At 48.6% G+C, this 57671-nt stretch carries 44 protein-coding genes (1 of these 44 running past the window's edge); 28 read left to right on the top strand and 16 right to left on the bottom strand.

Annotation, left to right across the window (positions count from 1 at the left end; genetic code table 11):
• Positions 1–275: the 3' portion of an acetate--CoA ligase gene (acs, locus tag GGR27_RS18655; RefSeq protein ID WP_168040186.1), read on the top strand. The gene continues 1636 nt to the left of window position 1, outside the view; the window shows 275 of its 1911 coding nt (coding positions 1637–1911); the start codon falls outside the window, past its left edge; its stop codon occupies positions 273–275.
• A 201-nt stretch (positions 276–476) separates the two neighbouring features.
• Here acs and GGR27_RS18650 read toward each other — a convergent pair whose 3' ends face one another.
• Together GGR27_RS18650 and GGR27_RS18645 are read right to left on the bottom strand one after the other, a co-directional pair.
• Positions 477–3452: a T9SS type A sorting domain-containing protein gene (locus tag GGR27_RS18650; RefSeq protein ID WP_168040184.1), complete on the bottom strand. Its 2976-nt coding sequence runs from the start codon at positions 3450–3452 to the stop codon at positions 477–479.
• A 485-nt stretch (positions 3453–3937) separates the two neighbouring features.
• Positions 3938–5557 carry a CotH kinase family protein gene (locus tag GGR27_RS18645; RefSeq protein WP_168040182.1) on the bottom strand — a complete coding sequence of 540 codons (1620 nt, stop codon included), beginning with the start codon at positions 5555–5557 and terminating at the stop codon, positions 3938–3940.
• Between the two features lie 334 nt (positions 5558–5891).
• On the opposite strand from GGR27_RS18645, the gene smc reads away from it, so the two are divergent.
• The 3 genes from smc (at position 5892) to GGR27_RS18630 (ending at position 12217) form a co-directional block, all read left to right on the top strand.
• Entirely contained in the window at positions 5892–9452 is a 3561-nt protein-coding gene (gene smc / locus GGR27_RS18640; RefSeq protein ID WP_168040180.1) for a chromosome segregation protein SMC, read from the top strand.
• A gap of 189 nt (positions 9453–9641) precedes the next feature.
• A complete protein-coding gene (locus GGR27_RS18635; protein WP_168040178.1) occupies positions 9642–10607 on the top strand; it encodes a transglutaminase domain-containing protein in 966 nt (321 codons plus the stop codon).
• A 125-nt stretch (positions 10608–10732) separates the two neighbouring features.
• Complete coding sequence (locus GGR27_RS18630; RefSeq protein ID WP_168040176.1) at positions 10733–12217, top strand: xylulokinase; 1485 nt, start codon at positions 10733–10735, stop codon at positions 12215–12217.
• Between the two features lie 4 nt (positions 12218–12221).
• Here the strand turns inward: GGR27_RS18630 and GGR27_RS18625 are convergent, their stop codons facing one another.
• Positions 12222–12434, bottom strand: a complete 213-nt coding sequence (locus tag GGR27_RS18625; protein WP_168040174.1) for a hypothetical protein — start codon at positions 12432–12434, stop codon at positions 12222–12224.
• Between the two features lie 44 nt (positions 12435–12478).
• Positions 12479–13249, bottom strand: a complete 771-nt coding sequence (argB, locus tag GGR27_RS18620) for an acetylglutamate kinase (RefSeq protein ID WP_168040172.1) — start codon at positions 13247–13249, stop codon at positions 12479–12481.
• 268 nt (positions 13250–13517) lie between these two features.
• Here argB and GGR27_RS18615 point away from each other — a divergent pair, with 268 nt between their 5' ends.
• The gene (locus GGR27_RS18615) at positions 13518–14708 is read left to right on the top strand and encodes a hypothetical protein (RefSeq protein WP_245184760.1); all 1191 of its coding nucleotides are present in this window, start codon (positions 13518–13520) and stop codon (positions 14706–14708) included.
• Between the two features lie 107 nt (positions 14709–14815).
• A complete protein-coding gene (locus GGR27_RS18610) occupies positions 14816–15352 on the top strand; it encodes an NUDIX hydrolase (protein WP_168040168.1) in 537 nt (178 codons plus the stop codon).
• A gap of 48 nt (positions 15353–15400) precedes the next feature.
• Here the strand turns inward: GGR27_RS18610 and GGR27_RS18605 are convergent, their stop codons facing one another.
• Both GGR27_RS18605 and GGR27_RS18600 read right to left on the bottom strand, forming a co-directional pair.
• The gene (locus GGR27_RS18605) at positions 15401–16654 is read right to left on the bottom strand and encodes a vWA domain-containing protein (RefSeq protein ID WP_168040166.1); all 1254 of its coding nucleotides are present in this window, start codon (positions 16652–16654) and stop codon (positions 15401–15403) included.
• The gene (locus GGR27_RS18600) at positions 16641–17840 is read right to left on the bottom strand and encodes an AAA family ATPase (RefSeq protein ID WP_168040164.1); all 1200 of its coding nucleotides are present in this window, start codon (positions 17838–17840) and stop codon (positions 16641–16643) included. Before GGR27_RS18600 ends, GGR27_RS18605 begins: the two co-directional genes overlap by 14 nt.
• Before the next feature lie 142 nt (positions 17841–17982).
• Between GGR27_RS18600 and GGR27_RS18595 the strand changes: the two genes are divergently transcribed.
• A complete protein-coding gene (locus tag GGR27_RS18595; protein ID WP_168040162.1) occupies positions 17983–18228 on the top strand; it encodes a GlsB/YeaQ/YmgE family stress response membrane protein in 246 nt (81 codons plus the stop codon).
• 491 nt (positions 18229–18719) lie between these two features.
• Here GGR27_RS18595 and GGR27_RS18590 read toward each other — a convergent pair whose 3' ends face one another.
• Positions 18720–20486 (bottom strand): 1-acyl-sn-glycerol-3-phosphate acyltransferase, encoded by a 1767-nt coding sequence (locus tag GGR27_RS18590; protein ID WP_168040226.1) that lies wholly within the window; start codon positions 20484–20486, stop codon positions 18720–18722.
• 10 nt (positions 20487–20496) lie between these two features.
• On the bottom strand, positions 20497–21114 hold the full coding sequence (yihA, locus tag GGR27_RS18585) for a ribosome biogenesis GTP-binding protein YihA/YsxC (protein ID WP_168040160.1): 618 nt from the start codon (positions 21112–21114) through the stop codon (positions 20497–20499).
• A 303-nt stretch (positions 21115–21417) separates the two neighbouring features.
• On the opposite strand from yihA, the gene GGR27_RS18580 reads away from it, so the two are divergent.
• Complete coding sequence (locus GGR27_RS18580; RefSeq protein WP_168040158.1) at positions 21418–21843, top strand: DUF805 domain-containing protein; 426 nt, start codon at positions 21418–21420, stop codon at positions 21841–21843.
• Positions 21844–21885: 42 nt separating this feature from the next.
• Here GGR27_RS18580 and GGR27_RS18575 read toward each other — a convergent pair whose 3' ends face one another.
• Positions 21886–22548: a heme exporter protein CcmB gene (locus GGR27_RS18575; RefSeq protein ID WP_168040156.1), complete on the bottom strand. Its 663-nt coding sequence runs from the start codon at positions 22546–22548 to the stop codon at positions 21886–21888.
• 145 nt (positions 22549–22693) lie between these two features.
• Here GGR27_RS18575 and GGR27_RS18570 point away from each other — a divergent pair, with 145 nt between their 5' ends.
• Positions 22694–24013 (top strand): N-acetylmuramoyl-L-alanine amidase family protein, encoded by a 1320-nt coding sequence (locus GGR27_RS18570; RefSeq protein ID WP_168040154.1) that lies wholly within the window; start codon positions 22694–22696, stop codon positions 24011–24013.
• A gap of 124 nt (positions 24014–24137) precedes the next feature.
• Entirely contained in the window at positions 24138–24632 is a 495-nt protein-coding gene (locus GGR27_RS18565) for a TlpA family protein disulfide reductase (RefSeq protein WP_168040152.1), read from the top strand.
• A 337-nt stretch (positions 24633–24969) separates the two neighbouring features.
• On the opposite strand, the gene GGR27_RS18560 is transcribed toward GGR27_RS18565, so the two are convergent.
• Genes GGR27_RS18560 through GGR27_RS18545 form a run of 4 tightly spaced genes read right to left on the bottom strand, consistent with a single transcriptional unit; the run spans position 24970 to position 28215 of the window.
• Complete coding sequence (locus GGR27_RS18560; protein ID WP_168040150.1) at positions 24970–25176, bottom strand: dodecin family protein; 207 nt, start codon at positions 25174–25176, stop codon at positions 24970–24972.
• A gap of 44 nt (positions 25177–25220) precedes the next feature.
• On the bottom strand, positions 25221–26180 hold the full coding sequence (locus tag GGR27_RS18555; RefSeq protein WP_168040148.1) for a hypothetical protein: 960 nt from the start codon (positions 26178–26180) through the stop codon (positions 25221–25223).
• Positions 26180–27430, bottom strand: coding sequence for a 3-deoxy-D-manno-octulosonic acid transferase (locus GGR27_RS18550; protein WP_168040146.1), 1251 nt, complete (start codon positions 27428–27430; stop codon positions 26180–26182). Before GGR27_RS18550 ends, GGR27_RS18555 begins: the two co-directional genes overlap by 1 nt.
• The gene (locus tag GGR27_RS18545; RefSeq protein WP_168040144.1) at positions 27427–28215 is read right to left on the bottom strand and encodes a hypothetical protein; all 789 of its coding nucleotides are present in this window, start codon (positions 28213–28215) and stop codon (positions 27427–27429) included. Before GGR27_RS18545 ends, GGR27_RS18550 begins: the two co-directional genes overlap by 4 nt.
• 230 nt (positions 28216–28445) lie before the next feature.
• On the opposite strand from GGR27_RS18545, the gene GGR27_RS18540 reads away from it, so the two are divergent.
• Positions 28446–29771, top strand: a complete 1326-nt coding sequence (locus tag GGR27_RS18540) for a M16 family metallopeptidase (RefSeq protein ID WP_168040143.1) — start codon at positions 28446–28448, stop codon at positions 29769–29771.
• Positions 29772–29774: 3 nt separating this feature from the next.
• On the opposite strand, the gene rpe is transcribed toward GGR27_RS18540, so the two are convergent.
• Complete coding sequence (gene rpe / locus GGR27_RS18535) at positions 29775–30446, bottom strand: ribulose-phosphate 3-epimerase (RefSeq protein WP_168040142.1); 672 nt, start codon at positions 30444–30446, stop codon at positions 29775–29777.
• An 80-nt stretch (positions 30447–30526) separates the two neighbouring features.
• On the bottom strand, positions 30527–31342 hold the full coding sequence (locus tag GGR27_RS18530; protein WP_168040140.1) for a class I SAM-dependent methyltransferase: 816 nt from the start codon (positions 31340–31342) through the stop codon (positions 30527–30529).
• A 162-nt stretch (positions 31343–31504) separates the two neighbouring features.
• On the opposite strand from GGR27_RS18530, the gene GGR27_RS18525 reads away from it, so the two are divergent.
• From GGR27_RS18525 to GGR27_RS18480, 10 genes are all read left to right on the top strand, one after another.
• Positions 31505–34039 (top strand): DNA translocase FtsK, encoded by a 2535-nt coding sequence (locus GGR27_RS18525; protein ID WP_168040138.1) that lies wholly within the window; start codon positions 31505–31507, stop codon positions 34037–34039.
• A 323-nt stretch (positions 34040–34362) separates the two neighbouring features.
• On the top strand, positions 34363–35523 hold the full coding sequence (locus GGR27_RS18520) for a tyrosine-type recombinase/integrase (protein WP_168040136.1): 1161 nt from the start codon (positions 34363–34365) through the stop codon (positions 35521–35523).
• Between the two features lie 181 nt (positions 35524–35704).
• Positions 35705–36823 (top strand): hypothetical protein, encoded by a 1119-nt coding sequence (locus tag GGR27_RS18515; RefSeq protein ID WP_168040135.1) that lies wholly within the window; start codon positions 35705–35707, stop codon positions 36821–36823.
• A gap of 491 nt (positions 36824–37314) precedes the next feature.
• Positions 37315–38781 (top strand): DUF3883 domain-containing protein, encoded by a 1467-nt coding sequence (locus tag GGR27_RS18510; protein ID WP_168040133.1) that lies wholly within the window; start codon positions 37315–37317, stop codon positions 38779–38781.
• A 475-nt stretch (positions 38782–39256) separates the two neighbouring features.
• Positions 39257–40216, top strand: coding sequence for a c-type cytochrome (locus GGR27_RS18505; protein WP_168040132.1), 960 nt, complete (start codon positions 39257–39259; stop codon positions 40214–40216).
• A gap of 492 nt (positions 40217–40708) precedes the next feature.
• Positions 40709–41443, top strand: a complete 735-nt coding sequence (locus GGR27_RS18500) for a protein phosphatase 2C domain-containing protein (RefSeq protein WP_168040130.1) — start codon at positions 40709–40711, stop codon at positions 41441–41443.
• A 560-nt stretch (positions 41444–42003) separates the two neighbouring features.
• Positions 42004–42222, top strand: a complete 219-nt coding sequence (locus GGR27_RS18495) for a hypothetical protein (protein WP_168040129.1) — start codon at positions 42004–42006, stop codon at positions 42220–42222.
• Positions 42222–42644 (top strand): putative toxin-antitoxin system toxin component, PIN family, encoded by a 423-nt coding sequence (locus GGR27_RS18490; RefSeq protein WP_168040127.1) that lies wholly within the window; start codon positions 42222–42224, stop codon positions 42642–42644. The genes GGR27_RS18495 and GGR27_RS18490 overlap by 1 nt, the downstream gene beginning before the upstream one ends.
• Positions 42645–43340: 696 nt before the next feature.
• Positions 43341–44129, top strand: coding sequence for a hypothetical protein (locus GGR27_RS18485; RefSeq protein WP_168040125.1), 789 nt, complete (start codon positions 43341–43343; stop codon positions 44127–44129).
• Between the two features lie 163 nt (positions 44130–44292).
• Entirely contained in the window at positions 44293–44511 is a 219-nt protein-coding gene (locus tag GGR27_RS18480) for a hypothetical protein (protein WP_168040123.1), read from the top strand.
• Positions 44512–44528: 17 nt separating this feature from the next.
• Here GGR27_RS18480 and GGR27_RS18475 read toward each other — a convergent pair whose 3' ends face one another.
• A complete protein-coding gene (locus tag GGR27_RS18475) occupies positions 44529–44843 on the bottom strand; it encodes a hypothetical protein (RefSeq protein ID WP_168040121.1) in 315 nt (104 codons plus the stop codon).
• A 116-nt stretch (positions 44844–44959) separates the two neighbouring features.
• Here GGR27_RS18475 and GGR27_RS18470 point away from each other — a divergent pair, with 116 nt between their 5' ends.
• The 7 genes from GGR27_RS18470 to GGR27_RS18440 all read left to right on the top strand — a co-directional run bounded on the left by GGR27_RS18470 (position 44960) and on the right by GGR27_RS18440 (position 57514).
• Positions 44960–45787 (top strand): hypothetical protein, encoded by an 828-nt coding sequence (locus tag GGR27_RS18470; protein ID WP_168040119.1) that lies wholly within the window; start codon positions 44960–44962, stop codon positions 45785–45787.
• A 546-nt stretch (positions 45788–46333) separates the two neighbouring features.
• Complete coding sequence (locus GGR27_RS18465) at positions 46334–46861, top strand: hypothetical protein (protein ID WP_168040117.1); 528 nt, start codon at positions 46334–46336, stop codon at positions 46859–46861.
• 1778 nt (positions 46862–48639) lie between these two features.
• A complete protein-coding gene (locus GGR27_RS18460) occupies positions 48640–50739 on the top strand; it encodes an ATP-dependent nuclease (RefSeq protein ID WP_168040115.1) in 2100 nt (699 codons plus the stop codon).
• 305 nt (positions 50740–51044) lie between these two features.
• Positions 51045–52823, top strand: coding sequence for a DUF6998 domain-containing protein (locus tag GGR27_RS18455; RefSeq protein ID WP_168040113.1), 1779 nt, complete (start codon positions 51045–51047; stop codon positions 52821–52823).
• A gap of 807 nt (positions 52824–53630) precedes the next feature.
• The gene (locus GGR27_RS18450) at positions 53631–54101 is read left to right on the top strand and encodes a hypothetical protein (RefSeq protein ID WP_168040111.1); all 471 of its coding nucleotides are present in this window, start codon (positions 53631–53633) and stop codon (positions 54099–54101) included.
• 430 nt (positions 54102–54531) lie between these two features.
• Complete coding sequence (locus GGR27_RS18445; RefSeq protein WP_168040109.1) at positions 54532–55584, top strand: SMEK domain-containing protein; 1053 nt, start codon at positions 54532–54534, stop codon at positions 55582–55584.
• A gap of 877 nt (positions 55585–56461) precedes the next feature.
• Positions 56462–57514: a hypothetical protein gene (locus tag GGR27_RS18440; RefSeq protein ID WP_168040107.1), complete on the top strand. Its 1053-nt coding sequence runs from the start codon at positions 56462–56464 to the stop codon at positions 57512–57514.
• Positions 57515–57671: the final 157 nt, after the last annotated feature.

Below are 57671 nucleotides of genomic sequence, written 5' to 3'. Positions count from 1 at the left end.
TCTACGGCTACGTTACGCTCAAAGAAACGGGGGAGGGCCGCGACCCCGAGAACTTGCGCAGAGAGATCAATCAACTCATCACCGACCGGATCGGGCCGATCGCAAAACTGCAAAAGATTCAGTTTACGGGCGGCTTACCGAAGACGCGGAGTGGGAAGATCATGCGCAGAATCTTACGGAAAATCGCGAGTAAGGATACTGCCAATCTGGGTGACATTAGCACGCTGCTTAATCCGGAGGTGGTGCAGACGATTATGGATGAATCCCTGGCCTAAACCACGGTTGGGTCCAAATAAAATCGCCGCTTCTCCCGACCGGAGGAAAGCGGCGATTTTCGTTTTTTTAGTGTCGTCCCAACTTTGCTCTCTTTGGGCCTTCCTTGCACCCGCGACCGCGCTCAATTACATAAAGTATTGAGGGCGCGGCCGCAGGTGCGGTAGATAGTTAATGCGCGGTGTTTTACAAGACGCCCAGATTTACCGGTGCCTGATGACGATTTTTTGCACCCCGACGGCACCACTGAGCTCGTCCCTGACGCGGAGGAGGTACAATCCATCCCGGAGCGATCGTGTGTCTAACACGTCAGTCTGGCTCATTCGGGTGGTTAGAATCGTGCGTCCGGTCAGGTCGGTAACTTCCACTCCGTAATCACTCACCATGGGTAGCGTGACGGTCAGTTGACCGGCGGTAGGAACGGGGAAGGCGGAGAAGCCGATCAGCGCGGGTGCGCCGGAGACTCCCGTGACGGCGGGGCAGACCGCGCCGACGTCGTTCGGGTCATCGTTCGTGAGCTCACCACTGAATCCGTAGCGCCACAGTTCCGAACCCGTCAGCCCGTCGTTGCCTGAGAAGTACAAATCATTTGCGTACACAAACAGCTCGTCATCCAGGCCATCCCCGGCACCCGGGTTGAGGTCGGTCAGGCGGACGGTTCCGGCGGCAGTACCGTCCGTGCGGTAAAGCTCCCGGCCGGTCGCTTCCGTCTCCGCCGTGAGGTACAGCGTATCCCTAAAAACGGCGAACCCACGGGGCTGGCTGCCAAATCTGGAATCGGAAATCGCAGCCACTTCCCGCGCCACGCCATCTTCCCTGCCGACGCGCCACAAATCTTGTTTGCTATCGTCGGTTATGCCGGCAACGAATAGGTCACCGTCGTAGACGATAGAATTAAATAAATTAGCCGAGAAGCTGAGGCCGGAAGCGGTCCTGATTAGTTCCGCATCGTCCCGCACTCCTTGCGTCCGGTAGAGGAACCTTGGCTCAAAACGGCCGGAAGATGCTTCGAAATAAATATAGTCGCCCGCGGGGTAAGCAGAATTTATGCGTGAATCTCCCAGGCCGGGGTTGATGTCCGTGATCGCGAAAGTTCCTTCGGCCGTGCCGTCGCTGCGGAAGAGTTCTTCCCCCAGGTCGGGGTCCCGCGCTCCGAAATAAGCAATGCCGTTCGCGGCCCGCATGCGGAAGGGGAAATCCTCGGCGAAAGACTTGATCATCCGCGTACCGACCGCCGTACCGTCCGTTGCGTAAAGATCTAACCGATCTTCAATGCTGGTGAGAAACAATAAAACGCTGTCGTTTAGCACGACGGAATTACCACCACCGCTGATAAAGCTGCCGTTAGAGCGATAAGTCAGTAAGGTGTCAATGCGTTCGGTCATGGGGTCGTAGCTAACGGTAACGGGGCCGAAAAATTCCGTACGGGCCGTGAGTCCGGTAGCGATAATTTTCCCCCGGAACGCCAGGGGGGAGAAAGGGACCCTACCGTTGGCGAACGTGAACGCTTTACGCGTCCCGGCGGGCGTCCCGTCAGTCCGGTAAACGGAAGAACTGCTTACGCCGTCATCGGCGGCAAAAAAGAGTTCGTCGCCAATTTGTGTCGGGACGAACGCACCGAGTGATTCCGACCCCGGTGCCAGATCCTTGAGTAGCTGCGTACCGCCCGCCGTGCCGTCACTCACGAAAACCTCCCGGCCCGTGCAACTGGTGCCAGCTTCGAAAATGAGTTTGTCGTTCAGTACGGTGAAGCGTCCGGGAGAACTTCCGGTTTCGATCGTATTGAGGTCCAACACTCGCTGGGCAACGTAGCCCGTTCCGTCGTCGAATGCCGTCCACAGTTCGCGGCCGGCCTGTCCGTCCACGGCCGTAAAGTAAACCTGGCCACCGAACGTGGTCAACCCCTCGGGGTTGGAGCCGATTGGCCCCGGATAAATATCCCTAACCAGCACGGCGGTATCGCCCGTACCCGAGGCGTAAAATAGTTCTTCCCCCTTGCCGGCGGCTTCCGCCCGGAAAAGCGTGCCGCCGTCAGCGGTACGTATCCTTTCCCTACCGACGTTAACCTGGTCAGCGGGGTTATTAAAATAGCTTTTTAACCTAACCGTGCCCGCTGCCGTTCCGTCGGTGCGCCAGAGGGAGACGAGTCTGTTCTCGTCGGCTTGATTATAAAATATGTAGGGCCGACCAATGGAAAAATTGTACGGTCTGCCGCCGTTGAAGCCCGAAATTACCCGGTGGGTATCGATGGTGATGTCGTCGGTTCGTAAGAAAATGATCGAATCCCGCAGGCTTTCAACGAAGTAGAGTGAATCGCCAACGACCTGTGGGCTGAATTGGGGACCGTCCGGGGCCCGCCCGCTGGTGCCGGTGAAAGGTTTTGTCCCGTCCACCGTTCCGTCCGTCACGAAAAGTCGGGAAGGCGTTCCGGGGGAGCTGACGACGAAGTATGATTTGTTGCGGAAGGGAGTGATGCTGAAATACCTGAAGGCGCGACCGGTGAGGCTATCGGGGATGATGGAATAAGTGCCCTCTTCGGTACCATCGGTCCGGTAGACCACGGAACCGGTAAAAAAGTCTCCAAAAAGAAAGTAATTGAGGGAATCGACGCCGGTTATTGCGGATTCGAAAGACCCTTCCTGGAGCTCGGTCACTACGTTCGTGCCGGCCATGGTGCCGTCGGTTGACCAGATCACCCTCGAGCCGAAGTAGAGTAGGGTCCGGTTGCCGAGGGTTGCTGCGCCGTTAAAATTTTGGGGCGTAAAGCCGTTCTGCGATCCGCTGATGAGCGGGGTGAGGGTTTGGTTACCCAGATCCGCTACGTACAGCCGGGGGGAGCCATCGTTGTCACCAAAGTCGAAGGTGGTGACGTATAATTTATCGTCCAGTAAGATCGCGCGGGAGGGTTCTTCCGTTGGGCTAGAGAATTCCACCAGGAATTTACGCGGGGTCTCGCCCGACTGATCCGTGTAGTATAAAGCACGCGGTCCACCGTCGCTGGCGGAGAACACCAGGTAGTCGTCGTTACTCTGGAATTCCCCGATGCCGGCGTCGGCGTTGTCCTGGGCGATGTTGGCGACGAACTCCTGGGCCGGTAGTAGGGTAGGGCCGCACAGCGAAAGGAATAATAGGCCACGCGTGAGGAGTTTTCGCAGTAGCGAGGTAGAATTGCTATTCATGTTGTCTTAGGTGTAGTTTACCAGCCGAGAGAAGCTGGCGATTTTAAGATTGGGGTTTGTTGTACTGGGTCGTTGTACAAATATAGTAAGTCGACATGTTGCGCGGTCGCGGGTGCAGGGAAGATTGGGTGGCGCAGTCCGCTGCGACGGGTGTATCCATCTTCTCGGAGTGCGAACCCAATCCCCGCACCTTTCCATACGAACCCGGCACCCGCGACCGCGCCCGGCTCCAAAAGAAATAGTGCGCCGAATGACCGATGAACCGTGGAAAACACTCCCTCCCGAGACCAGCCAGGCTTCCTGTCCTGGTAGTCGAAGTGCGACTGCGCCAGTGCATATTCCGACCGAGGGAGACGTCAAGTTGCTGGACGTGTAGAAAAGAATTAAAGCCTTCCGGCACGGGGAGCGGAACTCCGGACCTAACTACGCGTAATCACGCCAGACACATGATCCGTTATTGAAAAAAATTAATTAGATCACTCTGCTTACTGCAACATAACCCGCCCCGTTACCACCAAGCCGTCACCCCGCCTGCCCCGTAAGAAATAAACACCCGGCGAGTGCCCGGACATATCGACGCTCTCCCGGTAGCGCAGGCGGCTGCGGGTAAGTATTACCTGACCTAGTTGGTTGAACACCGTAAAGTCAGCTAGTTCTCCGGTGGTGAGGTCACCCACCAGGAAGGTGGCCAACGTCGGGCTCGGGTGAACGGCCACGTTGGAGGTGGCCGGGCCGTGACTCGTACTTGACGGCTGACCGAGCGACTGCACGGCGGCGTCAAGCCAGTGGGCGCGGTCGTCAATCCAACTCTTGAGGTAGTCAATTTCGTCCGAGTAGGTAGCACCGACGTAGGAGTTGGGCCAAATGTACCGGCCAAGGACCGGCCAGCGCCGGAAGTTGCGATCAGCCGCATCGCCCACAACGCTGGCCAGCGAGTCAACGCGTGTCCGGAGGCGTTCGTCGGAGAACACGCCCGCCCGTAGTTCCGTCCACCGGGCGCGGACCCGAGTACGGAAATTATTATCCTCCAGCAGGCGTTGCCAGTACCAGGGGAAAATATCCTCGGGGCACACCTGATTGAAGTCGAAGGCCCAGCCCGTCGTGAACCCTCCCGCGCAGTAATTCGCGTTGCCAAAGCCGAGGTTGAAGTCCCAGACCGGCCCCATCCGCAATTTCCCGCCCTCGCTGTCGCGGTCCTTAGACATATACGTACTCAGGCGGTAGCCATCGACGTTGCGGGTCAGTTCGTTGAGGAGTAGGAAGTCGACAAAACTGGCGACGTCGACGAAAGCGGCGAACCCGAGATCCGGATCGCGAAAGTCTTCGCCGGCCAGCGCATCCTCGAACGCTCCGATCCAGTTGGTGATGTATTCCCTTTGCGGTGCGGTAATGTCCGCCGGCTTGGGGTAGTGGAACAGGTATTTAGTTTTGTCGCCGGTTCGGTCCGACGCGGCGTACCGGGAGCGAAAAGAATTTTGCTCCTGCCTTCCCACTTCTCCGGTAAATTTATCGTGTTTGAGTACGTAACCGCCAGTGAGCCGGTCGCCGTCATTGTCGTCGGGCGTAAGCCTTTTGATATCGACGCGGTTACGATCCCTCTTGATGCTTTCGGTAAACAGGTATACGCCCCGGTAGTCGTCGTTGATGACTAGTTCCACGAGGCGGACGCGGGGTGCGTAATCCATCACGTCGCCGGCGAGCGTATAGGCGAGCGCATCACGGATCAGGCTCTTGTCGGAGTACGGTCCCCGCAAAACCCAGTCTTCCTCCACCGGGAAGCCGAGGATTGCTACCTGGCGGTCACTACCGTCCGCAAAACGGGTTTCGAGGCCGTACCCTTTTTTTTCGAAACCTTGCGTGGAGGAACCCCGCAGCTCGATACCGACGAACCCTGCGTATTCGTTGAAAGTATCCGTGACTCGGTTGACTAGCCCCGCTCCGTTGTCGACTACGCCCATGCGGACGGTGCGCTTCGGATCGTCCAAAATCTCCTCACCATCCGTTTGGATGACAATAATCGGTAGGGTAGAGGTGAAATTGGTTTGACCGGTCAGGACTCCGGTTAGGAAAACAATCAGCCCTACGGTAGAGAAACGTAAAATCATTCGGGGCGATTACATTGATTATGAGAGCGGAAACCGGCAACAGCTGCTACCGAGGTGATGGGAACACCAAATTATGGCAGTAACGCGATGAATTTGGAAAGGGTTGATTTGCTTAACGGGCATTTAACAGTACCCCCGTAGCTCCGGCGCCGTAGTCATTCACGTGTTTTGGGTCAGTCTGCCCCGACCGTAGTCGATAAAGCCACCTGAACGCTGCACGCCCGATCCCGATCCCGATAGCTATCGGGATCGGGACCGCGCCCACGTGACTCAACGGAGCGTGGAAAACTTCCTCCACCCAAAGCCCCGCCCGCTTCCTATCTTCGCCGCCCATATGCGCCTACGCCAGCTTGAAATAAAAGGCTTCAAATCCTTCGCCAACCAGACCGTCGTCAACTTCGATAAGGACGTGATCGGGATCGTCGGACCGAACGGCTCGGGCAAATCCAACATCGTCGACGCCATCCGCTGGGTGCTAGGTGAGCAGAAGGGTAAGGAGCTACGGCTGGACAAGATGAGCTCCGTGATCTTTAACGGGACCAAGAAGAAGAAAGCCGGGAACCTGGCCAGCGTCAGCCTGACCTTCGACAACGACAAGGGACTACTACCCACCGAATACGGCGCCGTCCAGATCACCCGCATGCTCTACCGGAGCGGTGACAGCGAGTACCGCCTCAACGGTGTGCAGTGCCGCCTCAAGGACATCAAAACGCTCTTCCTCGACACCGGCATCGGCTCCAACTCCTACGCCATCATCGCTCTCGGCATGGTAGATGACATCTTGGCCGACAAGGATAACTCCCGCCGGCGGATGTTCGAGCAGGCCGCCGGGGTGAGCAAGTACAAGGCGCGGAAAAAAGAGACCTTAAATAAGCTCAAGAATACCGAGGGCGATCTGGACCGGATTGAAGACTTGCTCCACGAGATCAACGGCAACCTCGTCAGTCTCGAAAAGCAGGCCAAACGGGCGCGGCGCTACCTCGAAATCAAAGAGCAGTACCAGCAAGTCAGCCTCCAACTGACCCGGGTGCGTATCGGTGACCTGCGCGAACAGTTCGCCAAACTCAAGGCCGAGATCACCACCGCCGAAGATGACTACCGCAACGTCGACGTGGCGATCACCACCCTGGAGGCCAACCTCGAAAAGGAGAAGGCTAAGCACATCGACAAGGAGAAAGCACTCGGCGAACGCCAAAAACTCCTCAACGCCCTCGTCGGTGAATTACGCGGACTGGAGAACGAAAAGCAAATGCTCGCCCAGCGCAAAACCTTTGTCCAGCGACAAACCGACAAACTCCAGCAGGACGTGGCCAACGCCGGCGGCCAACTGACCGGATACGCCGAGGAGATTCAGCGGATGGAAACCCAGATCAAAGACGAAGAACTTACCGAACTGGAACGGAAGCAAGGTCTGGAAGTCGCCCGCGAAGCTTTGGAGACAATTAAATCCGGCCACCAATCGCTCAAGGGCCGCCTCGATGAAGGCCTCAAACAACAGCAAACCGAAGAGCGCCGCATCTTCGAATTTGAAAAGCGCCGCGCTATCAACGCCAACCAGGTAGCCAACTACCGCAGCCAGGTCGAGCGCAACGCCGGTGAAATGGACGACCGTCGCGGCGAACGCACCTCCCTCGAAGAAGCCCTCGCCGAGTTACAGGCCAAAGAACAAACCCAGGTCACCGACCTCGAAACCCTCGAAACCGCCGAGGCCGAACGCGTCGAGCAGATGGAACGTTCGCGGGAGGCCGTCGACCGCTTGCAGTTGGAACAGTCGAAGATCAACCGTAATCTCGACCGTTTCCGCAACGAGTTCAAGCTGACGAAAAACATGATTGAGAACCTGGAAGGCTTTCCGGATTCGATCCGTTTTCTTAGCCAGAGCAAAAAATGGGAAAGCAAAGCGCCGTTGCTGACCGACTTGCTTTTAGTCGAAGAAGGCTACCGCGTAGCAATCGAAAACTACCTCGGTCCTTACCTTAATTACTACGTCGTCGAGGATGAGACGGAAGCCCGCGCGGCCATTGCCATCCTGAGCGACGCGCAGAAGGGGAAAGCTAATTTTATTTGTTTGGCGGACATTGCCGCAACGAGCAATATTCATCCCGATATTCCCGAAAACTGCCGCTGGGCAACGGAAGTCGTTACGGTAGATGATAGATACCAGCCCATCGTATCCTTATTACTGGGCAATACCGTAGTCGTGGAATCGGAGGAATTACCCGATCTGCAAACGAGCGACCAACGGCTCTACTACTCCGTCACCAAAAGTGGCCGCTACCAACGCAAATACGCCACGGTCACCGGCGGCTCGGTCGGGCTCTTCGAAGGTAAAAAGATTGGCCGGAAGAAGAACCTGGAAGTGCTCGAAAAGAGTATCAAACAAGCTGAAACCGACCGTAAGGAAGTCGACAAGTCACTAGAAAACGAGCGCAAACACCTCGCCGAACTGCGGCAGCAACGCACCGATCAGCAGATTCAAGAGAAGCGCCGCGAGCTCAACCGGCTGCAGCAACAGCGCGCCGGACTGAAAGCGCGCGTGGACGGCTTCACCAATTACTTCAACGAAACCCAGGCGAAAAATGACCGCCTCGCCAAGCAAGCTGAAGAAACCCTGGCGACCAACCAAAGCATCGAAAGCGATCTCGCCGGTGCCCAACAAGCTGTCTCCACCCTCCGCGAGCAACTAGCCGGAACGGACGGCAACTATCGCCAGCTCAGCGAGCAACTCAGCGCCGCCTCCGCCGACTACAACCAGCGGAACATCGAATTCATCCGCCAGCAGAATAAGGTGGAGACGCTTAGCCAGGAAGTGCAGTTCCGCCGCAACCGCCTTCAGGAGCTGGCCCGTCAGGACGAGACCAACAAAGACCAACTCACCAAGCTCGCTAAAGAGGCCCGTCAGTTCGACGAACAGGAGACTACCATTGCTAAGAATCTGGAGCAGATGTACGTCAACCGGACCCAGTACCAGACGACGCTCAACTCCGTAGAACAACAATACTTCGCCGCCCGGACGCTCATCAACAGCATGGAAGATGAACTTCGCCGGGACAACCGGAAGCGGCAGGACGGGCAGGTGCGCGTCAACCAACTAAAGGAAAAGTTCACCGACGTACGTTTCAAACTCAACGGCATCGCCGAGCGGTTGAAGATCGAGTTCGACATCGCCATCGACGATTTGGACGGCATGGAAATCGAAGAATGGACGGGCAACGAAACCGACCTGGAACTGAAAGTCGACCGCCTCCGCAGCCGCATCGCCAACTACGGCGAAATCAACCCGATGGCCGTAGAAGCCTACGATGAGATGAAGGAGCGGCACGATACCATCACCAAGCAGCGGGATGACATCGTAGACGCAAAAAATACCCTCATCAAAACCATCAAAGAAATCGAGGAAACCGCCACGGTGCAGTTCTTGGAATCCTTCGAAAAGGTCCGCGCCCACTTCATCGACGTCTTCCGCAGCCTATTTACCGAGGATGATAATTGCGACCTCATCCTCGAAAACCCGGAAGATCCACTGGAATCCAAGATCGAGATCATTGCCAAGCCGAAGGGAAAACGACCGACGACGATCAACCAGCTTTCCGGCGGCGAGAAGACGCTCACGGCTACGGCCCTCCTGTTCGCGCTGTACCTCCTCAAACCCGCCCCCTTTTGTATTTTCGACGAGGTCGACGCCCCGCTGGACGACGCCAACATTTCCAAGTTCAACAAGATCATCAAGAAATTTTCCAAGGACAGTCAGTTCATCATCGTGACGCACAACAAGCTAACGATGGAGGCGGTGGATACTATTTATGGGGTTTATACTAATGAGCAGCAGGGTAGTGGGGTTTTGCCGGTTGAGTTTACTGAGTTGGAGGGTAGTTCTGTTTTTACGGCTGTTTAGGGTGCCTTCGGCGGTTTCCTGAGGATGTTGAGGAGGGGTATAGGTAGAAAGAGGAGGAAGAAAAGAAAGCGGTCTTTCTTCTTCTTATCTCCTCCTATTTCTTCCTCTCTCGTCCTCTGGAGCACGAAGTACAGCGCTAGCTAAACCGCCGGAGGCAACTCAGACCAGACCCAACAAGTTAAGACACCAATGCCAACAATCAAGACAGCACTACTCTTAATACTAACCCTGGTGTTACAGTTGCCAACGACCGCCCAGGTAATAAAAGACTGGTCAGAGTACGAGCACCTGAAGTCCGAAGACGCCCCCACCGCCGCCGCCCTAGCCAAAAAACTAACCACCGGCCTAAAAACCGATGAGCAAAAAGCCGCCGCCCTCTACTACTGGACCGCCCAAAACATCACCTACGACGTAGACCTCTACGAAAAGATCAGCCAGGGAAGAATGAAGCGCCGCGCCTATACGCCGGAGGAAATACTAAAAGTCTGGGACGACCGCATCCAACAGACCCTGCGCCAGAGAAAAGGTGTTTGCGATAACTACGCCCGGCTTTACCAGCGCATGGCCGAAACGGTCGGCCTCAACTGCGCCTACGTGACGGGCCACGTCCGTTCGAACGCGATCGAGGCGGGGAGCATGGGCTACACGCATGCTTGGAACGCCGTGGAGATTGACGGGGAATGGAAGATAGTCGATGCCACCTGGGGTGCCGGAGCCATGCGGGGGGATAAATTTAATAAGCAATTTCGCGAAGCCTACTTTTTTCCGGAGCCGGCTAGCCTTCAGTATTCTCACTTTCCGACCGACGCCAAGTGGCAACTCACGGATGAGTTGCTGGACCGCGAAACCTTCGTCAACCTGCCGGGGATCGGAGCGAAATTTATTGCGTACGGAATTGGCGATTTGACATATGATAGTTACGCTATTTCAGCGCCGAGAAATGAAGAATTTATTTATGAATTCTCCTCAGTCGGCCCCATAGAGAATCTTGTCTGCGCTAATATGACGACCGCCCAGCAAATCTCTTGCACTGCCGAACGGACGGAGGATGGTTATCGCCTGACCGTCCCGGCTAAGGAAGTAAGAAATATGGTATTGAGCATTTATTCCGGTCGTGACGATATGCTCATTAGCCACCGATTACGCGTCCGGTAAGCGCTGCAATCCATTGCTTTTTCCCCGTTTAGCCTTCTTCCGCGACGCGTAAGCAAGTCCCGCACTCAGTCGGGACGACCGCGCAAAAAATTGGGTTACCTTCGGCTGTCAAACCGCCCAATTTTATGTATACCATCGGCTACGACCTCGGTTCCTCCTCCATCAAAGCCGCCCTCGTGGAGGTGGCGACCGGTAAAATTCTCGCTCGCGTGACCGCCCCGGAAACCGAGCTGAGCATGGACAACCCCGAGCCGGGCTGGGCCGAGCAAAATCCCGAGGATTGGTATAAGTACGTCGTGGAAGCCACCAAGAAGGTTTTGGCGCTCACGCAGGTGCCGAGTAAGGACATAAAAGCAGTGGGCATTGGCTACCAGATGCACGGCCTCGTGATCGTCGACGACCGGCACGAAGTCATTCGCCCCAGCATCATCTGGTGCGACGGCCGCGCGGTCGAGACGGGCGACAAGGCCTTCAAATCCATCGGCACCGACGTCTGCCTCACCCACCACCTCAACAGCCCCGGCAACTTCACGGCCAGCAAACTTAAATGGGTTGCCGACAACGAACCCGCCAACTTCGCCCGCGTCAAATACGCCCTCCTCCCCGGAGACTACCTCGCGCTTAAACTTACCGGCGAAGCCACCACCACCGTCACTGGCCTTAGCGAAGGCATCCTCTGGGATTTTACCGAAAACAGCCCCGCCCACCTCGTCCTAGACGAAATGAACCTGAGTGCCGATCTTCTGCCAAGACGCGTCCCCGCCATAGGAAAGCAAGGCGTGCTCACCGCCACCGCCGCGCAGGAACTCGGCCTCGAACCCGGCACCGTAGTCGGCTACCGCGCCGGCGACCAACCCAATAACGCCCTTTCCCTCAACGTGCTCGCACCCGGTGAAGTGGCCGCTACTGGCGGTACCTCCGGTGTCGTTTACGGGGTGAGTGATCGCTTAGCGTTCGACCCGGGCCAACGCGTGAATTCCTTCGCCCACGTCAACCACACCAGCGACGCGCCAAGGATCGGTATCCTTCTTTGCATCAACGGTTCCGGTATTCTACACCGCTGGGTAAAGAACCTCCTCGGTGGGGAAGCCCTTAGCTACGGTGAGATGGAAACGTTGGCGGCAAGTGTTCCCGTGGGTAGCGAAGGACTCCACTTTCTCCCCTTCGGCAACGGGCCGGAGCGGATGCTCAACAACAAAAATATCGGTGCTCACCTGCTCGGCATCGACTTGAATCGCCACGATCGCGCGCACGTCATCCGCGCCGGCATCGAGGGAATAGCCTTCTCGTTCGTGTACGGGATGAAAATTATGCAGGACCTTGGCGTCGACCTGAGTACGATCCGCGTGGGGAACGATAACTTGTTTCAGAGTAAGATTTTCTCCACGACAATCGCTACGCTAACCGGCGCAACGATCGAGATGCACGACACGACGGGCGCGGTCGGGGCGGCCCTGGCGGCCGGTGTGGCGGTCGGTTTGGCGGATAGCGTGGAGGCGGCCGTTGGGCGGCAGGAAGCAATCTCCATCGTTAGACCGATTACGGATAAGGTGACCCTGGAGACGGCTTACGCGGCTTGGGAAAATAGCTTGACGGAGCGGATGAAGTGATTTTTCAGCTGAAGGGCTGGCTCTTCTTTTTCTCCCACTCAGAGACTACCATCGCTACGATTAGGCAAACCATACACAAGACCCCGAACAAGGCGCCAGTGGCGTGCCGTTCGCTTAATTCCACAAATAAATAACGGTAGGTCTGGACGGACATGAGAGAAACCGCCAGCATACTCACCGCGATACGACCTTTGGTCATGGTATAATCCTTATTCATCGTGGTGTATTTTTAACAAAGTACGCATAATGGCCATCTTTTGTTTAGGCAATCAGTCTGGTCGCTTGGCCGGATCGCAAGTGGCTCAAATCACCGATAACTACTTCCTGGACCCCAGATGCAATGGCGTCGAACGCATTATCCAATTTCGGGATCATCCCACCGGCAATCACCCCTTCCAGTTGGTACTGCCGGTAGGTTTTCGGGGTAATGGTTTTAATGATGGAGTTCTCGTCATTAATATCACGAAGCACACCGGGTAGTTCGAAGCAGTATTTGAGGGAAACCTGATATCCTTGCGTCGCCAGCGCCTTAGCAACTTCGTTAGCGATCGTGTCGGCGTTGGTGTTGAGTAGCTGTCCCTTGGCGTCGTGGGTGATGGGGCACAGAACCGGACGTAATTCCAGACGGAGTAGCCCGGCGAGCAATGACCCGTTAACCTCGGTGACGTCTCCCGCAAATCCATAATCAATCTCGCCAACCGGGCGTTTCTCCGCGAGAATCGCATTGCCGTCCGCCCCGCTAAGCCCGATGGCGTTCGTGCCCCGCCTTTGCAGTTGAGCGACTAGATTCTTATTAATCAGGCCGGTGTAGACCATCGTCACAATTTCCAACGTCGGCGCGTCCGTTATCCGCCGCCCACCGACCATCCGCGGCTCACGACCCATTTCACGAATTACCTCACTCGCCTTCCCGCCGCCCCCGTGAACGAGTACGGCGAGCTCCGTTAGGCTAGCAAAATAATCCAGTACTCCAGCAAGCGCCGCTTCGTCGTTAAGAACGTTACCACCGATTTTCAGAACTGTAAGTTGCATGCGGGTTGAGTTGCGATTGTCAATATACAAGGCAAGGTAATCAGGCACCCCGACAAAGTACGGGACTAGCTTACGCGGCGCGGTCGCAGGTGCAGCGTAATTATGAAGAATACCACTACCTACCGCCCTACCGGCTACCGCCTACTCGCCTACCGCCTACCAGCCTACCGCCTAACCCCCCCCCCTTAACAAACCTTAATCCCCCTTAGCTTTTCCGTAAGCAATTCTCGGACCGTCGCTCCGTAGTTTTATGTCAAAGAAGCTCACCATGAAACACACACGCCAGCTTTATACCTCTTTACTGATTCTATTTACCCTCTTCGCTACCTCCTGCAAATCAGTTGATAAACTCGTCGAAAACGGCAACTACGAAGAGACGATCCGCCTCGCCCAAAAGCGCCTGTCGGGCAAGGAAAAGAAGAACCCGAAGTACGTAGCCGCGCTCGAAAAGGCCGTCAACAAGTCCATCCAGCGCGATCTGGACCAGGCGGACTACTTCGCCAACTCCGGCACGCCCGACTGGGGCCGCATTCACGGCATCTACGAAAAGGTCGACCGCCGTCAGCGCGCGCTGCAACCGTTGCTGCCCCTTTCCGATAAAAACGGCCGCTACGCCCAGTTCAACTTCGTTGATCTCGGTGACCGACTAGCCGCCACAGAGGGTAAAGCCGCCGAACAAGCTTACGCCAATGCCCTGGCCAACCTCACGAAAGGCCGCGCCGGCGACAAACGCGCCGCCCGCGAATCCTTCCAGGATTTTGCTACGACCGAACGCTACCGCGCCAACTACCGCGACGCCCGCACTTTGCGCGAAGAAGCCCGCGAACTCGGTAAAGTATTTATCTTCGTCACGACCGTCAACGAATCTGGCGGCTACCTCCCCCGCGGCTTTGAGGAAGAACTTCTGCGCGTGGAGACCAACAACATGGACAGCGACTGGCGCTACTACGATTTCGCCGCCCGCCCCGGCGTCACCTACGATTACGACGCGCAAATCGTCATCCGCAACATCGAAGTGAGCCCGGAACGCATCACCGAGCGTAGCTACGTCGACGAGCAGGAAATTACCGACGGCGACGAGTACGTGCTGGATGCGCGCGGCAACGTCGCCAAGGATACCCTCGGCAACGATATTACGCAGCCCCGTAGGGTAATCGTCCGGGCGCAGATCATCGAGATTTTACGGAGTAAAGCGGCCGTAGTGAACGGCAGCCTCGTCCTCTACGACAATCGGCTGAACAGAATCGTGGAGGAGGAAGCCCTCACGGCCGAAGCCGTATTCAACAACTACGCCAGCACCTTCAGCGGCGACCGCCGTGCGCTCAGCCGTAGCACCCGCCGCTACGTGGGTAACCGCGCGCAGCAATTCCCTTCTAACGAAGCCCTTATTCTGGACGCGGCGGACGTCCTGAAACCGAGGCTGCAGGAGCTACTGGCCACGAGTTACCGGACAATTTAGTGCTTAGATCAAATTTTAAGAAGTTCGAAGCAGTGTCGGGATGCTCCCGACACTGCTTTCGCTTGTACCACGAACCCTAGCTAGTTAAAGCGAACTACCTTGCGGCCATGAATTTTTGCCCCCACTGTGGCTCCGCCGAAATAAGTAAACTTATCCCCGCCGGCGATAACCGCCCGCGGTTGGTTTGCGGCGCCTGCACCACCATCCACTACCGCAACCCCAAGATCGTCGCGGGCTGTTTGCCCGTGTGGGAAGATAAAGTGTTGCTCTGCCGCCGCGCCATCGAGCCCTGCTACGGCCTGTGGAACGTGCCGAGCGGTTATTTAGAAAATGGCGAGGGCGTAGAAGCCGGGGCCATCCGGGAGGTCTGGGAAGAGGCGGCGGCTAAGGTGGAATTAACGTACCTGATTTCACTGTACAACCTGGAAAAAATAAATCAAATCTACCTCCAGTTCGTCGGGGAGCTCGTGGAGGGTAAATTCGCGGTGGGCGAGGAAAGTCTTGAATGTCAGCTGTTTACCGAAGCGGATATTCCCTGGGATGAGATGGCATTTACCTCTTCTACGTTTACGATAAAACGTCATTTTTTGGACCGGCGTGACGGAACCCAACGTCTGCACCGGGCTAGCTATCCCACCCTGTAATACTGACTTTAGAGGACGAGGCACGAGCATCGACTAAAGTCAACGTTACTAGTCGGGTCGAATTAAAAGTACCGATCTCGGGCCAAAAGGTGGCTGAGGCGGTCGTGGAACATCCGCAACAACACTGTTCTCCTCCAACAAAATGCCGAACACGACGGGGACGGCTAATCGCTCCTTTGGGTAAGGCGTAAACCCATCCGTAAGTACGAGGATTACGTCCGGCTTTGGCCGAAGTTTCTGCGCCTCGGCAATGCCCGCCCGCATGTCGGTCAGCCCGCCGCCGGGGAGTGACTGAATTCTGTAAGCCTCCTCCGCCGCGACGACCCGCACGGGTTCGAAAGTCCGGTTGTCGCAGGGAATGATCGTAACCGGGTAACGGAATGTCCGTACGACACCGGCGACTTCGGCCAGCGATCGCTTCAGACTAGCGCTACCTATCGACCCACTCGTATCCACGACGATGGCGATGCGCGCCGTTCGGTCACCCCGCAGTGACGGAGCCAGGATAGGGTGATAAACGGCCTGCCGCCGACTCGGCCGCGCGAAACTATAGTCGATCCGACTACCGATGCCTTGATGGATGGCCACGCTCATCCGGTGCGAAAGGGAGCGCCGCCAGTTTGTCTTACTCGTCAGAACGCTTTCCGACCAGCTCCGCCAGCTTGCGGGAATGGCACTCGGACCGGCCTTTTTCATTTCATCGGCCACTTTTCTGCGGATCAGCTCGGTGTCCAAGTCAGAAATATCCTGAACGTCCCCGGTTTCCCACTCCCGTGCTTCCCCGTGTACGCCGCTTCCTTCGTCCGGGAGCAACGCAAAGTCGTGTTCGGCACCCTCCACCATGGTCAGGTACTCCTCCGCCAACCGTCCGTTCGCAAAGCCGAACTTGCCGGGCAGCATACCCGGGTACACCGCTGGCATGGTTAATCCTGGCCACGGGTTGTCGTTGATCTCGAAGTCGGCGGCAATGTTCCAGGTGCGCGGGTCGACCGGTCGCTTGGTCAGTAAGGATTCGCGCCGCTCGGCGTGCTGACGGAGACGGTGGCTGATTTCGTGAATCCAGAGAAAGCCAATTTCTTTCAGGGCGTCGATCTCTTCCGGGTTACTCGCCCAGATTTCCGCGACGGCCGCCGGGTTCCAGTAAACGTTGTAGCTCAGGTCGATCGAAGCTACCTCCGTCCGCTCGGTGACGATGATGCGGCACCGGAACAGCGCCGGACCGAACCACGGTAACCGCTGGGCGGCGTAGGCCCGGGCGAAGCGAATCCGGTCGCTGGCCGTGCGGTGATCAACTGAGGACATCGATGAATTGGTTGAGTCCTTCGTCCGCAAAGAAGCGTTCGATCTGGTCGGTGACGGTTGAACCACCGTCCCCATTAGCTTGCTGCGCCGCGGCAAATACCTCGGGCAGCCAGCCGGACTGGGCCAACTCGCGGAGGGGCACGAAAGCAATGTCACGCCTGCCGTCGTCGAAGGTTGTCGCCATCAAATCGAGGTAAACGGTCGAGTAGGGAAGAAGATCAGCAGTGCCCACCGCGGCTTTCAGGTAGGGATTCAGGCTGGCAAACAGTACGTAGAGCTCGCCGTCGTTCAGGTCGGTCACGTCGAGACTTACCTTGCCGTCGAGAACGTCAGCGGGCGGTGGAAGGCGGAGGTTGCGTAAGTACTCGATCAACGCGATGGCGATGCCTTCCCCCAGGCAACCGGCGGCCAGGTCGAGCCACAGACCGTCGGACTGGGTATCGTGTAAATCGTAGCCGAGTAGTTCGGCGCTGGTGAACAGGGCGGCCACGAAATCCCAGGTTCGGGGGCTGGCGAATCCGTACGGATTATCCTCCGGGTTAGCGTGTAGATAACTGGGTTGTAAGCGCAGAAAGGCAGCCACCCGGGCCTTTACCTGACCGAGGAGTACGGCGTGAGCCTTGGTATCTACTTCCTGAATGTTCCCTTGTTGCCAGCCGCTGAGTAGCGCGTTGATGTACAGGTCCGCGTCAATGTCCCAGTTCAGGTGCACGAACCGGTTGCGGAGCGGCGGTGATAATTCCCAACCCCCCACCATCAGGTCGGGCGGGTTGGCGGCGGCCACGATCCGGACGCCGGGTGGTAGGTCGTGAAACCCCACCCGCCGTTCGAAGACTACGCGGAGCAGGGCCGACTGCACGGAGGGCGGTGCGGTGCTCAACTCGTCCAGGAAAAGAATGCCGTTGCCCGTCTCAGAAAAGCTGTCCACCCACTGCGGCGTGGCGTAGCGGACTTTGCCGTCCTCCAGAATGGGTAAGCCACTAAAGTCCGTCGGGTCGTGGATGGAGGCGATTAGGGTAGTGACCGGAAAATCCGGACGCGCCAAGCCCTCGATGAAGCTGGACTTGCCGACGCCCGGGCGGCCCCACAGAAGGACGGGGATACCGGTGACGTTATTCTGCGTGGGGGTAACGAGGGCGATGAGTAGCGCGGCCGCGCCACGGGGTAATTTTTGGGATGGGTTCACGGTTTGGACTAACTCCTAATTCGCCACATAGTTTGTCGGGCGGGGCGTCAGTCCGCTCCACCACCATCGCCCTTCGATGGTTGTAGAATCGAACAAACGGCCGCCAAATCAGATTTTAGTAAGGAATCAAAACTAAACTACTATGGGTTTTCTTGCCTGGATCATACTCGGCCTCATCGCCGGCGCCATTGCCAAACTTATTCACCCGGGGCCGGACCCCGGTGGCTGGATCGCTTCCCTACTGATCGGTATCGTTGGTGCCGTCGTCGGTGGCTTCGTCTTCAATCTGGTCGGTATGGGCGGTGCTACGGGTGTTAACCTGTGGTCCATCATTGTCGCCGTAGTCGGAGCGGTTATCTGCCTGGCTATTTACCGGCGGGTGGCTTAAATCCGCCTTTCGTGTAAAAACTAAGAATGCCAGTGGCCCCGCGCCGCTGGCATTTTTTGTTGGTGGTCGGTTCGTTGCTGACCGTTCGCAACCAGGTTTTTGCCACACAAACACATAAGCACAATAGTTTGGGTAAGAAATGCTTCGGCGTGGCCGGAAAGTGTTGTTCTGAGCACTAGTTTTTACGTAGCTGAAAAATCCGTACAGAATCCACTAACTACCAATCCAATCAAATTTAGCTTCGACTGCCCGACAAAAATTTACGCTAGCCAATTTTCCCGGCACCCGCGGCCGCGCACCTTTAGAGCATGTTGGGACTTTAGCTTCCGGCCTTGTTTTGGCCACTTTTGCGGTGGTCTTCGTTAGCAAAATCCTCATTTAGCTACGGCTAAACTCCGGTTTTGCTGCCTTAACCATCACAAAACTGTCTCAAAACCGGCCAGGAACCCAAAGTCCCAACATGCTCTTAAAAAACAACCGCAAAACTAACGCTACCGCACACCCGCAAACTCATGAATCAGCGGCTTGGGGTATTTAATCTTCCCCTTCAGCTTGAAAGTACTCAACCGGTTATGGTAGTAATAAAGCATCGCGTAGCTATCACAGATTACCTTGCCGTCCGCGTCCCGGTGCAGGGGTTTCTGGATGTGGAAATTACCGATGCTGTCCATGGCGTGCTGCAAAATGCCTTCGGGCGTTTCATAAAGTTCTGGCGAAACCTTTACCCGGTCTTCGTTACTAAGGTCCAGCAACACGTCGCGCAACTGAGCGATAACGTTGAGTAGCGCGGGCTCATCGAAGAAGAATTCCTCGGCGGGCAAACGCATGATGCCGTAAAGATCGGTGCCGATGTTGGCCCGTTCCACCAGCGCGAAGGCAGCGTAACTGGCGATGTGCGACGGCAGGACGATGCCATCGGCGTGGTACCGTTCCACGATCTTTTCCCCCAGCATCCGGGTGTACTCGCTCTCCCGCTGGTAATCCTGGTTGATCTCGCCGTGCTGGTCGCGAAAATATTCTCGCGTACTCACGTGGCGGCCGCTGCGTACGTAACTGAGCCCCGTGGCCTCCACCCGGTTACCGAGCACGTCCATCGGCTGGCCGAGGCTGATCGTGATGGTGTTACCCTTACTAAATACCCCCCACACGAATTTCAGAATCGACCGCAGCGACTGGAAATTATCCGACGCCTTGATGTACCGCTCCTGCCCCTGCTCGCGGAGGTGTTGCTCCACCAGAAACTGCGCCTCCAGCACGAAGGGGTAGCTGAGAATAACCGGCACGATAAAAATCTTTTCTTCCCGCCCTTCCTGGTAGCTGGCGCGTTGCGCCTCCACGGCCGTGCCGAGTAAGCCTAGCTTGAGTTTAGTCTCCAGCGCCCCCGACCGCGAACGCGTGCCGCCCGGGAAGAAAAGACTCGGCACGCCCTTCTTGATGATGAGTTTCGAGAACATCTTTAGGGCCGTCATGTACACGCCGTTCCGCTTCCGCCGGTCGACGCGGTAAGCCCCCAACCGGTTCATAAAGTAGGCCGTATAACCCGTGTTGTAGAGGTTGAGCCCCGCACCGAAGGAGACGGCCGGTAGGCCCGCCACTTGGTCCAGCGCGTAGCCGATAAGGATGGAATCGAGGTTGGAGAAGTGGGTGGGTACGAAGACAACGGTCCCGATTTTACTGAGCTCCCGCACCCGCTCGACGTAACCCCGCACCAGCAGTTTCTCCTGCAGCAAAATCTTTTTCGAGAACAGCGAGCGGAAACTGCGCCCGTCCGCCGCATTCAGTAGGCGGCCGAAGAAAAAGGTCAGAAACCGGCGGGCGAATCGAAAAGTAGGAATCTTGAAGTGACCGACGATCTCGTCGGAATACCGGTGCACGATCCGCTTGAGGATGTTGCGTGCCGCGTTGTCCGCCGTCGTCTGCTCTTCTTCGTCCAGCGATCTGGTCGCCAGCATCTTGGCGAGCCGCTTGTAGTAGCTTCTCTCCTTGGGCGGGTCCACTTTCCACGGTTCCTGCTTGGTGCGGTTCTGCTCGCTGAAGATCGTCTTACTGAGCAGGTTCTGGAGGTCGCCACCGTGTTCTTCCAGGAGTCGTTCGTAGGTAGCTTCTTCGAGCTCACTGACGAATGCATCGCGGTCTTCGTGGAGTCGGTAGATGTCCCACTTCTCCAGGTCGGGGGCAATGTGTTCGTAGCGCCGGCCGGCATTTTCGAAGGCCGGGGTGGCGACGAGGGTATTGGTATTTTGCTCGGTAGTAGTCACGGTGGCCAAGTTAGGTGGTTTCGGCGTAAGGCCAGTCCATGCCCAGCAAGGTTTTTTCGATCAGGGCCAGGAGTTCCTCGCGGCCGTCCTGCTTCACGGCGCTGGTGAGGAACACGGGGGGCAGCTCTTCCCACTGCTCCAGCAGCTTCTTCTTAAAGGCTTCCACCTGGGTCAGGCCCCGGGCTTTTTTGCGGTCGGTTTTCGTGAACACCAGCACGAAGGGCACGCCGAGTTCGCCGAGCCAGTTGACGAATTCCAGGTCGATCTTTTGCGGCGGCACGTTGCTGTCGATCAGCACCATCGCGCAGGTCAGTTGCTCGCGCTTCGTAAAATAGTTCGTCGTGCGGGTCTCCCACTTCGAGCGCGTTTTTTTGCTCTGTACCGCGTAGCCGTAGCCGGGTAGGTCGGTCATGTTCCACGAGCCGTTGATCAGGAAGTAGTTGATCAGCTGGGTCTTGCCGGGCCGGCCGCTGGTCTTGGCTAGTTCCTTGCGCGAGGTGAGCATGTTGAGCAGGCTGCTCTTGCCGACGTTCGAGCGGCCGATGAACGCAAACTCGGGTCGTCTGTCGACGGGGATTTTGTCGACCCGCGCGTAGGAGGTGGTGAATTCGGAGGCGGTTATGGACATTTTTGGTCTTTGGTCTTTGGTCTTCAGTCTTTGGTCTAAAGTCTCTGGTGGTTACTGTTACCACAGACCACAGACTAAAGACCCCAGACTTTTGTTGCGCGGTCGCCGGTGCAAGGGTTATTAAGGAAGGAGCAAAGGTACGTGGGCGCAGCCGGAAAGCTAGTGAAATACTTAACCCTTAGCGCCGTTTCGGTTGTTACCAGTACGATTGGTCGACGCATTCCTCCGCTCCGTCGACAAAACTTGCCGGGGTAGGGGAGTAGACCTACTTTCGACGCAGCAACAAAAGAAAATAACCCACCCATGTTTGAGTCATTCACCACCGCTCTCGGAAAATTTGCCACGATCAAAGGCCGGGCGCGCCGCAAAGAATTCTGGTCCTTCATCTTTATTTCGAGTTTGATCGGTGGTCTCGTGTCAAACTTCTACGGAAACATGATCGGCCACGAAGCCGGGATCGAGCGGATGATCGAGTTGTTATTTTTTATCCCGTCCGTAGCGGTGACCGTCCGTCGCCTCCACGATCTTGGCCGCACTGGCTGGTGGATTCTCCTGGCACCCACCGGCGTCGGTACCATCATTCTTTTCTTCATGATGCTCGCCGACGGTCAGCCGCGGGAAAATAGGTACGGAGCCGACCCTAAGGGCCGCGATGACTTTCAGGACTTTGGCCCTCTACCCCGGCCCCGGCGCGAACGGGTAGCGCAAACGGAGGAACTCTTTGTTTAAGTAGTCAATACCTTGCCAGAGAAAAGTCGATAAACCTTACCGTCAATCGCGCCAAACAAAAGGAAACAGGACCAGCCCCACCGCCAGCCCGATTAAATCGATCGCCCCGACGTAGATCAGCATGGTGTCGGTCTGCTCAATCGGCAGCCCGAAGGAGTAGGCACCCAGATTAACCAGCAGGTAAAGCAGCGGCGTGAGGATCGGCAGCGACAGAATCGACATCAGCGTAGCGTTCCCACCCGCCCGTGCCGCAATGGCCCCCACGAACGTCAGCGCCGCCGAAAGCCCGACGCCCCCCAGCCCCACGGCCGCCAGGAAAGTCGCCGGCTCGAACACTTCGATATTCTCCGCCGCGAAGAAACGTAGCGCGAGGTAGCTGGCCCCACTCACCAACCAAATCTGGAGGGTATTAAAAATCCACTTGCTGGTCAACAGGGCTTCGGGCGACGCCACTTGGTAATAGTACAGGTGGCGCCGGCCGCCTTCCCGCAAAAAGCTGCGCCCGGTGGCGACCAGCGCGCCAAAAAACAATACGATCCACAGTACGGCGTTAAAGGTCATGGCGGAAAAATTCGTCATGGCCATGTACACGATCGTGGCCGTGGCGACTACGTAAAGCAGCACGCTACTGATGGCCGTCCGGTTGCGCCATTCGGCCCTGAACTCCCACTTGAGTAGGTGAGCTATTTGGCGGAGTGTCTGCATGAATCGTTGACTAGCGGGTGGGGTAAGCGCGTAGGCTGATTGACCGCCCCGAAATTTACCCTCAATCTGAATAGGAAATGCCTAAAGGTAACCGGCCGACGGTAGTATCTTCGCCCCCCGCTACGACCGTGCCCTAACAATTCGAATGACACCCCAAAAACTGACTTTCCTTTTACTCTTTACCCTGCTTTCCGTGACGCTGAGCGCGGGTCAGGTCACGATCGTTGCTAAATCCGGCGACGGTGTCTACTCCGTCCTGCGTCACTACGGACTGCTGGAGTTTCCGTGCAACCTACAAGAATTTTATCGCCTGAACCGACTCAGGAGTGACGCCCACCTACTTATTGGCCGCACGTACAAGTTACCCATCGAGGAACTCACCTACAACGGTAAAAGCATCCGAACGACCACGAACAACAAAAACTATAACCGGGCGCTCGACATTCAGCATTACAATGAAGACCTGTTGGAAAAGGGCGTACGCAGCACGGACTTCCGCAAGGACAAAACCCTGTACGTCCCCTACCACATCGATCACTGCCCGACCCCTCCCCAAGTAGAGTCCACGACAACCGTGCCCTCCGCCAGCGGACCGACGCCCGAGCCCGATTTGGACAAAGAAATTAAGGACATCGGTGAAATCACGAAGGCTGAGAATCCGAAAAACCTTGCACCCGCGACCGCGCCCAGTACAAACGGCCGCCCCACTGGCCCCGCGCCCGAGCAGACAACCACCAGCGCCCGCCGCACCTTCGACATTTTCGGCGAGAAATACGCCTACGTCCCGAAGATCGACAACCAGCTCGCCGGCCGCATCTTTTACGTCGTCGCCGGCCACGGAGGCCCCGACCCCGGTGCCACCGCCCGCCGCGGCAACCACCGCCTCTACGAAGACGAATACGCCTACGACGTAGCCCTTCGCCTCACCCGCAACATCCTCGCCCACGGGGGGACGCCCTACATGATCGTCCGCGACCAAAAAGATGGCATCCGTGACGAACGGTACCTGAAGGCGGACAAAACCGAAACCGTCTGGGGCGGCGACAAACTGCCGCTCAACCAGAAAAGACGCCTCTGGCAGCGTTGCGACATCATCAATTCACTCTACGAACAAAACATCGCCAAGGGGCTCACCGACCAGACGATGATCAGTATCCACATCGACAGCCGCTCGAAAAGTAGGCGCGTCGACCTGTTCTTCTACCACCACGAAAACGACCCCGCCGGGGAAGTGCTGGCGCGGAAAATGCGGGATAAAATCAAAGATATGTACGCCGAGACGCGCGCCGGCCGGGGCTACCGGGGCACCGTCGGGGCCCGCGATCTCCACGTGCTGCGGGAGACAAAGCCGACCGGTGTGTTCATCGAACTGGCTAATATGGCCAACTCTTCGGACCAGATTCGTATCATCGAACCCGCTAACCGGCAGTTGATGGCGGACTGGCTGCTACTTGGCTTGCTGTGATATTCATCGCGGAATGCTTACCCAGGCCAGTCAATTTTTGCCCGGGGCTGTTTTTGATTACCTTAACGCAGCGACGGTCAAATTTTTGACTACCCAGCCCGTTCCCTAGTTACAATTCGATTCCATGCTCAAGAAATTTTTGCTCCCCCTTATCCTGCTGTGTACGAGCGTCGCCCTGACCGCGCAACGTGCATTTCCCACGCCCACCCTCAAAACGATTGACAATGTATCCGTCGATCTCTCCGAAAAGATCGGTACGGGTAACGTTACCGTCGTCGCCGTTTGGGCTACCTGGTGCCAGCCCTGCCACGTAGAACTAGACCACATGGCGAAGTACCTCGCTAAGTGGCAAGATGAATTTGGGGTGGACGTCCTGGCCGTCAGCGTCGATAAGCGCCACCAGGTCAGGAAGATCAAACCACTCGTTAGCCGCAAGGGATGGGAATACGATATTCTGATCGATTCCGACGCTGCGTTACAACGCAAGCTGGGTTTTCGGAGTATCCCCCAGATGTACATCGTCGATGGCGGTGGCGTGATCGTCAAAGAATTTAGTGGGTACGCTACCGGGCGGGAAGACGAGGTAGACAGGTTTCTCGCGAAAATGGTTAGTAAGTGAAGTTTTGGTTCGCTGCGGCGGTTTACACATCGGATGCATCTTTCAAGGAGAAACAGCGAAGCTGTTTCTCCTTGAAAGATGCATCCGATGAGAAACCGAATTCCTCTATCTCCCAAAGTCTAGTGATTTTAGCTTGCGCTGCTGCTGCGCGGTCTCATCGGATGCATCTTTGGTCCAGGCGCAGCCAAGACCAAAGTTAGCTAACGCTGCTGCCAGAGGCGGTCATCAGATGTGTAAAATCGCGTAGCTATACAACCAAAATACGCTAAAACAGAGAAGCGGCCCCGACAGAGTTGTCGGGGCCGCTTTTCGGTGTCGATTAAGTCGGTGACCTAGTTTACTGATTTACCTCAAAGGTAATTTTGATGTTGACGCGGTACTTGTCCACTTTACCGTTCTTGACGGTAGCGGTCTGCTCCTTCACGTAGACGGAGCTAATGTTACGAACCGTCTTGCTCGTCTCTTCCACTGCGGTGGCGATGGCCTCTTCGAAGCTGGTTGCGCTTTCGCTAAGGATTTCAATTACTTTCATTACGTTAGCCATGGTTGGGGTATTTGCGGCTGACCGGATTAAGGGCCGAGCCAGATTTATTTTTGAAAAATTCCCAGAAGGAGGACGTGCGTAGTTTTCCTTTTCTCACCAATGATGCCCAGCGTAAACTCAGCGGTTTGATCAACCGACTGAGCTAGCAACGGGAATCCAGTGGCGGGGCCGGAGTCGGCGATTACCTCATCTTCTTCGTTCGCTAAGTATAACCCAAACCCGATGGCTCCTGTTCGGCCACTCAGCGCGAAGCGGTAGTCTCCCGCCGGCAACGTGAGCCGCTCGAGGAACAGCGACGATGGTTGTGCGGAGGCGAAGCCGTAGATGCACCAGCCAGCATTTCCGTCCAGCCAGGTCAACTCCGTGGCGGGTACGAGCATCGCCGTCGTACTCGCGGTGAACTGCCTGGTAAGCAGACGGTGACGATTCACGGCTACGTCGAGGCCTTTGTCCACCAGGATGGCGAGCGCGACGCCGAGGGCTGGTTTGTCGCTCGCCCGGAGGTGCAGGCGAATACGGTGGGCCCCGGACCGTGCGGCGGTGTACTGAATCACGGGCGTAGCGTCCGTAGCTTCATCGGCGGCTACGTGGCTATCGCTTGCATCGAATAAGGACATATCCAGTACGGCCCGTTCCGTTTCGGCCGTTCCGATCAGGGTGTAAGTACGACCAGCGACGAGTTCGATCGTGAGGTTAATGCTGCGGTCAAAGCTCAGTTGGGCGGCGCCCAGATTAAGTCCTGGCTTCCAATTCGCCCCGCTGATGGCCGTCAGCAGACTGGCTTTTTCGGTCGCGCGGCGGAGGGCTTCCGTGGGGGCGGCCTGGGCGTTGACATCCGGCGAGGAAAGGAGCAGCAGGAGCAGCGGTACGAGTAGCCGTGCGGTACGCAGACCGCCCGCAAGCTTCCGCGAGAAAACGTGCGGGTACCCGACAAGACACCTCCAGGACCGCCACGCTGCGGTTACCGAAAACCGATCTGCACTTTGATCGCCTGGCCCCACCATCACCTGACGCGTTTGCGTGCCGCCAGTACCTGCAAGATGATGTCCGCCGTACGGCTGCCCGCCCCCGCGTTCGCCTGTCCTACTTCCAGTTGAGCGCGGTGAGCTTCCTCCCAGGTGACGTTGTCGTTGAGGTGGTGCAAAGTGTCGATGAGGTCTTCATCGTCGGTGACTACGAAGGCACCACCGGCGTCGACGGCTGTCTGTGCTTCGGGAAATTTTTTGTGCTTCGGTCCGAAAATGGTGGGCAGCCCGTAGGCCATCGGCTCCAGCGTACTGTGGAGGCCCGTGCGGAAGGCGCCGCCCACGTAGGCCACGCGTCCGTAGCGGTACGCCTTACTGAGCATACCGATTGTGTCGAGGATGAGTACGTTTTCTTTCGTAAGGTCGACGTCATCGACTTCCGTGTAGCGGACGCCGTCGAAGTCATCCAGCATCTGATTGATTTCTTCTTCCTGCAGCTGGTGGGGAGCAAAAACGACTTGCCAGTCTTCCTCGATCTGCGGCCAGGCCGTCTTCCAGACGTCCAGGTCGTGGGGCCAAACGGAGCCGGCAAAAATGGTCGGTTTCCCGGCGCAAAACTGCGTCAGCGTCTCGTCTGCCCACGGCACCTGCGTGAGCGCCAGGGTACGGTCCATCCGGGGATCACCGGCGACCCAAATTCTTTTCCCGGGGTAGTCCGTGCTTTCGACCAGTAGCTTTTTGGAACGCTTCGTCTGGGTAATGATGCCAGTGAAGAGCTGTAGCATCTCCCGGTACCAGCTACCGTAGAACTTAAAAAATAGTTGCTCGGGGCGGAAGGTTGCCGCGACGAGCCAGGTCGGCACACCCGCCGCGTGGAGGGCTTGCAGGTGAAAATACCAAAACTCGTACTTGACAAAAATGGCGAGGTCCGGCGCCAGATCGCGCACCCACGCCGTTGCGTTTTCCGGACTATCCGGCGGGAGGTACAGAACGTGTTCCGCCAGCTCGGTCTGCCCCGCCCGGTCGTAGCCGGAGGGGCTAAAAAAAGTGAGAACGACTTCCCATTCCGGTAGATTTTTGCGCAGGTCCTCCAGCACGGGCCGCCCCTGCTCCCACTCCCCCAGGCTGGCGCAGTGCATCCAGAGGCGCTTTTTACCGGTCGGTTTTGGTGGTGTTTCTTGTCCGTCCCTACCCGTCGTCCACTTGCGCGCCCGCTCGTTGCCGAAACGCCCGGCGACTGCGATTCCGGTGTGGTAAGCTTCGGTGGCGAAACGGTAGAGTGCGGTCATTTGTAAAAGATTTCCCGCCCTTCCCCGAGGTAGATCGGGATGATGAGCCCGGCGCGGATGCCTAGGGCGACATCGGTCCGCCGGTCATCGGGGAGGGCGGCCCCCGTAGGAACGTCGAAGGCGCGTGAGGGTTTGGTGAAGCCGGCGAGGAGGTCGGCTCCGACGTAGAAGTTGATACGGCGGTTTTCGCTGAGGTGCTGGTAGCCGAAGAACTGATAGATGGCCGGGCCGCCGGTCAGCCGGTCGTAGCCCGCCCGGTTTTCCTCGAAGATGGCGGCGACAGTTTGTACCGGATCATCCTGAATGCGAATCCGGTGGGCAAAGTAGCCGAGGCTCGTCCGTAAATTAATGCCCGCGCGTTGGTTGCCGCCGATGCGAAAGGTGTACCCGACGCTCGGGCCCACGAAGAGTTGCCGTTGCCGCAACTTCACGTCGGCCGGCTCGCGCTGGTTGCCGATGAGGAAGCCGTCGCTGGTCCGCAGATCGGCCAGAATATCTTCCTTCACGTCACTACCGAAGCCAAAATTAGCGTGGACGCCGAACGCCCAGTTCGAGTTTGCCGGTAGGTAGCTCACGCCGCCGTCGAAAGCGAAGCCGTTACCGAACCGGTCGTTCAGGTCTGCGGCGGAGTTGAACAAGCCGTAGCCAACTTGGAAAAGGATGGCGCGGTCGAGGTTTTTTGCCCCGGCCAGTCCCTGGGCGCGGACGCAGGTGCCAGTGTAGTTGGGCAAGGCAAGGAAACTCAACCACAGTACGGCAAAGATCGGAAAGCGCAGTTTTGGCATGGCGTAAAAATAGGTCTGTTTGCACGGGGCAAGGGTGAATACGTGGGATTATAAAGTCCGTCGGAATCCTTTTGACGGCCGCGTGCGTCCCAAAACGTTTCTGTTAACACGATTGCTTATCGATACCCCCCTGAGTAAACCTTGCGCTTCTCCCCATTTCCCGGCACCCGCGTCCGCGCAAGAAAAGTTACGCGGACCCAGAGCCCCCGAAACCCTACCTTCGCCCGCCCATGCGCAAATCCCCACCCCCGATTCACTTAGCCACCATACCGGCCCTGCTCCCCGCCGAACGGTTTACCCTGGCGAATGGCCTAAAAGTAGTCGCCATGGGGGGAGTAGATGCCCCCGTCATCCGCGCCGAACTAATTTGGGACGCCGGTCGTCCCTTCGAGACGGGTAAACTGGTTTCGGACCTAACCGACGACTTGTTGCTGGAGGGAACCGATCGCCTGACCGCCGCCGACCTCGAAGCCTACTTCGAACAGTACGGCACCCAGCTCGACCAGGCCGACGTGATGGACACCAGCAATCTGGGTATCTCCACCACCCACCGCTGGGTCGGGGAAGTGCTGCCCATGATGGGCGAGATCGTTGCTAGCTCGTCCTTCACCGAAGAGAGTTTTAACCGCCTCATCCGCCAGCGCCAGCAACGCCTCCGCGAAAATCTTTCCGACAACGACACGCTCGCCTTTCGGCTCATCACCGAAGCTACGTACGGCACCGATCACCCCTACGGTTACAATAGCTACCCGGATCTTTACGAAACGCTGCAGCTCGACCAAATTCGGGCATACTACCGCAGCCACTACCACGCCGGTAACGCCACCTTGTTCCTGGCCGGGCAGCTGAACGATGATATTCTCAAAATTGTGGAGCAGAGTTTCGGAGGTTTGCCGACGGGCGAACGGGCGGTTGCGGTGGACCTGCCTACCATTCCCAAACGGCCCCGCCTGCTGCAAGTCAGTAGGCCGCGCGCCGAGCAATCGATGATTCGTACCGGCCGCGCGGGCATCGACATTCGCCACCCGGACCACGCCGCCCTCGTCGTCCTCGACACGATCTACGGAGGTTATTTCGGGAGTCGGTTGATGCGCAACATCCGGGAAGAAAAAGGCTTGACTTACGGTATCGAATCGGAAGTGGACACATACCGGTTCGACGGAGATTTCGGCGTCTCGGCGGACGTAGCGAACGAGAGCCTGGGTGCGGTCCGGCAAGAAATTGCACTGGAGGGCGAACGCCTGCGGCAAGATTTAATTGAGCCCAGCGAGCTAGAAATGGTCCGTGCCTACCTGAGTGGAACCGTGGCCAACAGCCTCGATGGCGTTTTTGGCCACGCCTACCGCCACCGCGCGGCCATCATCAAAGACTACGAGCCACACGGCTACCTGCAGCAATTATCGCAAACCATTCTGGAGATTACTCCGGAGAAGATTCGGAAGGTCGCCCAACGCTACCTCGACCCGGCCGGCGAGTGGGAAGTCGTCCTCGGCGGCGGCGGCGTGATCGGGGAGGCTGGCCTGATTGAGGACCCGACCGCGCGCTTGGGACTTTAATCATCAGACCATCGCGGTGGGGTTTCCCGAGATTGCCTTCAACTTACTGATGACGCCCGCAGGATCGTCTGCTTTAAACACCGCACTGCCCGCCACCAGCACCCGGGCACCGGCTTCGAGTACTTTTTGGGCGTTTTGCAGCCCGACGCCGCCGTCTACCTCGATCATTGCCGAACTGTTCCGCACCGTAATCATGTCGTAAACCTGGCGGATTTTCGGAATACTTTGGTAAATAAACTTCTGACCCCCGAAGCCAGGGTTCACGCTCATAATCAGGACCAGGTCGAGTTCTTCAATGATGTTCTCCAGCACGTTTACCGGCGTGTGCGGATTAAGCGCCACGCCAGCTTTGCACCCTGCCTCCTTGATTTGTTGCACGACCCGGTGCAGGTGGTTCGTCGCCTCGGCGTGGACGGTGATTCCGCTCGCGCCGGCCTTTGCGAACGACTCAACGTACCGTTCCGGCTGGTCGATCATCAGGTGCACGTCCAGGTATTTCGTCGCGTCCTGAGCGACCTGCTCCACGATGAACTGACCGAAAGAAATGTTCGGTACGAAATTGCCGTCCATGACGTCGAGGTGAAACCAGTCGGCTTCGGAAGTATTGATGAGCTCGATGGCCTGGTCGAGGCGGCGGAAGTCGGCGGCTAGGAGGGAGGGGGCTACGTAGTGCATGAGTAGTGTTTTAGGCGGTAGGCGGTAGGTGGTAGGCGGGTGTTGTAGTCGTGGAAAGCTACCGCCTACCATCCTACCGCCTAATTCTTCCTAACAGCCCGCAGTGTATACACCAACGGAATCAACCCGGGCATTTGTTCCAGCCACCAGTGACCGGGTTCACCCGCTGGAATCATATCATCGAAACATTTGTACGGGGAGTAGTCGTATTCCGTAAAACTTTGCAGCGTGAGACCGGACTGAATGAGTGCGGTGACGACGGCGCTGATTGGGTGGTCCCAGTTAACTTCCGTACCGGTGATCGTGGCATCGTCACCGACGTAGCTTTTGGTAATGTCCTCTACGATGGGGTGGGGGTTGAAATAAGGATATTTGATCGCGCTCCGGTCTGCGTTCCAGAGGTAGGCCAGGTTGTGAAATTCGGCAAAAATGAATTGTCCGCCGGGCTTGAGGTAGTGGTGGATGAGTTGGGCCCACCGGTCGAGATCAGGGAGCCAGGTGATGGTGCCGTAAGAAGTGATGACGACGTCGAAGGAGGCGGGCTCGGGGAGGTGATCGGGGAGCGCGTAGAGGTCGCAGTTGATGAAGCGGGCATCGAGGCCGGTCTTGCGCGCCAAGTCGCGGGCGGCGGTGATGGCCGCATCGGACAAATCTACTCCGGTGACTTCCGCGCCGCGGCGGGCGAGGCTCAAGGTATCCTGGCCGAAATGACACTGGAGGTGGAGTATTCGCTTGTCCGTGAGGTCAGCCGGAAGGAGCGCTAGTTCGGGAGCTTTCAGGCTGTCTTTTCCCGCCAGCCAGGCCGGTACGTCGTAGAAATCACTAGCGAGGTGGACGCGCGTGCGCTGGTTCCACTGCGCTTTGTTTAGCTTAAGATAGTCGGGGTGATCGTGCATGGACGGCAATTCGGGTGGGGTGGGAACGCGGGGCGGCTCCAAAAAAGTTTCCGGGGGCGGGTACCGATGGGGGGTGGTAGATGCGTTTTGTTCCGTCCCGGTTTCGTAGATTCGCGGTTTACGGGGCTGCCTTGTTTTCTCTCCCCCCCCGTGACTTACTGTATGGCCAAAATTAAAAAATCTTCTTCGGCGCAAGCCAGCCTGAAAATGGGCCTGAGTGACGAACGCATTCCGAAATTATTCGGGATTCTGCTCATTCTCGTTGCCGTTTACCTGGGCGTGGCCTTCTTTTCCTACCTTTTCACGTGGAAGGTGGACCAGGACCGCGTGCTGCGCTTTAGCTGGAAATTACTGCTCAACGACGGGCCGACGGTGGACAACTGGTTGGGTCGTTTGGGGGCGTTTTTGTCTAATTTCTGGATGTATTTCTTATTCGGCGTCCCCAGTTTTGGCGTCGTCTACCTTCTCTGGCGGGCCGGTCTTAATTTCTTGCGCCGGCAACCGATCAGTAAGCTCATCAATCCGTTCGTGACCGTCATGTTGGCGATGATGGGCGGCGCGGTTTTGCTGGAATTTTTGTTTGGCTCCTTCACGAATTTTCCGCTGGGTGGAGCGGTGGGGGCCTACCTCGTCAGTCACCTGACGCGCGTGCTGGGTGCCTTTGGCGTGATCTTGTTACTGCTCACGCTCGTGGCGATCTACTTGGTTTTTGAGGTTCGGATCGACTTTAACGGCACGCCGGAACAAATCAAAAATGACGTAATTAATCACTTCTCCGGTCGTTTCCGGGGGGGTAAGATAGGGGCCCCGACTAAGTACGGGACAGGTGCTAACAATACTAGTGGGAGCGGTGGGGACGGGGAAGTACCGGCCCTTGCTCCTTCTTTCACTGACCCCGAACCCGCGACCGCGCCCCTGCGTCCCAGTAGCGCGAAAGCTGCCATTCTCCGACCTGGTGGTGACGACGACTTCGAAATAGAAGGCCCGGCCACGCTGGGCGATCAGGGAATCGAGCAACTCGCCGGCAAGCAAATGGAGATGCCGATGGACGCGGTGGGCGACCTCACGCTGGTGGGCACCGATCCGCTGGCAACCGGCGTGGACAACCTAATTCTCGCCGACGGTGATACCGGAATTAATACCGATCTCGCCGTCACCGCCCAGAATCAGAACCACACCGAGCCCTACGACCCGACCCTGGACCTGCCCAACTTCACGCCACCGCACGTCGGCCTGTTGCTCGAGCGCGAGACGGGAAGCGCCGAAGTCGACCGCAGCGAGCTCGAAGCCAACAAGGACCAGATCATTGAGACCTTATTAAACTATAAGATCGAGATTACGAAAATCAGGGCGACGATCGGCCCCACGGTGACACTCTACGAGATTGTCCCCGCACCGGGCGTGCGGATTTCCAAGATTAAAAACCTGGAGGACGACATCGCCCTTTCGCTGGCCGCCCTCGGTATTCGGATTATTGCCCCCATACCCGGGCGCGGCACGATCGGTATCGAGGTGCCGAATAAGAACCCCCAAATGGTATCCATGCGGGAAGTCCTGGAATCCGAAAAGTTCCAGAACGCCAAGATGGACCTGCCGCTTGCGCTCGGTAAAACGATCAAGAACGAAGTGCTGATCGCCGACCTCGCGAAGATGCCGCACCTGTTGGTAGCCGGCGCGACCGGTCAGGGTAAATCGGTGGGCATCAACTCGATCATCATGTCGCTGCTTTACAAAAAACACCCGTCGCAGGTGAAGTTGGTCATGATCGACCCCAAAAAAGTAGAGCTCTTCCCTTACGCTAAACTGGAGAGCCATTTCCTGGCCTTTCTTCCCGGCCAGACGGAACCAATTACTACGGAGACAACCAAGGTAATTCACGTGCTGAATTCCCTCTGCATCGAAATGGATCAGCGCTACGACTTACTGAAAAAAGCATCCGCGCGAAACATCAAAGAGTACAATGAGAAGTTCGTGGCCCGTCGCCTGAATCCGGAGAAGGGACATAAATTCCTCCCCTTCATCGTACTCATCATCGACGAATTTGCCGATTTGATCATGACGGCGGGTAAGGAAGTCGAGATGCCGATTGCCCGCTTGGCGCAGCTTTCACGCGCGGTTGGTATTCACCTCGTGATTGCGACGCAGCGTCCTTCGGTCAACATTATCACGGGTGTTATCAAGGCCAACTTCCCCGCACGGATAGCTTACAAAGTGACGGCAAAAGTTGATTCCCGCACGATCCTGGACGGCGGCGGTGCCGATCAGTTGATTGGGCGGGGAGACATGTTGTTGTCCAATGCCGGAGACATCGTCCGGCTGCAGGGTGCCTTCGTCGACACCCCCGAGGTGGAAGAAGTCATCAATTTTATCGGCAAACAGCGTGGCTACGTCGAACCTTACTTGTTGCCCGAGTACAACACCGACGAAGAGATGGCGGGCTCCGGCTCACTTTCTTACGCCGATTTGGATGACAATTTCGAGGACGCCGCCCGCCTCATCATTTCCCAGCAGCACGGCTCCACCTCGATGATCCAGCGCCGCCTCAAACTGGGTTACAACCGCGCTGGCCGCATCATGGACCAGATGGAGCAACTCGGCCTGGTTGGCCCCGCCCAGGGCAGCAAACCCCGGGAGGTGCTCGTTTACGACGAAAACGAGTTGACGCGGTTCATTGACGACCTGCGGAACCGGGGGTAGCGGGGCGGATTATTGCTACGTAGCAATTGCGATAGCAGTAGTACAAGACACATGAGCAAAGACGGTTTTGTTAGATGGCTTTAATTCATTACTACATTATCGCCACGGAGCTGGTCTTGTATTTCCCGGTTCGTAAGTATATTTTGGCGCGGTCGCGGGTGCAGGGTGATGGGTTTGGCGGCACAGCTTCCACCGGTGCACGAAACTATTCGCACTCGAAACTACCCAAACCCCACCTAAACCATATCCGTATTTATACGAATATATTCGCAATTATTCGTTTGTAGATGGGTTGCTTGCGTCGGTCGGTTGTTCTTTGTAATATGAGTAACAACGTCAAGATCAGGACCATAGAGATTAGCGGTTACACCTGCTATGCCTTTTGCCCGCAAACATTCATCGAAGACTTTTACGGAAAGACCGCGGTGATACCGGGCATCAGATTCGATCAGGACTGTAAGCGGTGGGTTGCACCGGCCTCCGTAGAAACCAAGCAGATGCTACGGGCGATGTTCGGCGAGGACAGTCTGGTTTGGGATACGCCGCGGGCTTCTTACGCTACCAATGGAACGACTGCCGCCCCCAAAGTAGTAGCTTCTACGAAGAGTCGCAAACGCGTAAAGCCAATCCTGAATCAAGTTCCGCTACCCCCACACTGGCAAGAAGCTCTACACCGGACGGAAGAACAGCTAACCGTACTCCGCTACAGCTGGCGAACCATAAAGAGCTATTTAACACACATCAAAACTTTTCTCGGCGTCCACCCCGGTCTTAATGTAGACGGGATTACCAATGACTTAATCAGAACGTACATTGTCGATCGGGTAGAGCAGGGCAACTACGCGGAAAGCACCCAGGGCCAAATGCTGAACGCCATCAAATTCTGGCTGGAAAAAGTAGAGGGTAGGGAAAAGGCATTTATCGAACTGCGACCGAAGAAGCGTCAAAAGCTACCGACCGTGCTTAGCGTTGAAGAAGTCAGGCGTCTGTTTGCTGCGATACCTAACGTAAAGCACCGGTGTGTTCTCAAAATTATTTACGGAGGCGGCCTGCGCCTGAGCGAAGTCGTCAACCTCAGGATTGCCGACGTAAGGTCGGACCGAATGCAAATCTTCGTCCACGGAGGCAAAGGCAAAAAAGACCGGTACACCACGCTATCCAGCAAATTTCTGGTAGAACTCCGCGAATACTTCGTAGAGTACGTCCCGGAATACTGGCTCTTCGAAGGCCAGGGTGCCGGTCAGTACTCCGTGCGCAGCGTTCAAACCATCCTGCGCAAAGCTGTGGAGTTAAGTGGCGTGAACCCCTACTGCACCGTCCACACCCTCCGCCACAGCTACGCGACCCACCTCCTGGAAGCGGGCACCAGCCTGCGCCACATCCAGGAACTCCTCGGCCACGCTAGTAGCAAAACGACGGAGATCTATACCCATGTCAGCACCAAAGAGAAGGTCGGCGTCATCAGCCCTTTGGATCGCTTGTAGTTGCGTTGTTCCTCCATATTCGAAGAATATTGTGTAATTTTGGAGGACAGATATGACTATTACGTGCAACCGTATATTGTGCAATAGGTATATGCGAACGTTAGCGGCAACAAAATTAAGAGATTGAGTCTACTAAAGCGCTTCAAATATTTAAAGAGTTAAACAAGTATTATATTCGCGAATGAACTACTTTGAAGATGAGAAGATTGATGAGGTTGAGAGAAAGAATTCTGCTTTTGCCGTAGTTAGAGCACTGAGAGAAGCTACAACGATTGCCAGAAGAAGAACTCAACCTACTACATACGAGCAAACCCTGAATATGCTCTATGATTTGGATGAAGAACTATATTCAAAGGTTGTAAACTTAATAGAAGTAAAAAATGAAAGTGATACTGTAAAATATTATAAGGAAAAGGCTTCAGTTGTAGATGATCCAAACTCGTTATTTACAACAACGCCTGAATCATTACTAGAAAAGGATATAGACGAACACCAAGAGTGGTTAAAGACAACAGATGATGCATCTAAGTTGAAATTTCTCAGAACGCAATTGTATCGACTAAAAGCTGCAAGGAAGTTTTTCTCTCCCAAAAGATTATCCGAGCACAAAATCTTAGAGCACGATTTCTTCATAGCAAAGAGGCATCCATTTGTGCAAAAACAAATTTATGAGGATGAGCAAGTAAAAGACTATAATCTTGATGGGGAAAGAATGCTACGATTAAGACTCTTGCATCCAGATAGAGACGAGCACATACTCGGTGCTGATTTGATTTACGAAATTTTCGATCTGGTCAATGAACGTGTACGTTTTGTTCATTTGCAATATAAAACTTGGGACAAGGGTGTACTATATCTAAAGCAAGGAAATATTAAGGATCAATTAAACAAAATGCAGAGCAACTTATGTAGTGTTGGATTCTGTAAAAGTGAGATCGGAAACAATCATAGTGACCTTTATCGAATGCCATTCTGTTGCGGTTTTTTACGTCCCACAGAAAAGCTGCAAATGGTACAAAAAAAGTTGAAGTCATCAGGAATACATCTTCCGATTTGCGAAGTTATGAAAAATATTGGGGATGATGATAAAATTACCAAGTCGAACTCAAAAGGAAGAAATATATCAAGCACAGTTTTTTCCGAGTTGTTTATAGAGAATATTATTGGTTCTAGATGGCATTCTATGAATCAATTAGAAGAGTATTACGAGAAAAGAGATATAGAATCTCTATACAATAATATAAGAATCCACGCCCAAGAGTTCCCTATTCTATCCGACGAAGATTACGCAAGAAAATAAAATTGTCAAATCTTCAATACGACAGCCTGCAAAAATTTGAATTTATTGATAATCTAGGTTGAGATAGGATATACTTATTGAATTTTAAATTCAAATGTAAAAGCACATATGTGACTGTAGATTTTCCATAGATAGTGAAGTATAGAGCCTTTCCTATGCTAAATTAAATGCCGCTAACACGGCAGCAAGCGACAAGCCGCCATAAAGGGTTGAGAATGCTGGTTCTAATGCCGCTCTTTTCTTCAACTTTTTGCGTGGCTTCGCTTTTACGCAAAAAGTTGAAGAAAAAAGCTGGTCCGGTGGTCGGTCCAACGCTCTCAATTTAAAAAATTCCTGCCGCGAAGAGCGCCAGGTTTTTTTAAATGTTCGCTTATGGCCCGCCCACCTTGCCGCAGATTAACGTATCTTGGTATCGATTGAGAAGGCGGCCTGCGTTGCTGCGAACGTTGTGTGCAACAAAATATAAATTCTCACCTTAGTATAGACTGTCTTTGATCACCAAGAGCCATGATGTGGCATCAAAAGCTTATATAATGATAGCGGAAAATAGTATTTTAACTGATAGGTATTATGGTATCTTACATGAATTTATGCAAGAACAAGTGATTGCTGATATAAAGGATAGAAGGTATAGTCAACTGAGGACCAAAATTATTGATAAGTCTCAACTGCTTAAATCAAAGGGATCAAAATGGGGGTATATTGTTATTTTAGTGAGCTTTTTATCTGGGGTGAATATAATGAATAATTTTTCTTTCACCTTGGGATTTATACTCATACTCATAGGTTTAATATATGGGGTGACGGTAATAATGGATAGTTTTCATTCAATTCATGATAGTAAGATAATAAGAACAAAGTCTTTAACAAAGGAGGACATTGAATACTATAATAATGGGAATATAAATATTCTAAAAGGAAGTAATTGGACTGAGCTGAAGTTTGTTTCTGAAATGGTAAATAAAATTCATAGAATCAAAGACCGATATTTTAGAAAAAGACTGCAAGGAACTTTATTACTTTTGCTTAGCGAAGATATAGATTATGTTAAAAGATGTTATGAATATACACCAAAGCACAAGTCTACTTTTGATTTGTTAAGAACAGCAACTAAAGATGCGAATTATCTTTGGAATAGATATCAGGGAAGTAAGAATGTTGATTTTTTTAAAGTTTCCAGGGCATATATATCAGAGCAGGAAAAGGTGAAAGAGCTAACAGATAATATTAAGATACAAGAAAAGTTAAGAGAGGTAGAGAAGGCAGATGAGAGAAGAGTCTGGGAAGCCAATTACATAAAAAAGAGAAATCAGAGCTACTTTGTAAAACCAACTAGGATAAATGATGATCTACCCTTGAATAAAACTAAGAAAAATAATGCAAAGTCTAAAACCATCAAAAAACTATCTAATATTTCAGATCATAACAAGGGATTAGAAAGTGAATCTAATAAGGTGTTTAAAAGCAATGGTATCGGAATTGAAGAAATTGAATTTAACACTGATGTATTTAAATCTGGGTTGATAAAATTTAATGCTTATGCTCCAAGAGAAGTTGGACATGTAAATATCGATCATACTACAAATAAATTTATAGGTGATCAAGGAGAGAAAGCTGTTCTTCAATATGAATTGAACAGATTGAATCAAGACGGAAAAGTCATCCATGTCAGTAAAGAATACGGTGATGGATATGGATTTGATGTATTTAGCGAATCGAATGGTACACTTAGACATATAGAAGTAAAATCGACCAAATCTAATAACTGGCAAGCTTTCAATTTCACGGGTAATGAACTTAAGGCATTAGAAATGTATAAAACTTCTTATTATGTTTACATATGTTATGATTATACGCCCAGTAGAGTGCCAAATTTTAAATTTCATATTATTTCTTATGAAGGGTTGAAGAATGATTTCTCTTGGACTCCATCTAGTTTCAAAGTAAAATTAAAATGATCAATTAATATTTGATGTAGCACGTGTAAAAAATTGTTCGCCTCAATTAAGTCAGAGTCGATATATCAAATTAAGATATTCTTCATTCTAAAGTTATTCGAAGGCCTAAAATAAATAAAATGCACACAACACAGCAGCAAGCGACAAGCCGCCCCGAAGGTTTGAGGATTCCGGTTTTAGTTCCGCTCTTTTCTTCAACTTTTTGCGTGGCTTCGCTTTTACGCAAAAAGTGGAAGAAAAGAGCTGGTCCGGTGGTCGCCCCAACGCTCTCAATTCACAAAATTCCCCGTCCTCCTGCGTCGGCCGCGGTTTTTGTGAATGTTCGCTTATGGTCCGCCCACCTTGCCGTAGATTGATGTATCTTGGTTTCTATTGAGACGGCGGCCTGCGTTGCTGCGAACGTTGTGTGCAACAAAAGGTAATTATATTAATTACAATATGAATTTAAAATCACTAGTAATAATTTTGTTAATCTATGCTAAATTTAAATGAATCGATTGCAAGATGGTCTAACTTTACTATTGTGATAATTAGTATGTTAGTTTTAAGTATAATTATAGGATCTACTGGTTGCCAAAGCGAAGATGATAAACTTTTCAATTCAGTCTCAATTCTAATCAAAGGTAGACCATCTAAAATCCCTTTAAGCCGAATCAATTCAGGTAAGCTTTTGTATTTGGAATATTGTCAAGTATGCCATGGAGCCAATCTCAAAAATCAATCTACAGGACCCCCAGTTGGACATGTACTTAGATACCGATCGATAGATTATATGAAGAACTTCTTGAAGTTTCCTCGTGAACTAATTTCCTCAAAGGATACAATGGCTGTTTGTACCTTCAATGATTATTATCCAGTTTTGAAGGGCAGTATATTTGAACAATATTATAACAGTGAGGGTAAATCCCAAATTACATATTTTCGAGAAATTGATGAGTCAGACGTTGACAGGATTATTGAAAATATATGTTATTGGATTCAGTACGAGTCAGAGCATCTACATTTGGATGTTGATAGTTTGAATACTTGGTACGAATGTAACCTAATAAATGGGAAAAGATTTAAAAAGCTACTTCCAGCGAGTTCAGACTATCAAGTACTGTTCTCAGTTCAAGAATTTAAAAATACATATTCAAAAAGGGATAGATTAGAATTGTATATCTTAGATGAGGATATTGAAGGCAGAATAATTAACGTAGCTTATAATATTCCACAACTGAATATTCAAATTCCAATGATTAAAACTGAATCTTCAGGCTTTATTTTATTGGGTAGTCAAAGTCAAAAGATCATAGAATTTCCTAGCTTAGACGGTGAGTTCACTTTAGAGACTCTTGAAGGAGGCCAAATATCATTCCTCACAGACTCTACTAGAAGTCAGTACTATTTGAGTTACGACAAGTCAAGTGAAACATGGGTAGAACTAATTCCTTGAGACTAATCTTGTATTTTCATTGATATAGGAGTTTCACCTGGATAAATCCCTACAATACAGTATATCGTTAATCTTATGAACACTATTCAATTTTTGAGCATTACTTCATTCCACGATTAAATAAAGGATTCAAACAAATTAAAATGCACACAACACGGCAGCAAGCGACAAGCCGCCATAAAGGTTTGAGGATGCTGGTTCTAGTTCTGCTCTTTTCTTCAACTTTTTGCGTGGCTTCGCTTTTACGCAATAAGTTGAAGAAAAGAGCTGGTCCGGTGGTCGGTCCAACGCTCTCAATTCACAAAACTCCCCGTCCTCCTGCGTCGGCCACGGTTTTTGCGAATGTTCGCTTATGGCCCACCCACCTTGCCGTAGGTTGATGTATATTGAGATCGATTGAGAAGGCGGCCTGCGTTGCTGCGAACGTTAGGCGCAAGAAAAAATGAAATTCTTCAAAGTCTTAGAAATGATAAACATCACTATCTTTGATCGATGAAAATTGATACCTTTAAAAGGATAGGGAAGCACCATTTAAATAACTGCGAGGATTCAAACGGAGCCTTTCAAATTGGACAAGATCGTTATTTAATATCAGTTTCAGGTGGATGCTCAATGGGAGATGAAAGTCATTTTGCTTCGAGTTTATTCATGAAATTATTGAGAGAGATATGCAAAGAGGACTTTCATCTTGAGTTTAGAAGAAATGATCAAATTACTCTGGAGGATCTGATGAAAGAATTATTTTCAAAGTTTTTTAATAGGCTTAAGCAAATAAAGACTGTTGGTTCTTTAGGAAAATACGATTTATTAGCAACTTTGATAATCGGGCTCGTTGATGTAAAAGATAACAAGTTCGTAGCTGTAGTTATTGGCGACGGACTAATAGTAGTTGATGGTAAGATTCATGAGTTTGACCAAGACAATCAACCTGACTACATCGGTTACCATGTTGACAAAAATTTTCTGGATTGGTATAGTTCACAAGATCAAATATTCTCTGGCGGAATTGAATTTTCGATGTCAGTTGTAACAGACGGAATATTTACATTTTCAAATGAAATAGATGAACAGGTTACAGTCAGTAAAGAACAAAGTATCATGAAGTATCTACTAATAAAGCAAAATCCTTCTGAAGTAAATGAGTGTCAGAATAAAATGGACAGCTTATTAAAAAATGAATCTTTATCCACCAACGACGATCTTGCTATTACTCGAATCATTTTATAACCTAATCAGAAATGTCGAGGTCATGATTGAGAAGTTCAAATGAGGTAGTTGAAACCGTAGCGGTTGTAAATGAACCCCAAATAGTAGGTGGTGGTCTTGACGAGTAAAAACATCTAGGTCAACTACTGTATACAGATTCAGCAGAAAACCATGTACAGTATTGTAGGCTTTATTATCGAAAGCTTTGACAGAGTCTCGGGAGATCCTAAGACAAATTAAATGCGCCTAACACGGCAGCAAGCGACAAGCCGCCATAAAGGGTTGAGGTTTATGGTTCTAGTTCCGCTCTTTCTTTCAGCTTTTTGCGTGCTGGCGCTTTTACGCAAAAAGCTGAAAGAAAGAGCTGGTCCGGTGGTCGGTCCAACGCTCTCAATTTAAAAAACTCCTGTCGCGAAGAGCGCCAGGTTTTTTTAAATGTTCGCTTATGGCCCGCCCACCTTGCCGCAGTTTGATGTATATTGGTTTCGATTGAGACGGCGGCCTGCGTTGCTGCGAACGTTCTGCGCAACAAAATTATAATCCCTTGTGTTTTTATAATCCAGAGACTAAAACATTTCAAAATGATACTCGAATCACCCCTTTCTAATGTTCAACTTGAATTGATGAAGATGTTTAGTCATGAACTCACCGACGAAGATCTAGTCTCTCTCAAACGGACTTTGGCTAATTTCTTTGCTGAGAAGGCAAGCAATGAGATGGATAAACTCTGGGATGAGAATGGATGGTCTGATCGAACTATGGACAACTGGATTAGTGAAGGTAAGACGACTGGCAAGTAGTGAGAGTAGTACTTGACACAAACAGCCTGATAGTATCGATTGGGCGCCAATCTAAATATCGACCGATTTTTGATGCGGTCTTGACTGGAAAAATCACTATGGTTATTTCGAATGACGTACTTTCTGAGTATGTAGAAATACTGGAGGAAAGGACAAATGCAGATGTTGCGGACAATATAGGTAGCTTTTTAGTAAGGTCGCCTGATGTGGATAAAGTTGAAATTTACTTTAAATGGGCTGCTATTTACGCTGATGCAGATGATGATAAGTTTGTCGACTGTGCGCTCAATGGAAATGCTCAACTGATAGTAACCGATGATAAGCACTTCAATGTCTTGAAAGATATGGACTTCCCCAAAATAGAAGTAGTAAAGACTGCGAAGTTTCTGGACATCATCAAGGAGCGAATTGGCAAAATCTAGACTGAGTTCGTCATTGCCATTTGACTAGTTTAAATGAGTTTTAGACGTAGGTTGTGTCGTTAGAACAAAAAGCATTTCCAATAATTTTGTGCTTATTCGGGACGATCCAAATCATCAGGATTCTAATCTTTGCTTCGTTCCAAGAGGTATCAAGAACCTAAGTCAAATAAAAGCGCAGAACACGGCAGCAAACGACAAGCCGCCCCGAAGGCTTGAGAATTATAGTTTCAATTCCGCTCTTTTCTTCAGCTTTTTGCGTGGCTTCGCTTTTACGCAAAAAGTTGAAGAAAAGAGCTGGTCCGGTGGTCGGTCCAACGCTCTCAATTCACAAAACTCCCCGTCCTCCTGCGTCGGCCGCGGTTTTTGTGAATGTTCGCTTATGGCCCGCCCACCTTGCCGCAGGTTGATGTATATTGAGATCGATCGAGATGGCGGCCTGCGTTGCTGCGAACGTTAGCGGCAACAAAAAAAACAATTCAGTAATATTATGTAATTTATTCAAAATTGATCAATTATGGCTATCCTATTGAAAAGGTAAATATTAGATTCAGAAAAGAAACAACTACCAAAATCTCCTTCGACGAGTTGGAGTTGTAAAACGTCACTAAAAGTACAGTTTACTGACTATTTTGCCACGTTATCTGCGTATTTTGTGCAGATATAAACAAATTAGTCGCCATTAGAAAAAGAGAGGAAATGAAATTTTCAATTGAGCAAAGAATATGTAGCGAATTGCTATCAAACTACTATCAAAGATTGGAAGATGTCCAGAAGTTGCATTCAGAGCAATATAGGCAAATAGAGTATTTTACTAAATCAAATATCTCAAAAGAATGGTTGTCAGGTAGAATTACCTACAGTGATAATGGTGAATTGCAAAAAGAAGAACGATTTAATGAAGCTGGGAAATTAATTGATGTTTATGAGTATCAGTTTTTAGAGGGAAGTATAATCGCAATATCTAACGAAGAAAAATCTACATGGTATTTTAACGAACACAATATCTTAGTAGAAGAAATGCATGAATATGATTTTGATGGACCGGATATTTATAAGTTCAATTTCGATGTTGAAAATAGACTTGTAGACATAAACAATGAAATCAGACTAGTCTGGAAGGAGGAGAAATTAGTTGCAATAGTAGATCCTAAATCATCTGATTTTTTGATGAGAGTTATGCGAAAAACTGAATTTGAAAGTGTTATATTTAATTCAGGAACGAATGAATCAACAACCTATAAGTATAACGAATACGGAAAATTGATTGAAACCGAAACTGGAGAACGCAAGACAACGTTTAAATACTTTGGCTATGACATGATGCAAGGTTGCGAAGCTAGAACGACTGTTCAAAATAAAGTTACTTATAAATCGTATTCTGAAGAAAAGTTACTCAATGGCAAAATTGTAGAGAGAATTACAAATTATTACAACAACGGTAAAGAATTAAGTAGAACTGTAAGGGAACGTAAAACAATGAAATAAGAAAGGAAACGGCGACTAACAAAGCATGATGATGTCATATCTCTATCGTGCCTCAGGGATCCGCCACATATACGTAATACGTTAGCTTCAAGCAAAAAGGATAAAAGAACAATGGAAGACTGAACCTTGCCAGAAAAAACGGACTCCAAGTAAAGTCATAATTATGCCTTTAGTTTCAAAAAAAAATGCCGCTAACACGGCAGGTACGACAAGCTGCCCACCTACTATTAAAGTTGATCCCACGGTTCATTTTCCGGCCGTTTTTGCGGTAAAAAGCGTGCTGACGCTTTACGCTTTTTACCGCAAAAACGGCCTAATTACTTCGAGTCAAAGTTTTTCCCTAAATTTGATTGATGGCAGCCTGCGCACCTGCGAACGTTAGGCGCAACAAAAAATTAATTAATCATCAATTAAGCTCTTAATTTTTTGAAGAATTTCTTTCATATCGAACTCAAAATACTGCGGATCCTTAAACTCGTCAAAAACAATAAATCTACTGAATTCATCTGTCCCCTTCTCAATAACTGCTGAAAGTTTCTGATTGTCTTTAACAATTCTTGTTATGTATCTCATTTCACTTTCCATCTCGAATTTTGCGTCTTGACGAACAGTTTCATTTTTACCATTTTGAAACTTAGAGTAATGAATGGAAAATTTACCGTATCTGCTAAGTAAGTCCTTATAGAGAATTTGCCAATCTTTTTTGGTCATCATTATTTTTGTACCTTACAACATCGATACACTTTCCTTTGTTGAGTGTTCTCGATTTAATTCTACTATTTCCTATAATAGTTAAGAGTGGATTATTTAATGATGACTAAAAGTGAAGTATGAATGACAAGCCTATTATCATTACCAGTGAGGTAATGAACAAGATCGGAGTTGAATTAGACAAAATTAAAGATTCTGAGAAGCGGAACAGGATCGCTCGTTTCATAATTGCAGCACTCAGCAGTATTCCGTGGATTGGTGGATTTTTTGGAGCAACTGCCTCTCTTCTTGCCGAGAGAGAACAATCAGAAAGTAATGAACTCTACGAACTATGGCTTCAAGAACATACAAGAAAAATTGACGATTTGGGAAAATCAATAGCGAAAATATTAACTAGATTTAAATCATTTGGAGATAGAGTTAATGAAAGGCTTGAATCTGAAGAATATCTACAACTTGTGACTAAAGGATTTCGAATTTACGATAAAGCAGATTCAGAAACAAAACGAGAATTCATCAGAAGATTATTAGCAAATTCTGTAGCTACAAATTTATCATCAGATGATGTAATTCAATTATTTTTGGATTGGATAGAAAAATATAATGATCTTCATTTGTATGTCATAAAATACGTTTACTCTAGTCCAGGCATTACGAGAGGAGCAATCTGGGATCGTATCTATGATTTTAGGCCAAAAGAGAATTCATCTGAAGCAGATTTATATAAGTTACTTTTCAGAGACTTAAGTACTGGCGGAGTTATAAGGCAACATAGAGAAGTAGATTACAACGGAAACTACATTAAAAAAACTGCAAGGCGTAAAAGTACGTCCTCAAATTTGAAATCTGCCTTTGATGATTACGATTCCTATGAGTTGACTGAACTAGGATCAAATTTTGTTCATTATTGCATGGAGGATATCGTTCCTCAAATTGGTGAAAGTTAGCCTAAGTTTTAAATAAAAGCGCCTAACACGGCAGCAAGCGACAAGCCGCCATAAAGGGTTGAGGACTATGGTTTTAGTTCCGCTCTTTTCTTCAACATTTTGCGTGGCTTCGCTTTTACGCAAAAAGTTGAAAAAAAGAGCTGGTCCGGTGGTCGGTCCAACGCTCTCAATTCCCAAAATTCCCCGCCCTCCTGCGTCGGCCGCGGTTTTTGTGAATGTTCGCTTATGGCCCGCCCACCTTGCCGTAGGTTGATGTATCTTGGTTTCGATTGAGAAGGCGGCCTGCGTTGCTGCGAACGTTGTACGCAACAAATTATAATTTCTATTATTTGATGCTGTATTTATGTTTTGGGTAGTAGTATATTTGCATAATACTAGTAATTTAGAATGGAGTTTGCTTAAATCAAAGATAAGGAATAGCGCATGTGGGAAGCCGAGTCTTATGATACTCTTAGACAAGTTCAAATTTATATAATTTCATTCAAAGTTAAAACTATTGAACAGTCAAAATTTCAATATTAAAGTTAAGTATAAGATCATTTAGTTATGAAAAATTTGATTGCTATTCTGTTTGTTCTACTCTTCTCTAGTTGTAGTAATTGGCAACCTGATAGGTTTGTAAGTGCTTGGAGAAATGTAACGGCTGAAGCCCTATCTCATAGATCATTGTCGGATATATCACGAGGGGAATGGTCTAAATTTTTTAATGAGCCTTACTTAGATGAATTGCGCTTTCAAGTCATACAGTTTGCCAATAAATCTGAAATTTTAAAGTGGAATGATGATTTATTCATATTAGAAAAACACAGTCAGGGAAGAAGTTTTTATTCAGTTTATCTTTGTCAAGAAAAAGGCAGTAATTGCTTTTATTCGTATGGTCGGAATGTGGATGTCTTCATAGACAATATAAAATTAATAGATTCAGAGTATCTTGACTCCGAAATAAGCGAATTAAATAGACTTACTATTGGAGATGAGAAAGTTCAATTTGTAGATAGCTTAGGCGTAAATTTTACTGTAGTTTCAAAATTAACTCCTAATTCCGTTGAGGTGTTGCAAATCATCGTACACTGACTTCACTTGAGATTTATGATTCTCATTTAACTAGAAATGAAATGCAATATTGGTGTGAATGAATTAAAATCAGTATTGAATACATAAATATTTGTGCTACAAATAAAATGATTAAAATTAAATTAGAAATAAAGTGAGGAAAAATTAATAAATATGTTGTTGCCTTAATAATTGGGTAATATTTTAAATTTGACTTGCGATTGTGCCCCTATTCGCAATTTGGTCAGATATTGAGTATTAGCAGATTATATCTGATGTGGAGGAATAGAATCAATATTAGTACTCAGTATTTGGAAGTAATCTAAATCAAAAAAAATGCGTACAACACGGCAGCAAGCGACAAGCCGCCATAAGTGTTGAGGATTATGGTTCTAGCTCCGCTCTTTTCTTCAACTTTTTGCGTAGCTTCGCTTTTACGCAAAAAGTTGAAGGAAAGAACTGGTCCGGTGGCCGGTCCAACGCTCTCAATTCACAAAACTCCCCGTCCTCCTACGTCGGCCGCGGTTTTTGTGAATGTTCGCTTATGGCCCGCCCACCTTGCCGCAGATTGATGTATCTTGGTTTCAATTGAGAAGGCGGCCTGCGTTGCTGCGAACGTTAGCGGCAACAAAATCTAGAGATTGAGTTTATCGATTATAAATGGCTGCAGGATAATATTTATGATCACAATTGTAAGATTATTTAATTTTGAATAAATTCAATGAAATAATATTATTTTAATCTATGCTTACAATTAATAACGAGCGGGTCTTTAAAATCGTAATACTTACTGCCTATTCTCTAATTATTCTGATGGGACAATTAATAGGCATGCCATTAATATTATGGAATTTATTCACAAGCTTCGATTTTGGTAACGAAGATCAATTATTTGCTATTTCAGGATTGATCGGTATGGTTTTGATGTTTACGAAGTTGTTTCAAAATATAACATACAAAATTCTAACATTCGGATTATTGTTAACACCTATTATTAGAAGAGTGACGGAAGTACCTATTGAAAAATTTAATTACTTGTCTTTTCAAGTTCCCTTATTAGTATTCATACTTTCATTCTCAATCTTATTTTTCGAGTCTGCTATTAAACTAAAAAGGTGATTTTTTATTGTAATAATCCACGCCCAATGGTTTATTTAGCAGGTATCAGTCTAAGAGGCCTAACTTTTCAAAATGGCAAATTATCTCGTAGGCCATTGGAATTATAACATTACTAGAATCTTGATGAAAGACTGGTCGATTACATGTTCAGGTAGGGTGAGGCAGTATTACGCAAGGATCATAATTTAAAAGGTAACACTTTGAACATTAAGGAAAATAAGAATATTTAAACTATAGAAAGAATGTAAATATAAGTCTACCATTCTTAGTAGAAAAGTACAAATAAAGCTCAAGAATTATAGATTATTGCACGATGGCTATGATTTGGACAAGTCCTAAAGTTTTAAATTAAATGCCGCTAACACGGCAGCAAGCGACAAGCCGCCCCGAAGGTTTTAGGTTGCTAATTCTAGTTCCGCTCTTTTCTTCAACTTTTTGCGTGGCTTCGCTTTTACGCAAAAAGTTGAAGAAAAGAGCTGGTCCGGCGGTCGGTCCAACGCTCTCAATTCTCAAAACTCCCCGTCCTCCTGCGTCGGCCGCGGTTTTTGTGAATGTTCGCTTATGGCCCGCCCACCTTGCCGCAGATTAATGTATCTTGATTTCGATTGAGACGGCGGCCTGCGTTGCTGCGAACGTTCTGCGCAACAAAAAAAATACGTTTAATCCTTTAAGTACAAAAGATGTTTATTTCTAAACTTTTCATCAAGAACTATAGAAGCCTAAAAGAAATCAAAATTGATCTGTTTGCAGGTAAAAATGTTTTCGTAGGAAAAAATAATTCTGGGAAGTCTAATATTCTAAAAGCACTTAATATTCTTGTAGGTGAAAGACATCCAGGTTACATGAAATTTTCAGATAATGATTTCTATACTAAAACTTTAACTGTAGAAGGAAAGTCAGTTGAAGAGATCGCAGATAATATTTATATTGAAGTTGAGATTTCAGGAAGAAATTTTGATGAAGAACTGATTAAATCGATAAGAAAGAATACAGCCTTTTCTCAGTTAGGTGATATTTCAGATGCATATGAAAGATCGGAAGACGGTACGATAGTAGTAAATTACCCTCTTTTCCAAAGTCTTGACGATTTAGAAAATAGAGATGAGATATCAGAAATTGAGTTGACTTCTAAATCTGGAAATCCTTACACCAGCAAAACTAAGTGGGCTAGTTCTGAAGAAGTTTTAAACATGGTTAAGACAGCTAAACGCATTAAACTATTCTTTTGTAAGAGTCGAAAACAAGAAGATTTTAAAGGTTATGGCTTACTTATCATTGACGCTAAGGGTAATATTTGGATTACTCATTATTTTCCTAAAAAGCTTCGAGAAAGTTTAGTTACTACTACAATAATAGGTGCGTTGCGAAATACAAAGTCTGAACTTAGACTCCAGCATTACACTTGGTTTGGGAAGCTCATCGGAAAGCTGTGGAATGATAACAAAGACCAGGTAGAAGAACAGTCTGGTAGTACTTACGAAAATCTAATTAAAAATAAATCTAATGAAATAAAGGAGTACGTTGATGTTATTTTTCATGATAATACGTCTGAACTAAGAAAATTACTTGAAAGTGCTATTGCACATAAAGAGGTCTCGTTCAAGTTTATGAGTGATAATAAATATGAGATGTATAAATCCATTCAGGTCTTCGTAAACGACGGAATAGATAGAAGTGTGGACGAGAAGGGAACAGGTATACAGAGCGCGATAATTATCGCACTTTTTTCTCAGTACTGTAATCAATTTCACAATGCTAGTTCACTACTAGTTGTGGAAGAACCAGAACTATATTTGCATCCCCAAGCAAGGCGAGTAATATCGGCTGAATTAAATAAGTTTATTGATAGTAGTGAAAACCAAGAAAGACAATTATTCATAAGTACTCATTCTGTTGAATACTTAAAAAATGTTGATCCACAGAATATTATTAGAATCTATAAAGACTCAGAATCTAATTGTACCCATACAGCTCAGTTGCCCAGGGATATTGCGGCGGATATTTCAAATGAAATAAAAAGATTTATATGGTCTACAAATACTGAAATGTTCTTTGCGGATAAAGTAGTTCTGGTTGAAGGAGGAGAGTTTTATTTGCTACCAGTTATCATTGATAGAATATTAAAAGAAAAACAATCATTGGACTATCAAAATTGCTCTATCGGACGCGTAAATGGTAAATCTAATTTTCTTATTTATATAAAAATGCTGTCTGCTTTTAATATCGATTGGATCTTACTTGGAGATTTAGATTGTTATAAGGGTGATGTTTCAAAAATCATCAGCCATTTAGATTGTAAAGAATTAGAAAAGTCAGTGAATGATATAAAGGAAACTATTAATCAAGGCGCTATTGATTATGGTAGTATGAAAAAGCGGATTGGTAAGATTGAGAGAAATTTAGACGTTCAGGACTTACAAAATGTTTTCCAAAAATTTAAAGATGGATCTATTAGTCGGGACGACGATTCACTGGCTAAGACATTATCATATATGGAGGATAGGTATTTAAAAATTAATCCACGTAACCATATAGATGAAGAAGGCCTAACTAACCATTTTAACAAAATTCAAATAGAACTAAGAAAGAAAAACATTTTCATTTGGTCTCATGGCGAGTTAGAGGATTACTATACTGACGCAGTTGTTCAATTGCCTGGTAGTAAAGATATGAAGGCGCTGACACTATCTTATCTTATTTCAGATGAAGAGCAGGAGCTCAACCATTTTCTGAAAAATATAGATGAAGTGACAGAGCTGGTTAAAATGATAACAAAATAAAATGCGCAGAACACAGCAGCAAGCGACAAGCCGCCATAAAGGGTTGAGGATGCTGGTTCTAATTCCGCTTTTTCTTTCAGCTTTTTGCGTGGCTTCGCTTTTACGCAAAAAGTTGAAAGAAAAAGCTGGTCCGGTGGTCGGTCCAACGCTCTCAATTTAAAAAACTCCTAGCGCGAAGAGCGCCAGGTTTTTTTAAATGTTCGCTTATGGCCCGTCCACCTTGCTGTAAGTTGATGTATATTGAGATCAATTGAGCAGGCGGCCTGCGTTGCTGCGAACGTTGGGCGAAACAAAAAGATAAAATTATGGAATTTGAATTAGCTAACGATGATATTGAATCATCAAATAATCAGATGAAAAATATCTGGTCTATAATTGAGAGAGAATCAAGTAAATATGGTTGGCATTATCAACCTTTCAAATTAAAAGGTAGTAGGCTTATAAATTTTGGTTCGCTTTATTTAGATGGTGAAAATTACGAGGTCTCTGTAAAATATAAAAGGAAATATATTGTATCTGAATTAGTCTTTGAAGGTTTGAATAAAAAATCGCCTAATTTCCATTTGATCAAAAACGCAATTAGAGAATCAAAAGACCCTAATACCAAATTGTATGAAATGGTCAAGTACATATGTTGTACAAATGGATCAATTAGAAATTATAAATCAAATAATTTTACTATATCTGCTACAAATATTGAAAATGTAAATAAAATTACAATCATAAACGCTGGTATTAGTAAAGAGTCGTGTGGAGAAAACTTAAGTAGAATATTCCGTGAATTATTATGTGTATTATCGGCAGTTACAAATTCATATATTTATGAATTTGATCACACAGTTAATATTCCACGGGAAATAATTTTAAATGAAAATAATTTCCTAGATGAAAATGTTGACACTCTTACTGGAGAAAATTACGGAGATGGAGATCACTTGAGAATAACTCGTAAGTCTCTTGAAATAATTAATCGAATTTGCGAAAAAAAGATATCATCTGAGGATAAAGTTATCCTTAAAGCGTGCAGGTTTTATTATCTAGGAAGAAATGTTGACCTAGACAGTTCAAATTTTAAAGAAGTAATAAGTGAAAGATGGATAGATGAAAATACAGTAAGTCTTGATTTTGGTGACAAGTTTCAAGATTTATTGAATAAAACCAATGACTCATTAGATTTAAAATATGAGGCTGCTAATGTGATTTATGTATCAGGTATTGAAATATTGACTTCATTCAAAACCATAAAGACTAAGAACTGCAAATCTTGCAGCCAAGACCTATATAAAATAAAATATAAAGTTATAAATATAATTAAATTAATATTTGGGGAAGCCTCCGAATATATAGTTTCAAGTATATACGATTCTAGGTCTCAATTTCTTCATTCAGGAAATGCTTCTGGAGATCTAATTAAAGTTGGAGGTACTAAGCCTATTCTTAGTTCAAATACGAAGTCTGATGGAATAGTCAGAACAGTTCCACCAATTAGCGATAATCGGCATTTGAAGTATCTACTTTCAAGTACAATAAATGTTATGTTAGTGGATTCGAGTTTGTGGATTGATAGAGTTAATCAATTGGGATTGGAGTTTACGGATCCAATGAGTCACGAAGACCCTGTCTTATTTGATGTTTTATCGTCAATAAAAAGGCTTAAGCAAACTCAAAACTCTTTAAATGAAAGTTATCCAGAAAGAGATTTTACTGTAGATGGAAATATAATAGGTGATTTGGGTGAAATATACGCTGCGAATAAATATAGAATTGAGTTATTCCCTGATCAAGAAACAGATTATGATGGAAGAATTGAATATTCGGATAACGATTTTTTGCAAATTAAATTCTCAGTTGTAGATGATAGCAATCCAAGATTTAAGTTTGATGTGTTTAATGGGTATTATTTAGTATTGAGGTTGAATGGAGAGAATGAAATAGAAGAAGTTTTTAATGGGAAGTCAAGTGTGCTAAATCAAATTCTGAACAGAATTAATCCCAAAAGGTCAGTGAATACAAAGTATGTAACTTATAAATCACTACTTAGGGCAAGAAATGAATATGCTGGGTTAACAATAAGCCAAAGATAAAATTCGCCCAACACAGCAGGTGCTATGTTGAAATTTTATCAGTGATAGAGATTTAAATAAAGCTTCGCCCAACAAAGCAGCAAGCGACAAGCCACCATAAAGGTTTGACAATTATGGTTCTAGTTCTGCTCTTTTCTTCAACTTTTTGCGTGGCTTCGCTTTTACGCAAAAAGTTGAAGAAAAGAGCTGGTCCGGTGGTCGGTCCAACGCTCTCAATTCACAAAATTCCCCGTCCTCCTGCGTCGGCCACGGTTTTTGCGAATGTTCACTTATGGCCCGCCCACCTTGCCGCAGGTTGATGTATATTGAGATCGATTGAGATGGCGGCCTGCGTTGCTGCGAACGTTCTGCGCAACAAAAGCGAAGTCATATCTAAAAAAAATACTTATATTTGCAGAGGTATTCATAAATCACTTTCTTTCATGAGCATTTAATATTAGCTCAACAAAATAGCATTATGTCCAAAAGCAATAATAGTCCTAAAAATGCTCCCAGCAAAACCGGAAACCCATCTGGTTCCAACAGAGGAAATAACCCTCCTTCTAAGGGATCTAATTCTAAAGGTGGAAATTCAAATTCCCCAAAAAAGTAAATAATAAGATTCTTAAAATTTTTACCTGCCTAGTGGTTCACTAGGCAGGTAATTTTGTTGACAACATTTGTCGAATCATAATCGACACATTTCCGTATAGTAGTAAACTGTGTATTCGGAAATTTTTCATTAATCAAGTTGATTAAACCCCTAAACTTGCATCTACCTAGACATTAACAGTTCTTCATAGTATGCTAAAATAATAAATTTAATAAATGAAAAAAGTATTCTACATTATTGGAAGTATATTGGTTATACTAGTAATATTCTTTTCTAGCGTAATGTTTCTCCATGATAAGGTTATTGAAGAGCGAGTAAGCAAAACACCAGAACAGCTTAGGGAGGAGTTAGAGGTGAAAGAACTTCTTGAGCCCAAGGTGTATCTTTCAGTAAAAACAAATCTCAGAGATAATATTAAAAAAGGAAATTTATTCAAGAGAGATAGATTGGATGGGCATATAATATCAGGGAACGTTAGTAACAAGGCAAATTTTGCTTCGTATAAAGATGTGGTAGTACAGTTGACATTCTATTCTAAAACAAAAACTCAGATCGGACAAGATGAATTCATTATTTACGAAATTTATTCGCCAGGAGTATCAAAAGATTTTTCTTATAAAATTGAGATCCCCAACTCTACCGATTCATATGATGCCATCATCCTGAAAGCACAGGGACTATTTTGAGCTTAAACCACTTTTAAGTCTTTAGCAGAGAAATTCGATAGTTGAAAGAGTGCTGTAGAGTGGGATACGCGTATATTGATTACTTTGTTTTAGAGATTTAGGATATCCTCAAACCAAATTAAATGCGCAGAACACAGCAGCAAGCGACAAGCCGCCCAAATAGGTTGAAGGTGCTGGTTCTAGTTCCGCTCTTGTCTTCCACCTTTTGCGTGGCTTCGCTTTTACGCAAAAAGTTGAAGAAAAGAGCTGGTCCGATGGTCGGTCCAACGCTCTCAATTTAAAAAATTCCTAGCGCGGAAGAGCGCCAGGTTTTTTTAAATGTTCGCTTATGGCCCGCCCACCTTGCCGTAGATTGATGTATCTTGAATTCTATTAAAAAGGCGGCCTGCGTTGCTGCGAACGTTGTGTGCAACAAAAAAATACTCATTTAATGATTACTAGAGGAATTATAATAGGAAGGATCATAGATGATTTAAGTTCCCTAAGTGAAAAAATAGAATTCAGAGCAAGCGTTCAGATGTACGACATCAATAGAATTTTAGAAAACTTCGCAAGAGACATAATCAAGATATCATACAAGTATTCAGATATAGTTAATTTAAATGGACAAAGGTCAAATGAGCCCGGTATAGATCTTGGAACTACCTTACATAAGATAGGAATTCAAGTAACTTCAAAGGCTGATTCTGAAAAGGTCAACAATACTTTCAGAAAATTAACTAGCGAGCAGCAGAAAAACTACAACTCAATTCAAATTTTTGTCTTAGGTAGTAGGCAAGGTTCTTACACAGCAATAGATAATAGTTTAATCCCGACAACGATTCAATTTGATAAGAATAAAGATATTTTTGACTTTAAAGATTTTTGTAAAAAAGTTATTGATTTAGAAATAAAACAGTTAATTGAGCTAAATGAACTTTTTGATGATGAATTTTTAGTGGTTAATTCGTCATTATCTCAGGTAAACAATCAAGAGTTGTTGAATGGTCCTAAACTTTTTGACATACAAGTTTTCAAACCAGCTGTGAATGGATTAAAAGTGTTCAAAGGATTTCCAATAGAAGTAAATGAAAGTGAGGAATTTTTAGATATCATTAATAACGAGGGAAATAAACTTGTAAATATTCCAATTAGAACGCGAAGAATTTTGTGCCACATAATTGACCTGGGAAAGAGAACAGTCGAGTCAATTTCAAAAGATGGAAGAAAAAATTTTGTAAACGAGAGATCATATTTGATTCCTAAATTAATACGAACAATAAATTTAAGCGAACGTGAAATTGAACAGGAAATTAATATACTTGTTAGTGAAGAGTTTATAATAATTAACCAAGAAGAATTAGACGTAGATATTGATTTGTTTGAAGCAGCGGTTGTAACCTATTTCAGAGAACATACATATTGGGCGATTAATTATGCTACGGAGAACAATCTTCTTACAAAGTTGATTATTGATTTAGATTTCACAATCTTAGATGAATAGAAGTCCTACTATCAGCTGGCTAATAAGTCGAAGCAAAAATAATTAATGTTAAATTTATTATTAACGAATATTAGAATATTAATAATTATTGTTTTATCAAATAATATGTTAGGGGTAATTCAATTATTTTAGTGACACTACGATCAAAGACTACTAGTAACTCGAGCGATCCAATTTTACACGAACTTAATAGTCATTTCATACGATCCTCTAATAGCCCAAAGGGTAAGTTTGCTAAAGATATAACTCTGTACAAAAGTCAATTAAAGTGCCAAATAAATTAAATGCACACAACACAGCAGCAAGCGACAAGCCGCCCCGAAGGTTTGGAACTGTTGGTTCTAGTTCCGCCCTTTTCTTCAACTTTTTGCGTGGCTCCGCTTCTACGCAAAAAGTTGAAGAAAAGAGCTGGTCCGGCGGTCGGTCCAACGCTCTCAATTCCCAAAACTCCCCGTCCTCCTGCGTCGGCCACGGTTTTTGTAAATGTTCGCTTATGGTCCGCCCGCCTTGTCGAGGATTGATGTATATTAAGATCGATTGAGAAGGCGGCCTGCGTTGCTGCGAACGTTGCGCGCAACAAAAATATAAATTTATGAATACAGAGGTTAATTTGGGCGAAATAGTGTTTAAAGGAAAATCTTTTTTGATTGATACTTACAGCTCTTATTTAGGATTATTATTGGACACTATCATTAGATATGTCTTATATTATATTTTCCTTAACGAATACTTAAGCAGCACATGGTATTTGATAATTTAGTATATTCCAGTAGTTTTAATTTGTGGATATATTGGTAATTGGAAATCAGATCGGATCAGACAATTGTATGAAAATAAGATTGACGAGATAGAATGGAAGCAAACCCCTTCGTTGTTAATGAAAGTTTTGATTGCAATACTTTCCATTGTAGCTATTCCTGTTATTTGGCACGTTTCAAATTTAGTTGGCATCGAATCTCCTTTTTGGCAAGGTATATTCACCTTTTTTAATTGGTTGTTCTATTTTTTAATCTTGGTTGGTTATTCGCTTACGTATAGTTCTTCGCGTCTGAATAGAGTTCATATTAAAAAAGACGACAAGCCTACGGATGAGATTAAACAGTTAGCTACTTTTGCGGGGCTAATTAGTCCTAAGATTAAAATTAGCAAAGAAAGCAACTATGTTTCTTCACCTGTTGTGGATGAAAATGATATTGAATTAGCGAAAATGGGGATTGATGTTAAAAATATGATCGATAAAGTCGAAACGTATGTTATCGAAAGCATTTTTATTGGTGCATTGACATTTGGTGGATTTCTAACTATAATATCATCAGATAAGATTCAAGAAAATATTGAATCTCTTAAATCTGTAGTTCCAAATCTAATAGTTCTAGTTAGTGATATCTATAGTTTATCATTAGAGGTTATTCTCAGTGATATAGTATTGCTGACCTCAGGTTATGGACTTTTTGCTTTAGTTGCGATTGAAGCTCTTATTTGTTCTTCGTTTTTTATTTTAGTTCTAGGCGCTCGAATAAAGTTTGCATCAATAAGTGAGAAAGCAACTTACCTTCTGGATTTAGCCCATGTGTTCAATTCAAAAGAGGAAGAAGTTCAACTTTTAATTTATCAAGGAGTAGATAATTTATCTAATAGAAAAGACTATCTCTCAAATAAGGTTGATCAACTTCTCGTAGATGTTGAAAATGCCAAGACTAGATTGATCCCATTATTCCAATACATTGCTATATTTAGAAATCTAGGGATATATATGTTCTACGTAACGTTGATTTCTAGTGGATTATATTTTTCTATATCGACATCTGTATTTATATTTACTCTGCTGGCAATCGGGTTTGTACTAAAATATGTTTCTCTGATCTACAGTTCATCAAGAGTTGAATTTATTATGTCAAGATATCTCAAACCTAGATCGAAAAGAAAATAAAATGCGCGCAACACAGCAGCAAACGACAAGCCACCGTAAAGGGTTTAAGACGCTGGTTTTGATTCCGCTCTTTTCTTCAACTTTTTGCGTGGCTTCGCTTTTACGCAAAAAGTTGAAGAAAAGAGCTGGTCCGGTGGTCGGTCCAACGCTCTCAATT

Source organism: Neolewinella antarctica (assembly GCF_011927835.1).
GTDB classification, from domain to species: Bacteria; Bacteroidota; Bacteroidia; order Chitinophagales; family Saprospiraceae; genus Neolewinella; species Neolewinella antarctica.
The sequence above is the reverse complement of the archived record's forward strand: the minus strand, read 5'-3'. Positions and strand labels throughout refer to the sequence as shown.

Excerpts from the sequence above, each read along its gene's own strand:
- yihA (WP_168040160.1), bottom strand. The coding sequence starts at position 21,114 with ATGTCCATAACCGCCTCCGAATTCACCACCTCCTACGCGCGGGTCGAC.
- GGR27_RS18450 (WP_168040111.1), top strand. The coding sequence starts at position 53,631 with ATGAAAAAAGTATTCTACATTATTGGAAGTATATTGGTTATACTAGTA.
- GGR27_RS18505 (WP_168040132.1), top strand. The coding sequence starts at position 39,257 with ATGCTAAATTTAAATGAATCGATTGCAAGATGGTCTAACTTTACTATT.
- GGR27_RS18525 (WP_168040138.1), top strand. The coding sequence starts at position 31,505 with ATGGCCAAAATTAAAAAATCTTCTTCGGCGCAAGCCAGCCTGAAAATG.
- argB (WP_168040172.1), bottom strand. The coding sequence starts at position 13,249 with ATGCAACTTACAGTTCTGAAAATCGGTGGTAACGTTCTTAACGACGAA.
- GGR27_RS18605 (WP_168040166.1), bottom strand. The coding sequence starts at position 16,654 with ATGTCCTCAGTTGATCACCGCACGGCCAGCGACCGGATTCGCTTCGCC.
- GGR27_RS18470 (WP_168040119.1), top strand. The coding sequence starts at position 44,960 with ATGAATGACAAGCCTATTATCATTACCAGTGAGGTAATGAACAAGATC.
- GGR27_RS18475 (WP_168040121.1), bottom strand. The coding sequence starts at position 44,843 with ATGATGACCAAAAAAGATTGGCAAATTCTCTATAAGGACTTACTTAGC.
- GGR27_RS18440 (WP_168040107.1), top strand. The coding sequence starts at position 56,462 with ATGAAAGTTTTGATTGCAATACTTTCCATTGTAGCTATTCCTGTTATT.
- GGR27_RS18545 (WP_168040144.1), bottom strand. The coding sequence starts at position 28,215 with ATGCCAAAACTGCGCTTTCCGATCTTTGCCGTACTGTGGTTGAGTTTC.
- GGR27_RS18560 (WP_168040150.1), bottom strand. The coding sequence starts at position 25,176 with ATGGCTAACGTAATGAAAGTAATTGAAATCCTTAGCGAAAGCGCAACC.
- GGR27_RS18565 (WP_168040152.1), top strand. The coding sequence starts at position 24,138 with ATGCTCAAGAAATTTTTGCTCCCCCTTATCCTGCTGTGTACGAGCGTC.
- GGR27_RS18570 (WP_168040154.1), top strand. The coding sequence starts at position 22,694 with ATGACACCCCAAAAACTGACTTTCCTTTTACTCTTTACCCTGCTTTCC.
- GGR27_RS18580 (WP_168040158.1), top strand. The coding sequence starts at position 21,418 with ATGTTTGAGTCATTCACCACCGCTCTCGGAAAATTTGCCACGATCAAA.
- GGR27_RS18520 (WP_168040136.1), top strand. The coding sequence starts at position 34,363 with ATGAGTAACAACGTCAAGATCAGGACCATAGAGATTAGCGGTTACACC.
- GGR27_RS18465 (WP_168040117.1), top strand. The coding sequence starts at position 46,334 with ATGAAAAATTTGATTGCTATTCTGTTTGTTCTACTCTTCTCTAGTTGT.
- GGR27_RS18550 (WP_168040146.1), bottom strand. The coding sequence starts at position 27,430 with ATGACCGCACTCTACCGTTTCGCCACCGAAGCTTACCACACCGGAATC.
- GGR27_RS18625 (WP_168040174.1), bottom strand. The coding sequence starts at position 12,434 with ATGAATAAGGATTATACCATGACCAAAGGTCGTATCGCGGTGAGTATG.
- GGR27_RS18615 (WP_245184760.1), top strand. The coding sequence starts at position 13,518 with ATGAAACACACACGCCAGCTTTATACCTCTTTACTGATTCTATTTACC.
- GGR27_RS18500 (WP_168040130.1), top strand. The coding sequence starts at position 40,709 with ATGAAAATTGATACCTTTAAAAGGATAGGGAAGCACCATTTAAATAAC.
- rpe (WP_168040142.1), bottom strand. The coding sequence starts at position 30,446 with ATGCACTACGTAGCCCCCTCCCTCCTAGCCGCCGACTTCCGCCGCCTC.
- GGR27_RS18460 (WP_168040115.1), top strand. The coding sequence starts at position 48,640 with ATGTTTATTTCTAAACTTTTCATCAAGAACTATAGAAGCCTAAAAGAA.
- GGR27_RS18635 (WP_168040178.1), top strand. The coding sequence starts at position 9,642 with ATGCCAACAATCAAGACAGCACTACTCTTAATACTAACCCTGGTGTTA.
- GGR27_RS18645 (WP_168040182.1), bottom strand. The coding sequence starts at position 5,557 with ATGATTTTACGTTTCTCTACCGTAGGGCTGATTGTTTTCCTAACCGGA.
- GGR27_RS18480 (WP_168040123.1), top strand. The coding sequence starts at position 44,293 with ATGCCTTTAGTTTCAAAAAAAAATGCCGCTAACACGGCAGGTACGACA.
- GGR27_RS18540 (WP_168040143.1), top strand. The coding sequence starts at position 28,446 with ATGCGCAAATCCCCACCCCCGATTCACTTAGCCACCATACCGGCCCTG.
- GGR27_RS18610 (WP_168040168.1), top strand. The coding sequence starts at position 14,816 with ATGAATTTTTGCCCCCACTGTGGCTCCGCCGAAATAAGTAAACTTATC.
- GGR27_RS18555 (WP_168040148.1), bottom strand. The coding sequence starts at position 26,180 with ATGGTGGGGCCAGGCGATCAAAGTGCAGATCGGTTTTCGGTAACCGCA.
- GGR27_RS18495 (WP_168040129.1), top strand. The coding sequence starts at position 42,004 with ATGATACTCGAATCACCCCTTTCTAATGTTCAACTTGAATTGATGAAG.
- GGR27_RS18650 (WP_168040184.1), bottom strand. The coding sequence starts at position 3,452 with ATGAATAGCAATTCTACCTCGCTACTGCGAAAACTCCTCACGCGTGGC.
- GGR27_RS18515 (WP_168040135.1), top strand. The coding sequence starts at position 35,705 with ATGAACTACTTTGAAGATGAGAAGATTGATGAGGTTGAGAGAAAGAAT.
- GGR27_RS18485 (WP_168040125.1), top strand. The coding sequence starts at position 43,341 with ATGAAATTTTCAATTGAGCAAAGAATATGTAGCGAATTGCTATCAAAC.
- GGR27_RS18595 (WP_168040162.1), top strand. The coding sequence starts at position 17,983 with ATGGGTTTTCTTGCCTGGATCATACTCGGCCTCATCGCCGGCGCCATT.
- GGR27_RS18455 (WP_168040113.1), top strand. The coding sequence starts at position 51,045 with ATGGAATTTGAATTAGCTAACGATGATATTGAATCATCAAATAATCAG.
- GGR27_RS18630 (WP_168040176.1), top strand. The coding sequence starts at position 10,733 with ATGTATACCATCGGCTACGACCTCGGTTCCTCCTCCATCAAAGCCGCC.
- GGR27_RS18575 (WP_168040156.1), bottom strand. The coding sequence starts at position 22,548 with ATGCAGACACTCCGCCAAATAGCTCACCTACTCAAGTGGGAGTTCAGG.
- GGR27_RS18530 (WP_168040140.1), bottom strand. The coding sequence starts at position 31,342 with ATGCACGATCACCCCGACTATCTTAAGCTAAACAAAGCGCAGTGGAAC.
- GGR27_RS18445 (WP_168040109.1), top strand. The coding sequence starts at position 54,532 with ATGATTACTAGAGGAATTATAATAGGAAGGATCATAGATGATTTAAGT.
- smc (WP_168040180.1), top strand. The coding sequence starts at position 5,892 with ATGCGCCTACGCCAGCTTGAAATAAAAGGCTTCAAATCCTTCGCCAAC.